Annotated in this window: 49 protein-coding genes and 1 pseudogene; 20 read left to right on the top strand and 30 right to left on the bottom strand. The window is 71.0% G+C overall.

Translation table 11 applies throughout. The annotated features are described in order from the left end of the window. The first annotated feature begins 724 nt into the window (after positions 1 to 724). Complete coding sequence (locus ACFV0T_RS32440) at positions 725 to 1042, top strand: hypothetical protein (protein ID WP_385787028.1); 318 nt, start codon at positions 725 to 727, stop codon at positions 1040 to 1042. A 197-nt stretch (positions 1043 to 1239) separates the two neighbouring features. On the opposite strand, the gene ACFV0T_RS32435 is transcribed toward ACFV0T_RS32440, so the two are convergent. Then, positions 1240 to 1872: a multidrug DMT transporter permease gene (locus tag ACFV0T_RS32435; protein WP_385787026.1), complete on the bottom strand. Its 633-nt coding sequence runs from the start codon at positions 1870 to 1872 to the stop codon at positions 1240 to 1242. Between the two features lie 349 nt (positions 1873 to 2221). Here ACFV0T_RS32435 and ACFV0T_RS32430 point away from each other — a divergent pair, with 349 nt between their 5' ends. Next, a complete protein-coding gene (locus ACFV0T_RS32430) occupies positions 2222 to 2767 on the top strand; it encodes a GIY-YIG nuclease family protein (RefSeq protein WP_385787023.1) in 546 nt (181 codons plus the stop codon). A gap of 157 nt (positions 2768 to 2924) precedes the next feature. Continuing rightward, positions 2925 to 3011 (top strand): annotated as a pseudogene (locus tag ACFV0T_RS32425) (glutamine synthetase); the annotation flags it as partial. Between the two features lie 19 nt (positions 3012 to 3030). On the opposite strand, the gene ACFV0T_RS32420 reads toward ACFV0T_RS32425, so the two are convergent. The 4 genes from ACFV0T_RS32420 to ACFV0T_RS32405 all read right to left on the bottom strand — a co-directional run bounded on the left by ACFV0T_RS32420 (position 3031) and on the right by ACFV0T_RS32405 (position 7088). Next, a complete protein-coding gene (locus tag ACFV0T_RS32420; RefSeq protein ID WP_385787020.1) occupies positions 3031 to 4050 on the bottom strand; it encodes a TolB-like translocation protein in 1020 nt (339 codons plus the stop codon). Beyond that, positions 4047 to 5396: an MFS transporter gene (locus ACFV0T_RS32415; protein ID WP_385787018.1), complete on the bottom strand. Its 1350-nt coding sequence runs from the start codon at positions 5394 to 5396 to the stop codon at positions 4047 to 4049. Before ACFV0T_RS32415 ends, ACFV0T_RS32420 begins: the two co-directional genes overlap by 4 nt. A gap of 1 nt (position 5397) precedes the next feature. Continuing rightward, a complete protein-coding gene (locus ACFV0T_RS32410) occupies positions 5398 to 6288 on the bottom strand; it encodes an alkaline phosphatase family protein (protein WP_385787015.1) in 891 nt (296 codons plus the stop codon). A gap of 284 nt (positions 6289 to 6572) precedes the next feature. Next, complete coding sequence (locus ACFV0T_RS32405) at positions 6573 to 7088, bottom strand: pyridoxamine 5'-phosphate oxidase family protein (protein ID WP_385787012.1); 516 nt, start codon at positions 7086 to 7088, stop codon at positions 6573 to 6575. A 171-nt stretch (positions 7089 to 7259) separates the two neighbouring features. On the opposite strand from ACFV0T_RS32405, the gene ACFV0T_RS32400 reads away from it, so the two are divergent. Next, positions 7260 to 10277: a bifunctional [glutamine synthetase] adenylyltransferase/[glutamine synthetase]-adenylyl-L-tyrosine phosphorylase gene (locus ACFV0T_RS32400; RefSeq protein ID WP_385787009.1), complete on the top strand. Its 3018-nt coding sequence runs from the start codon at positions 7260 to 7262 to the stop codon at positions 10275 to 10277. Here the strand turns inward: ACFV0T_RS32400 and ACFV0T_RS32395 are convergent. Further along, the gene (locus tag ACFV0T_RS32395; protein ID WP_385787007.1) at positions 10253 to 11329 is read right to left on the bottom strand and encodes a DMT family transporter; all 1077 of its coding nucleotides are present in this window, start codon (positions 11327 to 11329) and stop codon (positions 10253 to 10255) included. The genes ACFV0T_RS32400 and ACFV0T_RS32395 overlap by 25 nt on opposite strands. A 71-nt stretch (positions 11330 to 11400) precedes the next feature. Between ACFV0T_RS32395 and ACFV0T_RS32390 the strand changes: the two genes are divergently transcribed. Next, positions 11401 to 12399, top strand: a complete 999-nt coding sequence (locus ACFV0T_RS32390; RefSeq protein ID WP_385787004.1) for a LysR family transcriptional regulator — start codon at positions 11401 to 11403, stop codon at positions 12397 to 12399. A gap of 94 nt (positions 12400 to 12493) precedes the next feature. Here ACFV0T_RS32390 and ACFV0T_RS32385 read toward each other — a convergent pair whose 3' ends face one another. Both ACFV0T_RS32385 and ACFV0T_RS32380 read right to left on the bottom strand, forming a co-directional pair. Beyond that, positions 12494 to 13381: a phosphatase PAP2 family protein gene (locus ACFV0T_RS32385; protein ID WP_385787001.1), complete on the bottom strand. Its 888-nt coding sequence runs from the start codon at positions 13379 to 13381 to the stop codon at positions 12494 to 12496. A 131-nt stretch (positions 13382 to 13512) separates the two neighbouring features. Next, positions 13513 to 14547 (bottom strand): LacI family DNA-binding transcriptional regulator, encoded by a 1035-nt coding sequence (locus ACFV0T_RS32380; RefSeq protein WP_385786999.1) that lies wholly within the window; start codon positions 14545 to 14547, stop codon positions 13513 to 13515. Between the two features lie 424 nt (positions 14548 to 14971). On the opposite strand from ACFV0T_RS32380, the gene ACFV0T_RS32375 reads away from it, so the two are divergent. The 8 genes from ACFV0T_RS32375 to ACFV0T_RS32340 all read left to right on the top strand — a co-directional run bounded on the left by ACFV0T_RS32375 (position 14972) and on the right by ACFV0T_RS32340 (position 29386). Then, the gene (locus tag ACFV0T_RS32375; protein ID WP_385786996.1) at positions 14972 to 16243 is read left to right on the top strand and encodes an extracellular solute-binding protein; all 1272 of its coding nucleotides are present in this window, start codon (positions 14972 to 14974) and stop codon (positions 16241 to 16243) included. A 135-nt stretch (positions 16244 to 16378) separates the two neighbouring features. Continuing rightward, positions 16379 to 17383 carry a carbohydrate ABC transporter permease gene (locus ACFV0T_RS32370; RefSeq protein ID WP_385786993.1) on the top strand — a complete coding sequence of 335 codons (1005 nt, stop codon included), beginning with the start codon at positions 16379 to 16381 and terminating at the stop codon, positions 17381 to 17383. A 13-nt stretch (positions 17384 to 17396) separates the two neighbouring features. Beyond that, a complete protein-coding gene (locus ACFV0T_RS32365; protein ID WP_385786990.1) occupies positions 17397 to 18305 on the top strand; it encodes a sugar ABC transporter permease in 909 nt (302 codons plus the stop codon). A gap of 179 nt (positions 18306 to 18484) precedes the next feature. After that, positions 18485 to 20146 (top strand): glycoside hydrolase family 13 protein, encoded by a 1662-nt coding sequence (locus tag ACFV0T_RS32360; protein WP_385786987.1) that lies wholly within the window; start codon positions 18485 to 18487, stop codon positions 20144 to 20146. A 135-nt stretch (positions 20147 to 20281) separates the two neighbouring features. Next, entirely contained in the window at positions 20282 to 21658 is a 1377-nt protein-coding gene (locus ACFV0T_RS32355) for an alpha-amylase family protein (RefSeq protein ID WP_385786984.1), read from the top strand. 228 nt (positions 21659 to 21886) lie between these two features. Continuing rightward, positions 21887 to 27298, top strand: a complete 5412-nt coding sequence (gene pulA, locus ACFV0T_RS32350) for a pullulanase-type alpha-1,6-glucosidase (protein ID WP_385786981.1) — start codon at positions 21887 to 21889, stop codon at positions 27296 to 27298. A gap of 77 nt (positions 27299 to 27375) precedes the next feature. Then, complete coding sequence (locus ACFV0T_RS32345; RefSeq protein ID WP_385786979.1) at positions 27376 to 29007, top strand: SpoIIE family protein phosphatase; 1632 nt, start codon at positions 27376 to 27378, stop codon at positions 29005 to 29007. 28 nt (positions 29008 to 29035) lie between these two features. Continuing rightward, positions 29036 to 29386 (top strand): 5-carboxymethyl-2-hydroxymuconate Delta-isomerase, encoded by a 351-nt coding sequence (locus tag ACFV0T_RS32340; RefSeq protein WP_385786977.1) that lies wholly within the window; start codon positions 29036 to 29038, stop codon positions 29384 to 29386. Positions 29387 to 29395: 9 nt separating this feature from the next. On the opposite strand, the gene ACFV0T_RS32335 is transcribed toward ACFV0T_RS32340, so the two are convergent. The 5 genes from ACFV0T_RS32335 to ACFV0T_RS32315 form a co-directional block, all read right to left on the bottom strand. Then, positions 29396 to 30085 carry a TetR/AcrR family transcriptional regulator gene (locus ACFV0T_RS32335; RefSeq protein WP_385786975.1) on the bottom strand — a complete coding sequence of 230 codons (690 nt, stop codon included), beginning with the start codon at positions 30083 to 30085 and terminating at the stop codon, positions 29396 to 29398. A 56-nt stretch (positions 30086 to 30141) separates the two neighbouring features. Next, positions 30142 to 31221, bottom strand: coding sequence for a PDR/VanB family oxidoreductase (locus tag ACFV0T_RS32330; RefSeq protein ID WP_385786972.1), 1080 nt, complete (start codon positions 31219 to 31221; stop codon positions 30142 to 30144). Beyond that, the gene (locus ACFV0T_RS32325; protein ID WP_385786969.1) at positions 31221 to 32135 is read right to left on the bottom strand and encodes a metal-dependent hydrolase; all 915 of its coding nucleotides are present in this window, start codon (positions 32133 to 32135) and stop codon (positions 31221 to 31223) included. The genes ACFV0T_RS32330 and ACFV0T_RS32325 overlap by 1 nt, the downstream gene beginning before the upstream one ends. A gap of 66 nt (positions 32136 to 32201) precedes the next feature. Continuing rightward, positions 32202 to 34115, bottom strand: a complete 1914-nt coding sequence (locus tag ACFV0T_RS32320; protein ID WP_385787077.1) for a hypothetical protein — start codon at positions 34113 to 34115, stop codon at positions 32202 to 32204. 171 nt (positions 34116 to 34286) lie between these two features. Then, on the bottom strand, positions 34287 to 34787 hold the full coding sequence (locus ACFV0T_RS32315) for a tetratricopeptide repeat protein (protein ID WP_385786967.1): 501 nt from the start codon (positions 34785 to 34787) through the stop codon (positions 34287 to 34289). Between the two features lie 121 nt (positions 34788 to 34908). Between ACFV0T_RS32315 and ACFV0T_RS32310 the strand changes: the two genes are divergently transcribed. Continuing rightward, positions 34909 to 35316: a hypothetical protein gene (locus tag ACFV0T_RS32310; protein ID WP_385786964.1), complete on the top strand. Its 408-nt coding sequence runs from the start codon at positions 34909 to 34911 to the stop codon at positions 35314 to 35316. An 87-nt stretch (positions 35317 to 35403) separates the two neighbouring features. Here the strand turns inward: ACFV0T_RS32310 and ACFV0T_RS32305 are convergent, their stop codons facing one another. From ACFV0T_RS32305 to ACFV0T_RS32265, 9 genes are all read right to left on the bottom strand, one after another. Continuing rightward, positions 35404 to 36960 (bottom strand): DUF1996 domain-containing protein, encoded by a 1557-nt coding sequence (locus tag ACFV0T_RS32305; RefSeq protein ID WP_385786962.1) that lies wholly within the window; start codon positions 36958 to 36960, stop codon positions 35404 to 35406. A 171-nt stretch (positions 36961 to 37131) separates the two neighbouring features. Next, positions 37132 to 37785, bottom strand: coding sequence for a LuxR C-terminal-related transcriptional regulator (locus ACFV0T_RS32300; RefSeq protein WP_385786959.1), 654 nt, complete (start codon positions 37783 to 37785; stop codon positions 37132 to 37134). Further along, on the bottom strand, positions 37770 to 39056 hold the full coding sequence (locus tag ACFV0T_RS32295; RefSeq protein ID WP_385786957.1) for a sensor histidine kinase: 1287 nt from the start codon (positions 39054 to 39056) through the stop codon (positions 37770 to 37772). The genes ACFV0T_RS32300 and ACFV0T_RS32295 overlap by 16 nt, the downstream gene beginning before the upstream one ends. Positions 39057 to 39108: 52 nt before the next feature. Beyond that, positions 39109 to 40128 (bottom strand): NAD-dependent epimerase/dehydratase family protein, encoded by a 1020-nt coding sequence (locus tag ACFV0T_RS32290; protein WP_385786953.1) that lies wholly within the window; start codon positions 40126 to 40128, stop codon positions 39109 to 39111. 152 nt (positions 40129 to 40280) lie between these two features. Beyond that, positions 40281 to 40868 carry a winged helix-turn-helix domain-containing protein gene (locus ACFV0T_RS32285; protein ID WP_385786950.1) on the bottom strand — a complete coding sequence of 196 codons (588 nt, stop codon included), beginning with the start codon at positions 40866 to 40868 and terminating at the stop codon, positions 40281 to 40283. Positions 40869 to 41151: 283 nt separating this feature from the next. Then, positions 41152 to 42120, bottom strand: coding sequence for a DUF6891 domain-containing protein (locus tag ACFV0T_RS32280; RefSeq protein WP_385786948.1), 969 nt, complete (start codon positions 42118 to 42120; stop codon positions 41152 to 41154). A 90-nt stretch (positions 42121 to 42210) separates the two neighbouring features. Then, positions 42211 to 43257 (bottom strand): glutamine synthetase, encoded by a 1047-nt coding sequence (gene glnII / locus ACFV0T_RS32275; protein WP_385786945.1) that lies wholly within the window; start codon positions 43255 to 43257, stop codon positions 42211 to 42213. Positions 43258 to 43713: 456 nt separating this feature from the next. After that, positions 43714 to 44415, bottom strand: coding sequence for a hypothetical protein (locus ACFV0T_RS32270; protein ID WP_385786942.1), 702 nt, complete (start codon positions 44413 to 44415; stop codon positions 43714 to 43716). A gap of 121 nt (positions 44416 to 44536) precedes the next feature. Beyond that, entirely contained in the window at positions 44537 to 44905 is a 369-nt protein-coding gene (locus ACFV0T_RS32265) for an arsenate reductase family protein (RefSeq protein WP_385786939.1), read from the bottom strand. Between the two features lie 173 nt (positions 44906 to 45078). On the opposite strand from ACFV0T_RS32265, the gene ACFV0T_RS32260 reads away from it, so the two are divergent. Further along, the gene (locus ACFV0T_RS32260; protein WP_385786937.1) at positions 45079 to 45393 is read left to right on the top strand and encodes a hypothetical protein; all 315 of its coding nucleotides are present in this window, start codon (positions 45079 to 45081) and stop codon (positions 45391 to 45393) included. 232 nt (positions 45394 to 45625) lie between these two features. On the opposite strand, the gene ACFV0T_RS32255 is transcribed toward ACFV0T_RS32260, so the two are convergent. Next, positions 45626 to 46825, bottom strand: coding sequence for a winged helix DNA-binding domain-containing protein (locus ACFV0T_RS32255; RefSeq protein WP_385786934.1), 1200 nt, complete (start codon positions 46823 to 46825; stop codon positions 45626 to 45628). Between the two features lie 269 nt (positions 46826 to 47094). Here ACFV0T_RS32255 and ACFV0T_RS32250 point away from each other — a divergent pair, with 269 nt between their 5' ends. Next, positions 47095 to 48435, top strand: a complete 1341-nt coding sequence (locus tag ACFV0T_RS32250; RefSeq protein WP_385786932.1) for a DUF2252 domain-containing protein — start codon at positions 47095 to 47097, stop codon at positions 48433 to 48435. A 36-nt stretch (positions 48436 to 48471) separates the two neighbouring features. Here ACFV0T_RS32250 and ACFV0T_RS32245 read toward each other — a convergent pair whose 3' ends face one another. Further along, a complete protein-coding gene (locus ACFV0T_RS32245) occupies positions 48472 to 49341 on the bottom strand; it encodes an alpha/beta hydrolase (protein WP_385786929.1) in 870 nt (289 codons plus the stop codon). A gap of 46 nt (positions 49342 to 49387) precedes the next feature. Beyond that, a complete protein-coding gene (locus ACFV0T_RS32240) occupies positions 49388 to 50005 on the bottom strand; it encodes a DUF1269 domain-containing protein (protein ID WP_385786927.1) in 618 nt (205 codons plus the stop codon). 131 nt (positions 50006 to 50136) lie between these two features. Here ACFV0T_RS32240 and ACFV0T_RS32235 point away from each other — a divergent pair, with 131 nt between their 5' ends. Beyond that, positions 50137 to 50430 carry a hypothetical protein gene (locus tag ACFV0T_RS32235; RefSeq protein WP_385786924.1) on the top strand — a complete coding sequence of 98 codons (294 nt, stop codon included), beginning with the start codon at positions 50137 to 50139 and terminating at the stop codon, positions 50428 to 50430. A 37-nt stretch (positions 50431 to 50467) separates the two neighbouring features. On the opposite strand, the gene ACFV0T_RS32230 is transcribed toward ACFV0T_RS32235, so the two are convergent. The 3 genes from ACFV0T_RS32230 to ACFV0T_RS32220 form a co-directional block, all read right to left on the bottom strand. Further along, complete coding sequence (locus ACFV0T_RS32230) at positions 50468 to 51061, bottom strand: hypothetical protein (RefSeq protein WP_385786921.1); 594 nt, start codon at positions 51059 to 51061, stop codon at positions 50468 to 50470. A gap of 2 nt (positions 51062 to 51063) precedes the next feature. Then, positions 51064 to 51987: a zinc metalloprotease HtpX gene (gene htpX / locus ACFV0T_RS32225; protein ID WP_385786918.1), complete on the bottom strand. Its 924-nt coding sequence runs from the start codon at positions 51985 to 51987 to the stop codon at positions 51064 to 51066. A 136-nt stretch (positions 51988 to 52123) separates the two neighbouring features. Then, positions 52124 to 52381, bottom strand: coding sequence for a hypothetical protein (locus ACFV0T_RS32220; protein WP_385786915.1), 258 nt, complete (start codon positions 52379 to 52381; stop codon positions 52124 to 52126). 221 nt (positions 52382 to 52602) lie between these two features. On the opposite strand from ACFV0T_RS32220, the gene ACFV0T_RS32215 reads away from it, so the two are divergent. Continuing rightward, on the top strand, positions 52603 to 53004 hold the full coding sequence (locus tag ACFV0T_RS32215) for a hypothetical protein (RefSeq protein ID WP_385786912.1): 402 nt from the start codon (positions 52603 to 52605) through the stop codon (positions 53002 to 53004). 507 nt (positions 53005 to 53511) lie between these two features. Here the strand turns inward: ACFV0T_RS32215 and ACFV0T_RS32210 are convergent. After that, on the bottom strand, positions 53512 to 53763 hold the full coding sequence (locus tag ACFV0T_RS32210) for a hypothetical protein (protein WP_385786909.1): 252 nt from the start codon (positions 53761 to 53763) through the stop codon (positions 53512 to 53514). Between the two features lie 77 nt (positions 53764 to 53840). Between ACFV0T_RS32210 and ACFV0T_RS32205 the strand changes: the two genes are divergently transcribed. Further along, positions 53841 to 53972, top strand: coding sequence for a hypothetical protein (locus tag ACFV0T_RS32205; RefSeq protein ID WP_385786906.1), 132 nt, complete (start codon positions 53841 to 53843; stop codon positions 53970 to 53972). A gap of 124 nt (positions 53973 to 54096) precedes the next feature. Here ACFV0T_RS32205 and glnA read toward each other — a convergent pair whose 3' ends face one another. Continuing rightward, the gene (glnA, locus tag ACFV0T_RS32200) at positions 54097 to 55506 is read right to left on the bottom strand and encodes a type I glutamate--ammonia ligase (protein WP_385786903.1); all 1410 of its coding nucleotides are present in this window, start codon (positions 55504 to 55506) and stop codon (positions 54097 to 54099) included. Between the two features lie 209 nt (positions 55507 to 55715). Between glnA and ACFV0T_RS32195 the strand changes: the two genes are divergently transcribed. Further along, complete coding sequence (locus ACFV0T_RS32195) at positions 55716 to 56183, top strand: RDD family protein (RefSeq protein WP_385786900.1); 468 nt, start codon at positions 55716 to 55718, stop codon at positions 56181 to 56183. Positions 56184 to 56534 lie beyond the last annotated feature (351 nt).

The following is a 56534-nucleotide window of genomic DNA, read 5'->3' as shown; positions in this document are numbered from 1 at the left end:
TCAAAGGCAGCTCCCGGGTCACTCACGGCATCAAAAATTATGAGGGCAACAAGCGCAACGAAAGAACCCCCAAGGAAATTACTTCGTTTCAGGAAATCTCCCAGAGGGTCTACTGCCTCTGCTGCAACTCCCAAAGCAGCCGCGACAGCGAGGGAAGATTTCACGAGGACTGGCTTGACCCTGGTGAGAACACGCCTGAATTCTACGAGCAGTGTTCGATCTCTACCTGAACCTGGCCTGGGCGCAGACATCATCATGGCCCCCGCTATTTCAGCTGATGATTGGCTCCAGTGCGGGCCTTGCCCCGGCAGTTTCGCAGCATTGGGCACTCCTCGCTAGAGGGCATCGCCCCGATGCCCAGTCGGCGGTGAGTAGGGAGCGCAGGTGTGAGGCACCGAGCGCCACCCGTGCGTAGAGCGCTGTGGTACCGCAGCGAAGTACAGCAACCACCACGACCCCAGCCGGCCGCCGATGGCCCCCAACGGCCAACTGGCCAGCCCACGAGATCTCAATGACCACCCAGCCGAGAGTTCGGGACCAAGGGGTCGCATGCCACAGCTGTGCCAGGTGGGGCGGTCAACCACGGTCAACAGCGGTTCGCCTCAGTTGAGATGTGTCGGTGACCTGCGGACCTTCCAAAGCCGGAGTGACCTGCGCGCCAGGGCCGTCCCTCACACCCGCCCTTACAACGCAGCGGTCGCGGCCTCTGGGTCATGATCTGCCCATGGACGAGTACACCTGGCCAACGCGCCGCCCCAACGTGCCGGGGCAGTCGCCAGAGGAAGTCTGGACAGCGACCCTTGCAGCCCTCCCCCTGGGGGCCACCGTCACCGGAGAGGTGATCGGACGCCAGCCCTTCGGCGTCTTCATCCGGGTCGACGGACTTCCGGGCGCCGTGGCGCTGGCCGAGATCATTGCCATGCCCGAGGGGATGGGACTGCCCGTTCTCGGGGCCCGCGTCCGCGGCGAGGTCATCGGGCACGCTGAGCACAACCGCCAGGTGAGAGTTCGGCTGCACGAGTCGGGGACGTCGCTCGGGTGACCACCTCTGGGCCGTCACTGGGCCGTGCGAGGTCGCTCGGCAGCGACCGACGGCGACAACCAGTGACAGTTCAGCTACGGGCAGGGGCAGCGAACGTCCAGGTCACGGCCCCCTGACGATACGGGTTTCCTTCGAGGGGTAGCCGTCAGGCAAGATGGGGTGTATCTCGCCGGTACCCAGGGACACCAACCGCGAGGTCAGAGTGACCCCAGCCGCGCCCTCTCCATGAGATCAATAACGTAGTGGACTAGTTCGACAGGCGCGGTAGTTGCCGCGAAGATCCTGCGATCAACGCCCCTTTCTGGATCGAACCGCCCTGTGTAGATCAATACGGGAACGTCGATCTTGTAATGGTCCAGCAGGCGCAGCATCTTGATCCCTGCCTGCCGATCGCCGTCCCGATCAATGTTGCTCACGATGATGTCGTACGGTCTACGGCGAAACAGGGGTGTGGCCTCCTGAGTCGACAGGGTCACATCGATATGCATGTCGGCGGAGCGAAAAAGCTCGACTAGTGGGACATTGCCCTCAGGGCGGTCATCAACCCACAGCAACTTGGCGCCTCTCAGAACGTCGGCGGCATGCTCCAGCCTGCCCAACGCCGTACGCCTGGCAGTCGCAGTGACAGTCGTCGTGCTCTCGTCCTGAGCGCGATCGAGCAACTCGCCAGCGAGCTCGACCTCAACTCCGAGTGCGCGTACGGCGGTCAACCGCGGCACCATGCGTTGAACGATCGTCCCTCGCAGAGTGAAGTACACCGTGGCGGCGAAGGCCACCCATAGTACTGCGGGAACCGTTCCGATGAGCTTGCTCCATACGGCGTCGGACATCCCAACATCATCAGAGACGGGCACGCTCTGTGCGACCACTTCACGGAATATTATGAACTGACATCCGGTGGGTGCACGCGACGATCGACGAACGGCCCCGTGGCGGGCGTCAGCATCGACACTGACGTGCCAGACGCGTGCCAGATGCAGTGGGGAATCACGGGAACACCGGGGTATCGGCGACGGCCAGCCAATCACTGCGAGCACTCCGCCGCAGGTCAGCACCACAGCGACCCCTAGATCACCCTAGCTTCCCAAGCTGATGTCACATAGCCGTGCAGGCCGGAGGTGTTCTGTCGGCGTCGACCAGTAGCCTGCGAAGATCAGCCGTGGCACACCTGGAGGCTTCGTGGAAGCGACCGCTCTCGTCAGTCCCGAACGACTGTGGTCGGCGCACGAGGTTTTGATGCGCCCCAGCCCCGTCCCGGCGGCGGCCGGGGTCTATGGGTGGCGCTTCGAGCAGTCGCCCCATCCAGACTTGGACGCCGGGCGCCTGCTCTACGTAGGCATAGCCCCGCGGTACATGGCGAACCGGGCCAGCACCCAGAACCTGCGTACGCGGGTGCGCTACCACTACCGGGGCAACGCGGCCGGCTCGACCCTGCGTCTCACCCTCGGGTGCCTGCTTGGATTTGAGTTGCGCCGCGTTGGCAGCGGCAAGCGGATGACCTTCGGCAAGTCCGGTGAAGCGACCTTGACTCAGTGGATGGCGAACAACGCGCGAGTGTGCTGGGTTGAGCAGGACGAGCCGTGGGCCCTGGAGTCGCAGCTCATCTCCAAACTCGACCTCCCGCTGAATCTCGACCAGAACCGCCACAACGCTTTCCACGGCCGCTTGAAAGAGCTTCGGGCCCAAGCTCGGCAGCGGGCGCGGGAGTTGCCGATCAGCTCTTAGGCCGTCGAATCGGCTGGCCGAACAGACTTGTCTGGGCCGTCCCTGGGCCGTCGGAGGGCGGCCCACAGTGACCAATGACGACCGTGGACAGCCGCTCGATCGCAGGCCGGCGCTGCGCCAACGCCTATCGCACGAGGTCGCTCCGGGGCCTCGTCACTTCCTGCGCAACAAGCGCGCCGAATGGCACGAGTACCGCAGCGAGGTCACCGCGTTCGAGCTGCGGAAGAACCTGCCGGTGCTGTGACGCGGTCGCCGTGGCCGGATCAGCCGACGTACGCGGGGGACACCGCCGCCGTGCTGATCCGGTGTGGCGTGCCCGTTCCGTCGGACGGGATCTCGTAGAGGTCCGCTCCGTAGTCGCCCGGCAGGGCGTAGACGAGGGTGTGGTCGTCGCGCCAGACGGCCTGGTCGTCGACGCTGCGGGGCTCGGCGAGCGGCCGCTCGCGCAGGGTGCGCAGATCGAGGACGTACAGCCGCCAGGGGGCGTCGGCGGACAGGCCGGGGACGCGCTTCTTGAAGGCGACCCGGGTGCCGTCGGGGGAGAGGGACGGGCACTCCACGTTCGTGCGCAGCGTCGTCACCGTGCGCGTGCGCAGGTCGCCACGGACCAGATAGGTCTTCCCCTTGGTCGCCAGCGTCGCGTAGAACGTGCGGTCGTCCGCCGCGAAGGTCACGCCCCAGAAGTTGGCGTCGGCCGCCCGGTAGGCGCGGCCGTCCTTCACGATCCGGAACGCCTCCAGGGAAGGGATCAGCCGTCCCGTCCGGGTGTCCACGATCGCCGCCCGGGTGGAGAAGTTCGTCCCGGCGTAGGAGTCACCGCCGACGAACGCCGTCCAGGTGGCGAAGTGGCCGGTGGGGGAGACCCGGGCGCGGGAGGGGATGCCGGGGACGTCGTAGTGGGCCGTCTCCTTCAGGTGGGCGTCGAGGACCAGCGCGCGGTACGTGTCCGAGACCGGGCCGTGCACGGCCCGGAGGCACACGCCGGTGCCGGCGGCGGCGTGGAAACGCAGGCACGTGACGCCGGAGGAGGTCCGCGGGCCCGCGGGGTCCGACGCCGGGACCGTCGTCAGCTCGTCGCGGTGCGGGCCCCAGGCCATGTTGCGGAACACCATGCGGCGGGCGGCGTTCAGGGTGACCGGCCCCGGCGTGACCGTGGGGCCGCCCGCCTGCGTCCGGTCGCGGCGCTCCGCCCGCGCCGAGGCGTGCAGGACCGAGCCCACCGCGACCGCCGCCAGGACGGCGACGGCCGCGACGAGGACCAGGACGCGGTGACGTACGGTCATGAGGTTTCCTCCCGGGTGGGACGCAGGACCCGCGAGCAGCAGAGCGCGCACACCGCGAGCGCCACCGTCGACACCAGCAGCGCCGTACGGTCGCCCCACAGCGTCCAGGCCGCCCCGAACCCCAGCGAGCAGGTGAAACGGGCGAGTGCCTGGCCCGTCTGCACCAGGGCCAGACCGGACGAGCGCAGCGCCTCCGGCACGCTGTCCGAGGCCGCCGCCATCAGCACCCCGTCGGTGGCCGCGTAGAAGCCGCCGTGCAGGAGGAGGACGGCGTACGGCAGCGCCGTGCCGTGCCAGGAGGAGAGCAGGACGCCGTACGCCAGGAGCAGCGCGCCGTGGCCGGCCAGGAACACCCGGCGGCCGCCCATCCGGTCCGCCAGCCGCCCCAGCGGTACCGCCAGCAGCAGGAAGGCCGCCGCCGTGCCCAGCGGCAGCAGCGCGAACCAGCGGTCGGGGACGCCCAGGCGGCGTTGCAGCAGCAGGTAGACGAAGGAGTCGCTGACCGTGGCCAGGCCCAGCAGCAGGGCGCAGACCGTGAGGCGGCGCAGGTCGCGCCGGCGCAGCAGGCCCAGGGCGGCGCGGAGCGTGGGGCGCGCGGTCTGCGTCGGCGCGGCGCGCCGGGTGGCAGTCGGGGTGCTTGAGGTAATCGCAGGCGTGGGCGGGGTGGTCGCGGGCGTGGTCGCGGTGGCCGGGCCGCCGTTGGGTACGAACAGCACCAGGACCAGCACCCCGGTCACCGCGACACAGAAGCTCACGGTGAACACGGCGTCGTAGCCGTCCACCGTCGCCCGCAGGATCAGGAACGCCGCCAGCGGGCCGAGCAGCGCGCCCGCCGTGTCCATCGCGCGGTGCACGCCGAAGGCCCGGCCGCGGGTCTCGGGCGTGCTGGACAGTGAGATCAGCGCGTCGCGCGGGGCGGTGCGCAGGCCCTTGCCGGTGCGGTCGGCGGCCAGCACCAGACCGATCGGGGTGAGCGTGTGCGCCAGCAGCAGGAGCGGTTTGCACAGGGCCGAGATGCCGTAGCCGAGGCCCGCCACCCATTTGTGCCGGCCGCCGCCCCGGTCGGCCAGATGGCCCCCGGCCAGCCGCACCAGCGCCGAGAAGCCGTTGTAGACCCCGTCCAGGAGCCCGAAGCCCAGCGGGGACAGGCCCAGGCCCGCCACCAGGTACAGCGGGAGCACCGCCGTCACCATCTCCGAGGACACGTCGGTGATCAGGCTGACCGTGCCGAGCGCGAGGACCGTGGGTGCGACCGCGGCGCGGCGCCGCCCGGCGGGAGACCGGGCGGCGCCGTCCGCGGACACCGGCGCGCCGGGAGCCCCGGCACGGCTGTCCGCGACGTACATGTCAGGACGTCCAGACGCCCGTGATGTCCTTGGCTGAGGCCGCGTTGCCCGCGTGGGTGCTCAGGCCCTGCGAGTCCTCCAGGGTGCGCAGCAGGTCGTAGTGGTTGTAGGTGGTCGCCGAACTGGCCCCGGCCGTGACGGGCTGGCCGTACAGGACCGTCGGGATGCGGTTGCCGCTGAGCCGGTTGTCCTCGTCGAAGGTGACGACGAGGAGGCTGTCGTGGGTCTTGGCCCAGGTGGCGTATGCGCTCAGGTTGTTCTTCAGCCAGGTGTCACCGCTCGACACCGAGCAGTCGTGCATGTCGCTGCACAGGTTGGGGACGACGAAGGAGACGTCCGGCAGGGTGGTGTAGTCGGTCGGGAACTGCGCGAAGGTCTTCGCCGTGGACGTGGGCACGTTGCTGAAGCCGAACCAGGGGTTGTGCTTGCGGGCGTACTTGCCGCTGCTGCACGTCGTCGAGCCCTGGCTGGGCAGCGTCTCGTTGTAGCTGGCCCAGGTGTGGCCCGCGGCGATCAGCTCGGAGGCCAGGTTCGCGGCCGAGGAGAAGCCGGGCGTGTAGCAGCCGTCGTCGGTGACGCCCTGGGTGGAGCCGGAGAACAGCGCGAAGTAGTTCGGCTGGCTCGGGTGGGTCTCGGCGTAGGACTGGGAGAGGTTGGCGCCGCCCGTGCGGAGCGAGTTGATGTAGGGGGCGCTGGAGGAGCCGATGACCTGGCTGTACGCGTGGTTCTCGAAGACCACGACGACCACGTGGTCCGGGCTCGGCACTCCGGCCGCGGCCTGCGCGGTCGAGGGGCCGCCGAGTCCGGTCCACAGGCCGACCGCGGCGACCGCGAGGGCCACCCCGGACGCCACGGCTGTGCGACTGCGGCGGTACACGGAACTGCCGGACACATCTACCTCCGGTGGGGGAAGGGCGAGGGCGATGGTGCGCACAGATCATGCGCACGCCAAAATTGCCCCGACCTACGCCGTCCGACCCGGCGGGTGAAGACCGGATGAACTACTGCCGCACGCCCGAACGGGCGCGGGGGGACCCCGCCGTCGGGGTCCTCGAGGGAGTCGTCGTGGCCCTCGAGGCGACACCCGTGGCCGTCGGGACGACACCCGTGGCCGTCGGGACGACACCCGTGGCCCTCGGGACGACAGATGACGGCCGCGTCCGTCGCGCACGGGCGTCACTCGAACCGCCAGCGCGTCTGGCTGAACGTCTCCCCCTTGCCGAAGCCGAAGGCGGTGCGGGGTGTCACCGCGAACACGAACGCGGGCCCGTGCTTGGCCTGGAACGCGCCGTCCTCCCGTACGTCGAAGTGCCATACGGGGCCGTACTTCTCCTCCCACGCCCGGGCGAGCTCGCGCAACCGGGCGGCGTCGGTGACGCGCACCGCCTCGCCCTCGACCACCAGGTCGAGCCCCTGTGCCCAGGCGCTGGTGCCCGTGGTGAGCACGACGTGCGGATTCCCCGCCAGGTTCAGCGCCTTGCGCTCCTCCGCGCCGGTGGAGAAGTGCAGTGCTCCGTCCCGCCACACGCCGATCAGCGGGGTCACGTGCGGCCGTCCGTCCGGCCGTACGGTCGACAGCCAGTAGAGCTCGGCCGCGGCCAGCTGTTCGACGGCCTGCGGCCACGGGGTCGGCCGGGCGTCGGGGCTGCTGTAGCGCGGGTCGAGAGCTGTCTTCGGATCCTCGTGCGTCATGGCGTCTCCCTCCGGGGCAGGATCCTCCTCCACCAGTACCGACCCCGCCCGTCGGCGTAACTCATCGGTACCGGCCCCGGAGCTTCGGCCGGGCACTGCGGCTAGGCTCGGGCCAGCACGACCTTGATCCGATCGCTTGATCCGATCCCTTGATCCGACGGGAGGCCGGGGATGACGGCGCCGGGGCGCAGGAGCAGCACCTTCACCAGGCTGCTGCGGCACGGCTTCACCGATCCCTCCGCCGCGGAACGGCTGCTGGACAGCCCGGAGCTCGCGGGCGTCCGCGACGACCCGGTGCTCCTGGAGGCGCTGGGCGCGACCGCGGACCCGGACCTCGCCCTGCACGGCCTGGTCCGGCTGCTGGAGGCACAGCCCGGCCCCGCCACGGCCCGCCGTGAACTGCTCGACACGCTGATAGCGGCCAAGCCGCTGCGCGACCGGCTGCTCGGGGTGCTCGGCGCCTCCAGCGCGCTCGCCGACCACCTCGCCCGGCACCCGCGCGACTGGGAGACGCTCGTCACCTACGAACCGCGCGACCTGCACCCAGGGGTGGAGGAGTTCGAACGGGGCCTGGCGGAGGCCGACGACCCCGTCTCCCTGCGCGTCGCCTACCGCCGCTGCCTGCTGTCCATCGCCGCCCGGGACGTGTGCGGCACCACCGGCCTCGCCGAGACCGCCGCCGAGCTCGCCGACCTGGCCACCGCGACCCTGCGCGCCGCCCTCGCCCTGGCCCGGGCCGACGCGCCCGAGGACGCCGCCCGGTGCCGGCTCGCCGTGATCGCGATGGGCAAGTGCGGCGGCCACGAGCTCAACTACGTCTCCGACGTCGACGTCATCTTCGTCGGCGAGGCCGTCGAGGGCGCCGACGAGGGCAAGGCCCTCAGGTCCGCCACGAAGCTGGCCTCCCACATGATGCGGATCTGCTCCGAGACCACCGTCGAGGGCTCCATCTGGCCCGTCGACGCCAACCTGCGCCCCGAGGGCCGAAACGGTCCGCTGGTGCGCACCCTCGCCAGCCACCTCGCCTACTACCAGCGCTGGGCCAAGACCTGGGAGTTCCAGGCGCTGCTCAAGGCCCGCCCGGTCGCCGGGGACCTCGCACTGGGCGAGGAGTACGTCGCCGCCCTCGAACCCCTCGTCTGGCAGGTCGCCGAGCGCGAGAACTTCGTCGCCGACGTGCAGAAGATGCGCCGCCGCGTCGTCGAGAACATCCCGGTCGCCGAGGTCGACCGCGAACTGAAACTGGGTCCGGGCGGTCTCAGGGACGTCGAGTTCGCCGTCCAGCTGCTCCAGCTGGTGCACGGACGGGCGGACGTCTCGCTGCGCAGCGGCACCACCCTCGACGCCCTCCACGCCCTGGCCGCCGGGGGCTACGTCGGCCGCGCGGACGCCATCCAGCTCGACGAGGCCTACCGCTTCCTGCGCTCGCTGGAACACCGTATCCAGCTGTACCGGCTGCGCCGCACCCACCTCGTCCCCGAGGACGAGGCCGACCTGCGCCGAATCGGCCGCTCCCTCGGCCTGCGCAGCGACCCGGGCGCCGACCTGATCCGCGAGTGGAAACGGCACACCGGAGTCGTACGCCGACTGCACGAGAAGCTCTTCTACCGGCCGCTCCTCGACGCGGTCGCCCAACTCGCCCCCGGCGAGGCCAGGTTGAGTGCCGAGGCGGCCCGCGAACGGCTGATCGCCCTCGGCTACGCCGACCCGGCCGCCGCCCTGCGCCACCTGGAGGCCCTCGCTTCCGGCGTCACCCGCAAGGCCGCCATCCAGCGCACCCTGCTGCCCGTCCTGCTGGGCTGGTTCGCGGACTCCGCCGAACCGGACGCGGGCCTGCTCAACTTCCGCAAGGTGTCCGACGCCTTGGGCAAGACGCCGTGGTACCTGCGGCTGCTCCGCGACGAGGGCGCCGCCGCCGAGAACCTCGCCCGGGTCCTCTCCGCTGGCCGCCTCGCCCCGGACCTCCTCATGCGCGCGCCCGAGGCCGTGGCCCTGCTGGGCGACGGCGACGGCGGCGGGGGCGGACTGCGCCCCCGGCCCCGCGCCCACCTGGAGCAGGAGATACTCGCCGCCGTAGGCCGCGCCGAGAACGCCGAACAGGGGGTCAGGGCCGCCCGTGGCGTCCGTCGCCGCGAACTGTTCCGTACGGCCGCCACCGACATCGTCGGCTCCTACGGCACCGAGACCCAGCCGGTGGAGACGGACCAGGGCGCGCTGGTGGACCGGATCGGCGGTGCGATCTCCGACCTGACCGCCGCGACCCTCGCCGGCACCCTGCGCGCCGCCGTCCGCGAGACCTGGGGGGACGAGCTCCCCACCCACTTCGCCGTCATCGGCATGGGCCGCTTCGGCGGCCACGAACTCGGCTACGGCTCCGACGCGGACGTCCTGTTCGTGCATGAGCCGCGCGACGGCGTCAGCGACCGGGAGGCCACCGACGCGGCCAACAAGGTCGTCTCCGAGATGCGCCGACTGCTCCAGATCCCCAGCGCCGACCCGCCCCTCCTCATCGACGCCGACCTGCGCCCGGAGGGCAAGTCCGGCCCGATGGTGAGGACGTTGAAGTCCTACGAGGCCTACTACCGCCGCTGGTCACTGATCTGGGAGTCGCAGGCCCTGCTGCGGGCCGAACCGGTCGCCGGGGACGAGGAGTTGGGCCGACGCTTCATGGAGCTCGTCGACCCGTTGCGCTACCCGGCGGAGGGGCTCGGCGACGAGGCGGTGCGCGAGATCCGCCGGCTGAAGGCCCGGATGGAGTCCGAGCGGCTGCCGCGCGGCGCCGACCCCAAGCTGCACACCAAGCTCGGCTCCGGCGGTCTGTCCGACGTCGAATGGACCGTGCAGCTGATCCAGTTGCGGCACGGCTGGGTGGAGCCGGGCCTGCGCACCACCCGCACCCGGGAGGCGCTGGCCGCCGCCCGCGCCGCCGAACTGCTCTCAGGCGAGGACGCCGAGACGCTCGACGAGGCGTGGATCCTGGCGACCCGGGTGCGCAACGCGGTGATGCTGGTACGCGGCCGGGCGGGCGACACCTTCCCCTCCGACCCCCGCGAACTGGCCGCCGTGGGCCGGTATCTGGGCTACAGCCCCGGTCATGTGGGCGACATGCTCGACGCGTACCGGCGTACGGCACGCAGGGCGCGGGCGGTGGTCGAGGAGCTGTTCTACGGCGCGGCGGGCGAGCGGTAGGCGTCGCGGCCATCACGCCGGGCGGCGACCGACGGGACGGGCGGCACCGGAGGGCTGGGCGGCACCGGAGGGGTGGGCGGTACGGACGTGACGGGCCGCTTGGGCGGTACGGACGTGACGGGCGGCGTAGGCGGTACGGACGTGACGGGCGGCGTGGGCGGTACGGACGTGACGGGCGGCGTGGGCGACCTGCGCGGGTGGAGCCGGGTCAGTCCCACCCCCGCCAGCACCACCGCCACCCCGACCACGACCCGCACGCTCACGTCCTCGTCCAGCACCACCGCGCCCAGCGCCACCGACACCACCGGCAGCAGATAGCCGACCGTGGCCGCGCTGGTCGGGCCCTCGTCGGCGATCAGGCGGTAGTTGAGGTAGAAGGTGACGCCGGTGGCGAGTACCCCGAGAGCGGTGACGGCCAGCAGACCGGTGAGGTCGGGATGCAGCGGCCCGGCGGCCGGGAGGGCGAGGGCGCTCAAGCCGGTGGCGGCGAGGAGCTGCGCGGCCGACATCGCCAGCGGTGCCCGGCGGTCGGTGAGGCGCCGCGCCATGTAGGCGAAGGCGACGGCGTAACTCGCGGCGGCGGCGAGCAGGGCGAGGGCGCCCCAGCTCAGTAGCCCCGACCGCTGCCAGGGCGCGAAGATCAGCAGGGTGCCGGCGAAGCCGAGGAACAGCCCGGCCGACCGGACCGCGCCGAGCCCGCGGTCGGTGCCCAGCACGACGCCGATGAGGAGCGACCACAGGGGCGTGGTGGCGTTCAGGACGCCCGCGACGCCCGAGTCGACGGTCTGCTCGCCCAGGCCGAACAGCGCGAAGGGCACGGCGTTGCAGAAGAGGGCGGCCACGAACAGATGCCCCCAGGTGGCACGGGAGCGGGGCAGACGCTGTCCCGCCGACCGGGCCAGGACCAGCAGGACGACGGTGCCCAGGGCGCAGCGGGCGATCGTGAGCTGGACGGGGGAGAGGCCGTGGTTCAGGGCGAGTTTGATCCAGAGGAACCCGGAGCCCCACAGAAGGGCGAGGGCGGCCATGCGGAGAGTGGAGGCGAGCGGCATGAGAAAAGGCTCCGCCGTAAGTTCTGTCAGGACAAGTGAAAAGTAATGCATGGACAATTAAGCTGAACTGCATGCTTGATGTGCGACGCATGCAGGTGCTCCGGGCAGTGGTGAGCAGCGGATCGGTGACGGCGGCCGCGGCGATCCTCGGCTACACGCCGTCCGCCGTCAGCCAGCAGGTGGCGACGCTGGAGAAGGAGGCCGGGGCGGAGTTGCTGGAACGGGTCGGACGCGGGGTCCGCCCCACGGCGGCCGGCCTGCTGCTCACCGAGTACGCGGACTCGATCGGCCGCCAGGTCGCCGAGGCGGAGACGGCGCTGGCCGACCTGCTGGCCGGGCGCACGGGCCGCCTCTCGGTGCGCTACTTCGCCACCGCCGGTGCCGCGCTGGTCGCCCCCGCGGTGGCCCGGCTGCGGACCGAGCACCCAGCGGTACGCGTCGAACTGAGGCTGACCGACCCCGAGGACCCGCTGCCGGAGGTGAAGGAGGGCCGAGCGGACCTGGCGCTCCTGGTCGCCACCCCGGGGACCCGGGGCGCTGCCGGACTCCTGGGAGCCTCCGGGGCCCCGGAGGCTCCCGCTGTCCCGGGCGGCTCCGGAACCCGGAGCGGGGCAGGCGCCCCCGACGGTGTCCGGCTGCTGCACCTCCTGGACGACCCCTATCTCGCCGTGCTCCCGCCCGGCCACCCGCTCGCGGAGCGCCCCGACGTCCGCCTCGCCGACCTGGCGGCCGAACCATGGGTGGGCAGCGAGTGGCCCGGCCCCTGCCTGTCCGCCCAGCTCGCCGCCTGCGAGGCCGCCGGCTTCCGCCCCCGCTTCGTCGTCGAGAGCGAGGACTACGTCACCGCCCAGGGCTTCGTCGCGGCCGGCCTGGGCGTGACCCTGATCCCGCGGCTGGGCCTGGGCGGGCGCCATCCCGATGTCGTGGTGCGCGAGGTGCGGGAACCGGAGCCGGTGCGCTCGATCTACGCGGCGGTACGCGCGACGGCGCCACCGCAACCGGCCCTGCGGGCGTTCGTGCGGGCGCTGCGGGAGGCGGCCGGGACGGGCGTCGGCGACGGCACGGGCTGAGCCCGGGGGTGCGGACGGCCTCGGCGGCGCGAGGCGAGGAAAGCCCCGGCGGCCCGGGCCGATGAGGGCCCCGGCGGTGCGGACGAAGGGCGCCTCAGCCGACCGAGTCCGACGGGCGAGCGACGGGGTCCGCCGGGCGGACGTGCCGGAAGCGTTCGTTCCATGGCGCGCTCGGCAGGGCGTACGGCAGAGCCCCGTACCAGAGGCGGGTCACCGCGAAACCGAAGCCGAGGCACAGCAGGCCGCCCACCGCGTCCAGCCAGAAGTGGTTGGCCGTGGCGACGATGACCACCAGGGTCGCCGCCGGGTAGAGCAGCCCCAGCACCCGCACCCACGGGACGCGCGCCAGCGCGAAGACCGTCAGCCCGCACCACAGGGACCAGCCGATGTGCATCGACGGCATCGCGGCGTACTGGTTCGACATGTGCTTCAGGTCGCCGGACGCCATCGAACCCCAGGTGTGGTGCACCATCACCGTGTCGACGAAGCCCCCGCCGTTCATCAGCCGCGGCGGCGCCAGCGGATACAGGTAGTAGCCGACCAGGGCCACTCCCGTCGTCGCGAACAGCGCGAGCCGCGTCGCCGCGTAGCGTCCGGGATGCCGGCGGTACAGCCACACCAGCACCGCCAGCGTCACCACGAAGTGCAGCGTCGCGTAGTAGTAGTTCATGCCGATGATCAGCCAAGTCGCCGAGTTCACGGCGTGGTTGACCGATTGCTCGACGGCGATGCCCAGCCGGTGCTCGGACCGCCAGATCCAGTCGGCGTTGCGCAGCGCCTCGGCCCGCTGCTCCGGGACCGCGTTGCGGATCAGTGAGTACGTCCAGTAACTCACCCCGATCAGCAGGATCTCGAACCACAGCCGGGGCCGGCGCGGAGTGCGCAGCCGACGCAGCGGACCCCGGTTCGGGCCGTCCGCGACGGACTGCGGAACGGCCGCCCGTTCGCGGCCTTCCTGTGTCGTCACGGTCGGTTCACCCATAGGAGCAAAGTCTGCCAGAAAAGCGTTCCGGCACCGATCATCCCCTGGTCGGGCACGGGCCGCATGTCCTACTGCCATGGGATTCCCGCCGCTCCTACCGGCGTACGGTGCAATCCGCCCGATTCTCCGCCCTAAGGACGATTCCGGTCCCCAGGGGCCGAAGCGGTCGATCCCCGCACCACCAGCTCCGGCATGAACACGAACTCGCTGTGCGGCGCGGGCGTCCCGCCGATCTCCTCGAGCAAGGTGCGCACCGCGGCCTGTCCCATCGCCGGGACCGGCTTGCGGATCGTGGTCAGCGGCGGGTCGGTGAAGGCGATCAGCGGGGAGTCGTCGAAGCCGACCACCGACACGTCCTGCGGGACGCTCAGCCCCCGCTGCCGCGCCGCCCGTATCGCGCCCAGCGCCATCATGTCGCTGGCGCAGACGACCGCCGTGCAGTCGCGGTCGATGAGCGCCGTGGTGGCGGCCTGGCCGCCCTCCAGGGTGTACAGCGAGTGCTGGACGAGCTCGGTCTCGATGGTCTCGGCGGCCAGCCCCAGCTGATCCTGCACCGCCCGGACGAAACCGTCGATCTTCCGCTGGACCGGTACGAACCGCTTCGGGCCGAGCGCCAGTCCGATCCGGGTGTGGCCGAGCGACACCAGGTGCGTGACCGCCAGCGTCATGGCGGCCCGGTCGTCGGGGGAGATGAACGGCGCCTGCACCTTGGGGGAGAAGCCGTCGACGAGCACGAACGGCACGCCCTGCGCCCGCAGCTGCTCGTAGCGCTGCATGTCGGCGGTGGTGTCCGCGTGCAGCCCGGAGACGTAGATGATCCCGGCGACCCCGCGGTCGACGAGCATCTCCGTCAGCTCGTCCTCCGTCGATCCGCCGGGGGTCTGGGTGGCGAGCACCGGGGTGTAGCCCTGCCTGGTCAGCGCCTGGCCGATGACCTGGGCGAGGGCCGGGAATATGGGGTTCTCCAGCTCCGGGGTGATCAGGCCCACCAGACCCGCGCTGCGCTGCCGCAGCCGCACCGGACGTTCGTAGCCCAGCACGTCGAGCGCGGCCAGCACGGACTGACGGGTGGTGGCGGCGACGCCCGGCTTCCCGTTGAGGACGCGGCTGACGGTCGCTTCGCTCACCCCCGCCTGCGCTGCGATGTCGGCAAGCCGTGTGGTCACGGCACCGGACTGTACCGGTCGCATGCCGCCTTGCACACCAATCGGACGCCGTGTGCGAGCGGTTGGCCGCCCCGCCCCGGGCTGCTGCGTCATCGCGGTCCTCGTGTTCTGGTCGGCATCCTGTCCCGCAAGAGATGGTCCCCGCGCGGGTAACGGTTAGCAAGAGCTTGCAGAGTCTTGCACAACCCGGCCCCATCCCGCTCAGCCCCGGAATACACGGGTCTCGCGACGGTGGACAAGAGGTCACGGCGGCGTAACTTCCGTGACCTCTTGCGCTTTTTTTCTGCAAGGTCTTTCGCAACGCTTACATGGCTGTTACGTTCTCGTCGCCCGGCGGCCGCAACGGCGCAGTCGGCAAGTCGACAGGGGCGGCGGACGGGACCGCCACCTGTAGCACACGGGCTTTCACCCTCAAGGAGAACTCATGCGGCGTGGCATAGCGGCCAGCGCGCTGGTGGCGTCTTTCGCCCTCGCGGCGACGGCCTGCGGCGGCAGCGACAGCGGCGACAAGGCCGACGGTCCGGTCACCATCACGTGGTGGGACACGTCCAACGCCACCAACGAGGCACCGACGTACCAGGCCTTGGTCAAGGAGTTCGAGGCCGCCAACAAGAACATCAAGGTCAAGTACGTCAACGTGCCGTTCGACCAGGCGCAGAACAAGTTCGACACGGCCGCCGGTGCCTCCGGCGCCCCGGACATCCTGCGCTCCGAGGTCGGCTGGACCCCCGCCTTCGCCAAGAAGGGCTACTTCCTGCCGCTCGACGGCACCGAGGCGCTCGCGGACCAGGCCAAGTTCAAGTCCAACCTGATCACGCAGGCCCAGTACGACGGCAAGACCTACGGCGTGCCGCTGGTCACCGACACCCTCGCGCTGGTCTACAACAAGCAGCTCTTCCAGAAGGCCGGCATCGCCGAGGCCCCCAAGACCTGGGACGACCTGAAGAAGGACGCGGCCACCATCAAGGCCAAGACCGGCGTCGACGGCTACTGGGGCTCCACCCAGGCCTACTACGCCCAGTCCTTCCTCTACGGCGAGGGCACCGACACCGTCGACGCCGACGGCAAGAAGATCACGGTGAACTCGGACGCCGCGAAGAAGGCGTACGGCACCTGGCAGGGTCTGTTCGCCGGCAAGGGCCTGCACAAGGCCGACACCACCGCCGACGCCTACGCCCACATCCAGGACGCGTTCGTCAACGGCAAGGTCGCCGCGATCGTGCAGGGCCCCTGGGAGATCACGAACTTCTACAAGGGTTCGGCGTTCTCCGACAAGAGCAACCTCGGCATCGCCACCGTCCCGGCCGGCTCCACCGGCAAGGCGGGTGCCCCGACCGGCGGCCACAACCTCTCGGTCTACGCCGGCTCGGACAAGGCCCACCAGGAGGCCTCGCTGAAGTTCGTCAACTTCATGACGTCGGCGAAGTCCCAGGCGTCCATCGCGCTGAAGAACTCCACGCTGCCGACGCGTGACGACGCCTACACCGCCGAGGTCAAGGCCGACCCGGGCATCGCCGGCTACCAGGGCGTCCTCGCCGCCGCCCAGCCGCGCCCCGCGCTGCCCGAGTACAGCTCCCTGTGGGGCCCGCTGGACACCGAACTGCCCAAGATCGCGGGCGGCAAGGAGACCCTCGACAAGGGTCTGGGCAACGTCGAGACCGCCATCGCCAAGCTGGTGCCGGACTTCAGCAAGTGACCCCGAGTGGCCGTCGGATCCTCCTGACTCATGGGGGGAAGGATCCGGCGGCCACCGGCCTGACCCGGTCCGCCACCGAGGCGGTATCCGCCCAGCCACTTCTCAGAGCCGCAGAACTTCCAGAAGGTGTCGAACATGACAGTCGCCATCGACCGCGCCACCGGCAAGCGCCGCGGTGACCGCGCGCCGCGGCCCGGGCTGGGCCAACGCCTGAAGCACGGATACCAGAAGCACTGGTACGCGTACGCGATGATCGCCCCCGTGGCCGTCGTGCTCGGCGTCCTCGTGCTCTACCCCCTGGTGTACGGCCTCTACCTCACCCTCACCGACGCCAACAGCCTCAACACGGCCCGCACGATCGGCGTCAACCACATCGACGCCACCTACAAGTTCATCGGCCTGGACAACTACCAGGACATCCTGTTCGGCCCGACGTCGTACGACCGCTTCTGGTCGCACTTCATCTGGACGATCGTGTGGACCGCGCTGTGCGTCGCGCTCCACTACGGCATCGGCCTCGGACTGGCGCTGCTGCTCAACCAGAAGCTGCGCGGCCGCACCTTCTACCGGCTGATCCTGGTCCTGCCGTGGGCCGTGCCCACCTTCGTCACCGTGTTCGGCTGGCGGTTCATGCTCGCCGACGGCGGCATCATCAACTCCGCACTCGACGCGCTCCATCTGCCCTCGCCCCTGTGGCTGGAGGACACCTTCTGGCAGCGCTTCGCCGCGATCATGGTCAACACCTGGTGCGGTGTGCCGTTCATGATGGTCTCGCTGCTCGGCGGCCTGCAGTCCATCGACGGCACCCTGTACGAGGCCGCCGAGATGGACGGTGCCAACGCCTGGCAGCGCTTCCGGTACGTCACCCTGCCGGGCCTGCGTTCCGTCAGCTCCACCGTCGTCCTCCTCGGCATCATCTGGACCTTCAACCAGTTCGCCGTCATCTTCCTGCTGTTCGGCAACACCGCCCCCGACGCGCAGATCCTGGTGACCTGGGCCTACTACCTGGGCTTCGGACAGCAGCCGCGTGACTTCGCGCAGTCGGCGGCCTACGGCATCCTGCTGCTGGCCATCCTGATCGTGTTCACCTCGTTCTACCGCCGCTGGCTGAACCGCAACGAGCAGCAGCTCGCGATCTGAGGCAGGAGTCCCCATGAGTACGACCACAGTCGAGACCTCCGCCGCGGTGAACGAGAAGCCCTCCGCCGAGGCCCGCAGCAAGAGCCCGCGCCGTGGCGAGCGCAGCCTCGCCGGCTCCCTCGCCTCCCACGGCATCCTGACCGTCGCCAGCCTGATCGCGCTGTTCCCGATCGCCTGGCTGGTCTACCTCTCCCTCGGCCCGGACAAGGACGACTACCTCCACCCCGGGCGCATCTGGGACAAGATGACGCTGGACAACTACTCGTTCGTCCTCCAGCACACGAACTTCTTCGACTGGATGAAGAGTTCGCTGATCGTCTCGCTCGGCACCACGGTCGTCGGCGTCCTCGTCGCGGCCACCACCGGCTACGCGGTCTCCCGGATGCGTTTCCCCGGCTACCGCAAGCTGATGTGGGTGCTGCTGGTCACGCAGATGTTCCCCATCGCGGTCCTGATCGTGCCGATGTACCAGATCCTGTCGGACCTCCAGCTCATCGACAGCTACCTCGGTCTGATCCTGGTCTACTGCTCGACCGCCGTGCCCTACAGCGCCTGGCTGCTCAAGGGCTATTTCGACACCATCCCGTTCGAGATCGACGAGGCCGGACGCGTCGACGGGCTCAGCCCCTTCGGCACCTTCGTCCGGCTGATCCTGCCGCTCGCGAAGCCGGGCCTGGCGGTCGCCGCCTTCTACAACTTCATCACCGCCTTCGGCGAGGTCGCCTTCGCCTCGACGTTCATGCTGGACGACACGAAGTACACCTTCGCCGTCGGACTCCAGAGCTTCGTCAGCGAGCACGACGCCCAGCGCAACCTGATGGCCGCCACGGCCGTGCTGGTCGCGATACCCGTCTCCGCGTTCTTCTACCTCGTGCAGAAGAACCTGGTGACCGGCCTCACCGCGGGCGGCACGAAGGGCTGACGCCCTCGCGACCCCGGCTCCCGCGCGCCTGACCGCGCGGGTGGCGGCCGCGGTGCCCCATCCGACCCCGCAGGCACCGCGGCCGCCTCGTCACCCTTCGCAGACTTCGACGACCCGACCTCCCTCCCCCACTCTCGGCTGTGCTCGAGCGGGGGGACCCCCATCGCATCAAGGACGCCATGAGCCAGCACTCCGCCGACCCGGCCGAAAACACCGCCGTCGCCACCGTCGCCCAGCGCGACTGGTGGCGGGACGCGGTGATCTACCAGGTCTATCCGCGCAGCTTCGCCGACAGCAACGGCGACGGCATGGGCGACCTGGAGGGCGTACGTTCCAGACTCCCCTACCTGCGCGACCTCGGCGTGGACGCCGTGTGGCTCAGCCCCTTCTACGCCTCGCCGCAGGCCGACGCCGGTTACGACGTCGCCGACTACCGGGCCGTGGACCCCATGTTCGGCAACCTCCTGGACGCCGACGCGCTGATCCGCGACGCCCACGGACTGGGGCTCAGGATCATCGTCGACCTGGTCCCGAACCACTCCTCCGACCAGCACGAGTGGTTCAAGCGCGCGCTGGAGGAGGGCCCCGGCTCCCCGCTGCGCGAGCGCTACCACTTCCGGCCCGGCAAGGGCGCGAACGGCGAACTCCCGCCCAACGACTGGGAGTCCATCTTCGGCGGTCCGGCCTGGACCCGCGCCGCGGACGGTGAGTGGTACCTCCACCTGTTCGCCCCGGAGCAGCCCGACTTCAACTGGGAACACCCGGCGGTCGGCGACGAGTTCCGCTCGATCCTGCGCTTCTGGCTGGACATGGGCGTCGACGGCTTCCGCATCGACGTCGCCCACGGCCTGGTGAAGGCGCAGGGCCTGCCCGACCTGGGGTCCCACGAGCAGCTCAAGCTGCTGGGCAACGATGTCATGCCGTTCTTCGACCAGGACGGCGTGCACGACATCTACCGGCAGTGGCGCACGGTCCTCGACGAGTACGCGGGCGAGCGGATCTTCGTCGCCGAGGCGTGGACGCCGACGGTCGAGCGCACCGCCAACTACGTCCGCCCGGACGAGCTGCACCAGGCCTTCAACTTCCAGTACCTGGGTACGGAGTGGGACGCGGCGGCGCTGCGCAAGGTCATCGACAGCACCCTGGAGGCCATGCGCCCGGTCGGCGCCCCCGCCACCTGGGTGCTGTCCAACCACGACGTCACCCGCCACGTCACCCGGTTCGCCAACCCGCCCGGTCTCGGCACCCAGATCCGCACGGCCGGCGACCGCGAACTGGGTCTGCGCCGGGCCCGCGCGGCCACCCTGCTGATGCTGGCGCTGCCCGGCTCGGCCTACGTCTACCAGGGCGAGGAGCTCGGCCTGCCGGACGTCGTGGACCTGCCGGACGAGGTGCGCCAGGACCCGGCGTACTTCCGCGGCGCGGGCCAGGACGGATTCCGGGACGGTTGCCGGGTGCCGATCCCGTGGACCCGCGAGGGCTCCTCCTTCGGCTTCGGCAGCGGCGGCAGCTGGCTGCCGCAGCCGGCGTCCTGGGGCGAGTCGAGCGTCGAGGCGCAGCAGGGCGTGCCCGGCTCCACCCTGGAGCTGTACCGCGCCGCCCTCGCCGTCCGCCGCGGCCGGTCCGACCTGGGCGCGGGGGAGTCGGTGGAGTGGCTGCGCGCCCCCGAGGGCGTTCTCGCCTTCCGGCGCGGGGAGTTCGTGTGCGTCGCCAACACGACGGGCGAGTCGGTGAACACCCCGGCGTACGGCCGCGTACTGCTCGCCAGCGGTGAGGTGACGGAGGCCGGCGGCGAGGCGAAGGTGCCCGCGGACACGACCGTGTGGTGGGCGACCGCGTAGGCGCCGCTCCGAAAGTTCTTGCTGCAACTTCCTACGGCCCGCTGCCCTTTTGGGTGGCGGGCCTTTAACATCTGCGCAACCGCGAGGTTTCCGCGGTGTTTCAGCAAGAACCTTCAATGGAGAAGGAACCCCCACATGGCCAGCAGCAGAACCGTCTCGGGCGCGCTCGCCCTCGCCGCGGCGGCGGCCGTCATGGCACCGGGCACCGCCCAGGCCGCCCCGCCCGGCACCAAGGACGTCACGGCCGTCCTCTTCGAGTGGAACTTCGCCTCGGTCGCGAAGGAGTGCACCAGCACCCTCGGCCCCGCCGGGTACGGCTACGTCCAGGTCTCCCCGCCCGCCGAGCACATACAGGGCTCGCAGTGGTGGACGTCGTACCAGCCCGTCAGCTATCGGATCGCCGGCCGGCTGGGCGACCGCACGGCGTTCCGGAACATGGTGAACACCTGTCACGCGGCGGGCGTGAAGGTCGTGGTGGACTCCGTCGTCAACCACATGGCGGCGGGCAGCGGCACCGGCACCGGCGGCTCGTCGTACACGAAGTACGACTATCCCGGTCTGTACTCCTCCTTCGACTTCGACGACTGCACCGCCCAGGTCTCCAACTACAGCGACCGCTGGAACGTCCAGCACTGCGAACTCGTGGGCCTCGCCGACCTCGACACCGGCGAGGACTACGTCCGCAGGGCGATCGCCGGCTACCTGAACGACCTGCTCACCCTGGGTGTCGACGGCTTCCGCATCGACGCGGCGAAGCACATCGACACGGCCGACCTCGCCAACATCAAGTCCCGGCTGAGCAACCCGTCGGTGTACTGGAAGCAGGAGGTCATCTACGGCTCCGGCGAGGCGGTCCAGCCCACCGAGTACACGGGCAACGGCGACGTCCAGGAGTTCCGCTACGCCTACGACCTCAAGCGGGTCTTCAACAACGAGAACCTCGCCTACCTGAAGAACTACGGCGAGGGCTGGGGCTATCTGAGCAACTCGGTCGCCGGTGTCTTCGTCGACAACCACGACACCGAGCGCAACGGCAGCACGCTCACCTACAAGGACGGCGCGAACTACACCCTCGCCAACGTCTTCATGCTCGCGTACCCCTATGGGGCTCCGGACGTCAACTCCGGCTACGAGTGGTCCGACGCGGACGCCGGCCCACCCAACGGCGGTTCGGTGAACGCCTGTTGGCAGAACGGCTGGAAGTGCCAGCACGCCTGGCCCGAGATCAGGTCCATGGTCGCCTTCCGCAACACCACCCGCGGCCAGTCGATGACCAACTGGTGGGACAACGGAGGTGACGCGATCGCCTTCGGCCGGGGCGCCAAGGGCTATGTGGCGATCAACCACGAGTCGAGCGGCCTGACCCGCACCTACCAGACCTCACTGCCGGCGGGCACGTACTGCAACGTGCAGAACAACACGACGGTGTCGGTGAACTCCAGCGGGCAGTTCACCGCCACCCTGGGCGCCAACACGGCCCTGGCGATCTACTCCGGCAAGTCGAGCTGCTGAACCCCTCGGCCGGGCCGCCCGACGCCCGCTCGGCTCGCGCCGGGCGGCCCGGCCAGGACCGGGTGTGAAAGTTCTTTCCATGGGTTTCAAGACCCTTGCTGTAAACCTTTCGTTAGCGATACGGTCGCGCCGGCGCCCGGCGACGAAGCCGTCCCGCGGCGCAGGGGTCGGACCCTGTGAGGGCCCTTGCGGGTCCTTTTGAGCCGTAATCGCTAGGAGTTCACGCCTGTGATACCGAGATGGCCGGCGCCCCGGACGCGCCGCACCGCGTATGCGAGACGGATCGTGGCCGTCACCGTGGCCGCGCTCGCCGCAGCCCTCGTCCAGCCCCTCGCCGCCCACGCGGACGCCCCGCCCCCGCCCCCGTCCGACGCGAAGCTCGCCGCCGCGCCCGCCCGGCACGACGACACCCGCGAGCAGTTCTACTTCGTCATGCCGGACCGTTTCGCCAACGGTGACAGCGCCAACGACCGGGGCGGACTGACCGGTTCGCGGCTCAGCACCGGCTACGACCCCGCCGACAAGGGCTTCTACCAGGGCGGCGACCTCAAGGGTCTGACGCAGCGGCTCGACTACATCAAGGGCCTGGGCACCACCGCCATCTGGATGGCCCCGATCTTCAAGAACCAGCCCGTGCAGGGCACCGGCGCCGACGCCTCGGCCGGCTACCACGGTTACTGGATCACCGACTTCACCCAGGTCGACCCGCACTTCGGCAGCAACAAGGACCTCGAGACCCTCATCTCCAAGGCGCACGCCAAGGGCATGAAGGTCTTCTTCGACGTCATCACCAACCACACCGCCGACGTCGTCGACTACCGGGAGAAGTCCTACGACTACCTCTCCAAGGGCGCCTTCCCGTACCTGACCGAGGACGGCGAGCCCTTCGACGACGCCGAACACGCCGACACCGGTGGCGAGTTCCCCGCCGTCGACGAGGACTCCTTCCCCCGGACCCCGGCCGTCCCCGCGGCGAGGAAGAACGTCAAGGTCCCGTCCTGGCTCAACGACCCGACGATGTACAGCAACCGGGGCGACTCGACGTACGCGGGCGAGTCCACCACGTACGGCGACTTCTCCGGCCTGGACGACCTGTGGACCGAACGTCCCGAGGTCGTGCGGGGCATGGAGAAGATCTACCAGCGCTGGGTCGGGGACTTCGACGTCGACGGCTTCCGGATCGACACGGTCAAGCACGTGAACATGGAGTTCTGGACCCAGTGGGCCACGGCCCTGGACGCCTACGCGGCCCGGCAGGGCCGGGACGACTTCTTCATGTTCGGCGAGGTCTACTCCGCCGACACCTCGATCACGTCCCCCTACGTCACCCAGGGCCGCCTCGACGCCACGCTCGACTTCCCCTTCCAGGAGGCGGCCCGGCAGTACGCCTCCCAGGGCGGCAGCGCCCAGAAGCTCGCGTCGGTCTTCGGTGACGACTACAAGTACACGACCGACAAGGCCAACGCGTACGAACAGGTCACCTTCCTCGGCAACCACGACATGGGCCGGATCGGGTACTTCCTGAAGCAGGACGACCCCGACGCCACCGACGCCCGGCTCGTGCGCAAGGACGAGCTCGCCAACGAACTGATGTTCCTCAGCCGCGGCAACCCGGTCGTCTACTACGGCGACGAGCAGGGCTTCACCGGCTCCGGCGGCGACAAGGACGCCCGCCAGACGATGTTCGCCTCCCGGGTCGACGACTACCTCGACGACGACGAACTCGGCACCGACCGCACCCACGCCGCCGACGCCTACGACACGAACGCGCCGCTCTACCGGCAGATCAGGGCGCTCGCCGAGCTGCGCAAGGCCAACCCGGCGCTCACCGACGGAGTCCAGGAGCAGCGTTACGCGGCCAACGGTCCGGGTGTCTACGCCTTCTCCCGCACCGGAACCGGCAAGGACACGACCGAGTACGTCGTCGCCTTCAACAACGCCGACGAGGCGAAGACGGCCACCTTCGCCACCGGTTCGGCCGGCATGACCTTCCGCGGCGTCCACGGCACCGACGCCGTCGTCCGCTCCGACGCCGACAAGAAGATCACCGTCACCGTCCCGGCCGGCTCCGCGATCGTCCTCAAGGCGGCCGGCCGGCTCGCCGCGCCCTCGACGAAGCCGACGATCACCCTGAAGGCCCCGGACGCCGGGGCCACCGGCACGGTCGAGCTCACCGCCGACGTCTCAGGCGGCCGTCTCGACCGGGTCGTCTTCGCCGCCCAGACCGGCGACGGCAGGTGGCAGACCCTCGGCTCCGCCGACCACGCCCCCTACAAGGTCACCCAGACCATCGGCAAGGACGTACCGGCCGGCACCGCCCTGCGGTACAAGGCCGTCGTCGTCGACTCGGCTGGCCGCACCGCGAGCGCCACCGCCGCCTCGGCCACCGGCACCCCGCCCGCCCCGGAGATCCCGACCGCCGCCTCCCGCGAGTACGCGGTCGTGCACTACCGGCGCACCGACGGCGACTACGCCGACTGGGGCCTGTACGCCTGGGGCGACCTGGCCGACGGCGAGGCCACGAACTGGCCCGACAGCCACCCCTTCACCGGCCGCGACGCCTACGGCGCCTTCGCCTACGTCAAACTGAAGCCCGGCGCTTCGAGCGTCGGCTTCCTCGTCATCGACAAGGACGGCGACAAGGACGTCACCGCCGACCGCACGATCGACGTCACCAGGACGGGTGAGATCTGGATCGAGCAGGGCAAGGAGGCCGTCCGCACCGAGAGGCCTACGGCCGACTACCCCGAGCAGGACAAGACCAAGGCCGTACTGCACTACCACCGCGCCGACGGGAACTACGACGGCTGGGGCCTGCACGTCTGGACGGGCGCCGCGAACCCCACCGACTGGTCGAAACCCCTCGAGCCGGTGAAGACTGATGCCTATGGCGCGGTCTTCGAGGTACCGCTCACCGAGGGTGCCGGCAGCCTCAGTTACATCATCCACAAGGGTGACGAGAAGGATCTCGCCACCGACCAGTCCCTGGACCTCACCGCCGACGGCCACGAGGTGTGGCTGTTGAACGGCCAGGAGGACTACCTGCTGCCGCAGCCCGCGGGCTCCGCGGCCGCCCTCGACCTGGCCACCTCCAAGGCGGTCTGGATCGACCGGGACACCCTCGCCTGGAACGGCTCCGACGCGGCCGCCTCCACCCAGCTGCGCTACTCCCACGACGGCTCGATCGCCGTCCGGGACGGCGCCCTCACCAGCGACGACGAGCGCTGGCTGCGGCTGACCAGGACCGCTCTCACCGACGCGCAGAAGGCGAGGTTCCCGCATCTGAAGGACTACACCGCCTGGTCCGTCGACCCGCGTGACCGCGACCGGGTGCGCGAGGCCCTGCGCGGCCAGCTCGTCGCCTCCCAGCTCGCGGCCAACGGCGCGGTCCTGTCCGCGACCGGCGTCCAGATCGCGGGCGCGCTCGACGACCTGTACGACGCGACCAGGGCGAAGCTCGGCCCGGTCTTCCGCGACGGCAGGCCCACCCTGTCCGTCTGGGCCCCCACAGCCCAGTCCGTGCGCCTCGACCTCGACGGCACCACCGTCCCCATGAAGCGCGACGACACCACGGGCGTCTGGTCCGTCACCGGCCCGGCCTCCTGGAAGAACAAGCCCTACCGCTACGTCGTCAAGGTCTGGGCGCCCAGCGTCCGGCAGGTCGTCACCAACCAGGTCACCGATCCCTACTCCGTCGCCCTCAGCGCGAACTCCGAGCGCAGCCTCGTCGTCGACCTCGACGACCGGTCCCTGGCCCCCGGCGGCTGGTCGACCCTGACCAAACCCAAGGCCGTACCGCTGAAGGACGCGCAGATCCAGGAGCTGCACATCCGGGACTTCTCCGTCGCCGACCCGACGGCCGCCCACCCCGGCACCTACCTCGCCTTCGCCGACAAGGACAGCGACGGCTCCAAGCACCTGCGCGCACTGGCCGCGGCCGGCACGTCGTACGTGCATCTGCTGCCCGCCTTCGACATCGCCACCATCGCCGAGCGGACGTCCGACCAGGCCACCACGGACTGCGACCTCGGCTCCTACCCCGCCGACTCCGACAAGCAGCAGGAGTGCGTGGCGAAGATCGCCGCGAAGGACGCCTACAACTGGGGCTACGACCCGTACCACTACACGGTCCCCGAGGGCTCGTACGCCACCGACCCGGACGGCACCACCCGCACGGTCGAGTTCCGCCGGATGGTCAAGGCCCTCAACGACGACGGCCTGCGGGTGGTGATGGACGTGGTCTACAACCACACCGCGGCGGCCGGCCAGGCCGACACCAGCGTGCTCGACAAGGTCGTACCGGGCTACTACCAGCGACTCCTCGCCGACGGCTCGGTCGCCGACAGCACCTGCTGCGCCAACACCGCGACCGAGAACGCCATGATGGGCAAGCTGGTCGTCGACTCGATCGTCACCTGGGCCAAGGAGTACAAGGTCGACGGCTTCCGCTTCGACCTCATGGGCCACCACCCGAAGGCCAACATCCTCGCCGTGCGCAAGGCGCTGGACGCGCTGACCCTCGCGAAGGACGGCGTCGACGGCAAGAAGATCATCCTCTACGGCGAGGGCTGGAACTTCGGCGAGGTCGCCGACGACGCCCGGTTCGTGCAGGCCACGCAGAAGAACATGGCCGGCACGGGCATCGCGACCTTCTCCGACCGCGCCCGGGACGCGGTGCGCGGCGGCGGCCCCTTCGACTCCGACCCCGGCGTCCAGGGCTTCGCGTCCGGCCTGTACACCGACCCCAACTCCTCGACCGGCAACGGGACCCCGGCCGAGCAGAAGGCCCGTCTCCTGCACTACCAGGACCTGATCAAGGTCGGCCTGACCGGCAACCTCGCCGGATACCGCTTCACGGACACCGACGGCAAGGACGTCACCGGCGCCGAGGTCGACTACAACGGCGCGCCCGCCGGGTACGCGGACGCCCCCGGCGACGCGCTCGCCTACGTGGACGCCCACGACAACGAGTCGCTGTTCGACGCCCTGGCCTACAAGCTGCCGAAGGACACCTCCGCGTCCGACCGGGCCCGGATGCAGGTCCTCGCGATGGCCACGGCCGCCCTCTCCCAGGGCCCGGCGCTGTCCCAGGCCGGCTCGGACCTGCTGCGCTCCAAGTCGCTGGACCGCAACTCCTACGACAGCGGCGACTGGTTCAACGCCATCCACTGGAACTGCGCCGACGGCAACGGCTTCGGCCGCGGCCTGCCGATGGCGACCGACAACGCCGACAAGTGGCCCTACGCCAAACCCCTGTTGAGCTCCGTCGGGGTGGGCTGCGCGCAGATCACCGGAGCCTCGGCCGCCTACCGGGACCTGCTGCGGATCCGTACGTCCGAGCAGGCGTTCTCCCTCGGCAGCGCCGGACAGGTGCAGTCGAAACTCGCCTTCCCGCTGTCCGGGAAGGACGAGACGCCCGGGGTGATCACCATGCGGCTGGGTGACCTGGTCGTCGTGTTCAACGCGACGCCGACGACCCAGCGGCAGACCGTCGGCGCGCTCGCCGGGACGGGCTACCGGCTGCACCCGGGGCAGGCGTCAGGCGCGGACCCTATCGTCAAGTCGGCCCGTTATGAGCGGGAATCGGGCACATTCGCCGTTCCGGGTCGCACTGTGGCGGTGTTCTCCCGGACCGCGTGACGGCGCACTAGCGTGGTGGGGGCGGGCCCGGCGCGGGCCCGCCCCCACCCGCACCTGCCCTCGAGGGGCGTCGGCACATGAACGGGAACGGTAAGCAGCAGACGACGGACACCACCGTGCTGGTCGTCGACGACACGGCGGCCGGCCGCTACGCCATGGGCGCGGTGCTGCGCCGCGCCGGACACCAGGTGGTGCCCGTGGCGAGCGGCAAGGAGGCGCTCGTCGAACTCGACGTACGGCTGCGCTCGGGCACCCTGCCCGACGTGGCGCTGGTGGACGTGGGCCTGCCGGACATGAGCGGCTTCGAACTGTGCCGCCTGGTCAAGGCCCGCCCGCCGATGGCCGCCCTGCCCGTGGTGCACTTCTCCGCCGCCGCGGTGGCGACCGGCGACCGGTGCCGCGGGCTGGACGCGGGCGGCGACGCCTATCTGACCGTGCCCGCCGATCCGCGCGAGATCCAGGCCGTGGTCCGGGCGGCGCTGCGCGGGGCGCGCCGGGGCACCGGCGCGGAGACGCTGGTCCACCGGCTGACCCAGCTGTCCGAGGCGATCGTCACCGTGCAGGCCGCGCGCAGCCCGACGGAGCTGGCCGGTGCGGCGGCCGAGGGCGCGGCCCGGCTCACCGGCACCCCGGCCGTCGTGTTCGTCGCCGGACCGGACGGGGAGCTGTACCGGGGCACGTCCCGGGACCTCGACATCCTCGGACTGCCGGGCGCGGACGCGGACGCGGAGGAGACCGTGGCGCGGCTGCTCCCGAGGATCGCGGAAGGACGCGGCGGGGTGCAGAGCGTCGTCGTGCCCGCGCCGCTGTGGCCGGTCGGCTTCTTCAGGCCCGGCGTGCGGGACGACGCCCGGCTCGTGCTGACCCTGACCCAGGGCCGGCGCACGCCGGTCTGCATCGCCACGCCCGCGCGCTCCGGTCACGGCGCGGATCCCGAGCGCGACGGACTGCTCGCCCGCCTCGCCCAGGCCACCGCGCTCGCCGCCGAACCCCTGCTCAGGTACCAGGTGGAGCGCCATGTCGCCCTCACCCTGCAGCACAGCTTCCTGCCCCGCCCGGACCGCCTGCCCGAACTGCCCGGCGTCGACCTGGTGGTCCGTTACGTGCCCGCGTCCCACGACACCGAGATCGGCGGCGACTTCTACGCCGTGCTGCGCACCGGCGCCGGAGTGCTGACCGCGGTCGGCGACGTCGTCGGACACTCGCTGGACGCGGCCACCGTGATGGTGGAGATCCGGCACGCGCTGCGCGCCTACTGCGTCGAGGACGGCGACCCCGCCGTGCTGGCCGGACGGCTCGACCGGATGCTCCAGCGCTACCACCCGGACGTCACCGCCACCGTCTGCCTGGCCCTCGTCGACCCGGACAGCGGGCGGCTGCGCATCGCCAACGCCGGTCACATCCCGCCGCTGCTCCTGCGCGGCGAGGGCGGCGCCGAGTACGTCGACGTCGCCGGACCCCTGCTCGGGCTCGGCCTGGACCGTCCGGCCCCCACCGAGGTGGTGCTGCGCCCCACCGACCGGCTGCTCATGATCACCGACGGTCTGATCGAGACCCGCGGCATCGACCTCGGGACCTCCATGCGCCATCTGCGCACGGTCGCGGCCGGTACCCCGCCCGGGCTCGACGTCCTGTGTGACCTGCTGCTGGACTGTTTCGGCCATGACCGGGAGGACGACATAGCGATGCTGGCCCTGCGGCTAGGGTGAGCCCAGGTTCCCAGAACAGGAGTTCCCCATGCCGCAGATCACCGTCGACTACTCGCAACGGCTCGCGGACGGCTTCGACCGGCCCGGCTTCGCGCGGGCACTGCACACCGCCACGGTCGAGATCGCGGCCGCGAAGCCGACGGCCTGCAAGACGCAGTTCCGCCGGACCGAGGACACCGTGGTCGGCCCGGACACCGAGGGGCATGCCGTCGTGCACATCCACATCGGTCTGCTGGCCGGCCGTACCGAGGAGACGAAGGCCCGGCTCACCGAGACCGCGCTCGAACTGCTGCGCCAGTACGTGAAGCCCGTCGACGGACTCGCCCTGCACGCCTCCGCAGAGGTCCGCGACCTCGACCCGTCGTACCGGAAGTACTGAGCACGTTCCTCAGGACGCGAGCGCGATCAGCCGGGCGGCCAGGTCGCTGAAGGGGCCGTCGGCCGGTTCGTCCTGGAGTATCGGCCGCAGCACCGCGCGCATCTCGTCGTCGAACGCGGCGCTCACGGCGGTGAGCGCGGCGAAGTCGTGCACGAGCTGGATCTCCAGCTCGGCACGCGCGATGCGCCGGCCGTCGAGCCAGATCAGCGCGGTCGACTCGGCGAGCGAGATCCAGGAGCGGATCACCAGCTCGAGCCGCGCGGGAGGGTCCGTGACCCTCAGATGCGCGAGGATGTGCTCGTAGGCGGCCTGCCGTACGGAGTCGATGAGCGCGTTGGTGGTCGAGGAGCCCACCGCGGGGCCGCCGCGCATCAGGGCCGAGAAACCGGGGCCGTGCTCGTCCACGAAGTCGAAGTACCGGCGCATCACCCGCAGCAGCCGCGCCCCGAGCGGCCCTTCGTGCGGTTCCGCGAACCGGCCCGCCAGATCCTCCGAGGCGCGCTTCAAGGCGGCTTCGTAGAGGCTGAGTTTGCCGGGGAAGTAATGGTAGACGAGCGGTCGTGAGATGCCCGCGGCCGCCGCTATCTCGTCGATGGAGACGTCGTCGGGCGAGCGGCGGCTGAACAGTTCCAGGGCGACACGGATCAACTGCTGCCGACGCTCGTCGACTCCCATTCTGCGGCGAACCCCGGTAGTCATACGAACACCTTACCGACCCGAACCGGAACCGAACGGACCGGACGTGCCACACGCGTTCACAAATCCAACACAATTCGCTCACTTCTCGCCCGTGACACGCAGATGAGCATCGAGTCGGCGCGCTCCGCGTCCGTCAGCAGCTCGTCCCGGTGGTCGATCTCGCCCGCCAGCACCCGCTGTTGGCAGGTCCCGCAGAAGCCCTGCTCGCACGAGTACGCGGTGCCCGGCAGCTCGGCGCGCACGGCGGCCAGCACGGTGGAGTCGGCCGGTACCGTCAACGTCCGCCCGCTGCGTCGGAGTTCGAGTTCGAAGGGGCCGTCGCCGTCGGTGGAACCGCCCGGCGCGAACCGCTCCAGATGGAGCGTGGCCCCGGCCGGCAGCCGTGCGGCGACCGCCTCCATCAGCCCCTGCGGCCCGCAGCAGTAGACGGCGGCACCCGCCGGCACGTCCGCGAACAGCGCGTCGAGATCGGGCAGCCCGTCCTCGTCCTCGGAGACGAGGGTGACACGGTCCGGGCCGACCGGCCCCCCGTCCCCGCCGATCGCCCCGATCTCGCCGATCTCCGTCAGGAACGGCATCGAGGCCCGGGTACGGCCCCCGTACAGCAGCCGCCACCGCGCACCCGGCGGCAGGGCCCGCAGCATCGGCAGCACGGGGGTGATCCCGATGCCGCCCGCGACGAAGACGTACGACTCCGCCTCGACCAGCGCGAACCGGTTGCGCGGCCCCCGAACCTCCAACTCCGTCCCCACCCGCACCGCCGTGTGCACCTCGCGCGAGCCGCCCCGCCCGTCCTCGGCCAGCCGCACGGCCACCGTGTACGACGAGGTGTCCGCCGGGTCGCCGCACAGCGAGTACTGCCGCACCAGCCCCGAGGGCAGCACCAGGTCGAGATGCGCGCCCGGCTCCCAGCGCGGCAACCGCCGCCCTTCCAGGCGCAGTCGTACGACCCCCTCGGCGACCGTCTCGTAGGAGGTGACCGGCAGCCGCAGCGCCCGCGGCCGCGGCTGTCCGGAGACCGGGCGCTCCAGGGCCGGCAGCGGCCACAGCGGCGAGGCCTGGATCCGGCGGCGCAGCGCCCGCCGGGCGAGCAGCGCACTGCCCGCGAGGACCGCGACGGTCCGCAGCCTCGGCATCAGGCGGCACCCTTCTCGGCGGCGAGCGCGGCGCGTGCGGCGGGGGAGCCGGCCAGGTAGGCGACGGCCTGCGCGGTGCTGCCCTCCTGCGAGGGGTGGTAGTCACGGCCCAGATAGCGCGGGATGGACCGGACCATGGCGCCGGTCGAGGGCAGTACGCCGCTCCGGCCGCGGACGTGGAAGTCCTTGAAGGTGGCTCTGCCGTCCACCAGCGTCGGGTCGTTCGCCATGAAGAAGCGGACCCCGCGCTGCCAGAGGAACACCAGCGCCGTGAAGGCGGTCGCCCAGGTCCGCGCGCGCCGCCGGTAGCCGCCGTCGAGGTGCTGGAACAGCTCGAAGGCGACGGACCGGTGCTCGACCTCCTCGGCGCCGTGCCAGCGCAGCAGGTCCAGCATGGTCGGATCGGCGCCGCGCCGGTCCAGCTCCTCGGCGTTCAGCACCCAGTCGCCCAGGAACGCCGTGTAGTGCTCGATCGCGGCGATCAGCGCGACCCGCTCCAGCAGCCACCACCTGCGGGCCCGGCCCGGCGGCAGCGTGCGGTCGCCGAGCAGCTTCTCGAAGAGCCAGTCGACCTGCGCGGTGTACGGCGTCGGGTCGAGCCCCAGCTCGCGCAGATGCGGCAGCACCTCGTCGTGGGCCTGGGAGTGCATCGCCTCCTGCCCGATGAACCCGACGACGTCCTCGCGCAGCCGCTCGTCCCGGATGTACGGCAGCACCTGCTTGTAGACGTGCACGAACCAGCGCTCGCCCGCGGGCAGCAGCAGGTGCAGCACGTTGATGGTGTGCGTGGTGAACGGGTCACCCGGCACCCAGTGCAGCGGGGTGGCCTCCCAGGAGAAGGACACGTCGCGCGCCTTGAGCGGGATCCGCTCGTCCTCGACCGGACGGGGCACCCGGGGCTGCTTGTTAGACATGGCGTCAATGTACTGACGGGTAAGCCCGGGTGGAACCCTCGTGGCGGACTTCTTTCGCCGCCCTTCTCAGCGCAGCGCGCTGATCGACCGCCCGTCGTCCAGCGTCCCCTTGAGCCCGGCCTGCGCCCCTTCCTTCGTGCGCGCCGCCAGCAGACTGCCCCGCGAGGTCGCCCGCACCCCGCCCGTCGCACGGATCGACGCGGTGTCCCGGCTGCCCGCGGCCAGCAGGTACCAGGACCCGGACTCCGCCTTCCACAGCACACCCGCCAGCACATGCGGATCGCGCGCACCGCACGCCGACACGTTCTCCGCCTTCGCCGCGACCGCCCCGTACTTCCCGCCCGGGGTGTGGAACTGGGCCAGCACCCGCGGGCCGCCGCCGCGCCAGGTCTCGGCCCTCGTGCACACCCAGGTGGCCGTGCCGTTCGCGTCCGGCAGCGACTGCTCGGCGTACGTCCAGGCGTTCACCGACCGCACGCCCTGGCCGCGCGCGTCGGCCAGCGAGCACGCGAACGGCGCCCAGGTGCGCAGCGCCGCCGCGCCGCTCACCTCGTGGGGCGCGGTCGGCCTGCCCGAGGTCAGCCGGACCGGCACCAGCTCGCCGAGGTCCGTCAGCAGCCGGGAGCCGGAGGCGTCGGTCAGCTGGAGCACGTTCCACGAGGCGCAGTCGCCGGTCCGGGTGGCCGGGCTGGCCAGCGGTGCGGTGATCCCGCCGGTCAGGTCCAGATCCATCACCCCGGCGCCGGGCTTCATCAAGTCCCGCTCGGCCGCCTTCTTCACCCACGGCGCGGTCAGATAGCGCACGTTGCCGTCGGCCCGGCCGAGGACCACCGCGCCCGCCTCGGCGGCCGTCGCGCCGTCGACCCGGGCGAAGTCGAGGGCGGCGCCCTGCGCGCCGTCCTTCGGCTCGGCGTAGCGGGCGATGCGCAGACCGTCGTAGAGGATCACCACGCGCGCGCTGTCGACGGTCCCCGCGTACAGCAGCTGGGGCGGTCCGGCCGGCCCGCCGGACGGGGTGCCGGGGGTGACCGAGACCTGGACGCGCTCGCCGGGACGGGCCCAGACCGCGAGGGCGCGGCGCAGCAGGGCGGTGTCGCCGGTGAGGTCGCCGCGCGCGGGCCACACGGAGAAGTCGGTGCGTGCGGACGACTCCCAGGCCAGGGGTGCGACCCGGAGCAGCTTGCCGGGGTCAAGGGCGGCCTCGGCCGCGGGGTTCTGCGCGTACGCCGGAGCGGCGGCGCCGTCGGGCCCCCAGCCGTCGCCCGGCAGGGCCACCAGGGCGCCGCACACCGCGAGGGCGGCGGCCGCGGCGAGTGCCGCCCGGGAGTGCTGGCGGCGGCGCATCAGGTCGGTGGGCCGGGCCTGGAGCGCGCAGGGGTCGAACTCGGGGGAGTCGAGCAGCGCGTACTGCGCGGGCGTGGTGTCGGCCTCACGCAGCGCGGCGTCCGGGTCGCTCACGCCCGCCGCCGTGAGCACCCTGCGCACGTCGCCGTCGGGGAGCTTCTCCAGACCGCGCAGTACATGCGCGGCGCGGGCCGGTCCGGACAGGGCCGACAGCCGCTGGTCCAGGGCGAGTTCGTCCGTGCCGCCCGAGCGCGGGAACAGGCGCAGACCCCACACCTGGGGCAGCAGCGGCGGCAGCTGGGAGCGCTTCGGCCAGGCGAGGCGGCGCAGCGGCAGCCCGGCTTCCAGCGCCGTACGCACGACCTGGAGCCGGACGAAGGCGTAGCCCGGGTCGCCGTCCCGGCCGGTCGACTGGGCCGGGATAGCGGGCGCCGACGTGCGTTTGCCGGGCAGCGCGCGCTGGGTGAGGGCGTGCGCGGTCAGGACGCGCCGGCCTCGGCCCAGGCCCGGCGGCAGCACCAGATAGGCGAGCCGGACGAGCCGCGGGTAGTGCTCGACGAGCGCGGCCTCGGCCTGCTCGACGTCGACGTCGGTGGCGGACGGTGTGGGGCGCGGGGCGACATGCTGTGACTGCACGTTCAGCAGAACGAGCGAATCGGTGGTTGGTCACCGCCACTCGGGCGAACCGCGCACTGAGCCGTCCGCCGAGCGGGCCGCCTCACAGCCCGCCGGGTCAGCCCGCTGGGTCGGTCCTCCCGGTCAGCCCCCGGTCGGTCCGCCGGGGCGGTCCCCCGTCAGCCCGTCGGGTCAGTCCGTCGGCTCGACCAGCGCTCGCGCGTAGTTCGCCATCGACCGCTGGTAGCGCGGCAGATGGGGGGCCAGGGCACCCAGTACGAGGGAGAGGCCCTCGCGGTCCCGGCCGAGGCTGGACAGGCACAGCGCGAGACAGGCGCGCACGGCGTCGTCCAACTCGTCCGACGGACCGTCCAGTTCGGGAGTCAGCAGCTTGACGCCGTCCTCCGCCCGGCCGATGTTCCGCAGGGAGCTCGACAACTGGATCTTGGCGCGGCGGCCCTTGTAGCCGTCGAGGCCGCGCGCCAGCGCCTCCAGGTACAGCGGAACCGCCTTGTCCGAGTGGCCCGTCGAGTCCCAGGCGCAGGCCTGCTCGAACGGCCTCAGCGGGCTGTCCTCGGGCAGTTCGGCGACGAGCGCGTCGATCACGGCCCGGAAATCCGCCGCGTCCTCCTCGGCGTAGTCGTCGAAGGTGCCCCAGGCGGCGGTCACGCGATCTTCCCAGTCTTGGTTCACCGGCCCACCTTCGCACGAGTGTGCCTACAGTGGCACGCGGAATTCCGAGCCACTCACATCCCGTTTGAGTGCGCCGCGCGCCAGGGCCGTATCCAGGACGAGGCTCTTGCAGGGAGGACAGATGAAGGTGACCCGACCGATGCTCGCGGCGGCCGCCGCCGCGGCGGTGCTGGCGCTGGCCGGCTGCGGCTCCGGCTCGGACACGGAGGCGGCGGTGCCGGTGACGGCGACCGGCAGCCTGGAACACCTGGCCGCCGAGGTGAAGTGCGCGCCGGACATGCAGACGGACGCCGACGAGATCCGCCAGGCGGTGTGCAAGAACCCCGACGGCAAGTTCATCCTGGCGACCTTCGCCACCGACCGCGGCCAGCGCGAGTGGATCAACTCGGCCAAGGACTACGGCGGTCACTACCTGGTCGGCCGCAAGTGGGTGGCCGTGGGCGAGAACAGCACCGTGGCGGCGCTGCGCACCACGCTCGGCGGGGACATCGAGCAGGGCACCGACCACTCGGCGCACACCGGTCACTGACAGCGGACAGCGCGTACGGCACGCACGAGAAAACCGGCGGTGGGATTCTCCCACCGCCGGTTTCACCGTCGGGCTAGCCCGCTGCCGTCACTGGCAGCGCTGACCCCGGTTGATGCAGTTGGCGATCTTGTTGTTCAGGTTCCCCGACATCACGTTGATGAAGTCGTCGTGGTCGGTCGCCGCCTTGTGGAGCTGCTCCGGGAAGCCGTCCACCGCGTACGGGTTCTTGACCTGTCCGTTCTGGAGGACCGGGGCCGGAACGTTGTACACCAGGCGCATCGTCAGCTGGGGAATCGCCTTGAAGCCGCCGGCGCAGTTGCCGTTGGCGTCGGCGAAGGCGACGTGCGTGCGGTGGTTGGCGCTGTCGATGTTCTGGCCGTCCCAGCAGCTCTGGAAGGCGAACGTACGCACCACGCTGCTGCCCTTCGGGCAGATCGGGTACTGCTGCGTGAGCTGCACCTTGTTCTCGAAGCCGGTGCAGCTCCAGTGCGCGTTGGCGTTCGCCAGACCGTTGGTGGTGGTCTTCGCGTCACCGGTGATGATGCGCAGGAACTGCGGCATCGCGACGACCTTGGCCTTCGGGCTGCCGACGAACTTGATCTCCGCCTGCTTGGGGACCAGGATCTTGCCGACGTTGCCTTCCTTGCCGCCGCCGTCGTTGTTCTGGTCGAAGTCCTGCGTCCCGTTCTGGAGACGGATCACCGGCCAGTAGTACGACGACTTGTCCTGCTGGTTCTGGCAGGTCGACTCGGCCGCCGCGAACTTGTCGTTGTTCGCGAAAGCGTCGTTCGACTGGTTGCCCACGTAGTCGTGCAGGTGGTGCGCGCCGTTGGTCACGCCGGGCGCCACGATCACGTTGTCCGTGTTGTGGTTGCCGTTGGCGTTGACACCGCACTTGGTGACGAACGTACCGGTCGACGCCTGGCGGTTGTTGCGGGGCTTGGCGGCGACGTTCGCCTTGACCTTCGTGATGTCCACGAAGTCGGCCGCGTTCGGGCCGTTGCCGGCCTGACCGCCGTTCCCCGCCGGCTGCTGGCCGTTGCCGTTCTGCTGGCCATTACCGTTCTGCTGACCGTTGTTCTGCTGGCCGTTGTTGTTCTGGCCGTTGTTGTTCTGCTGGCCACCGTTGTTCTGCTGGCCGTTGTTCTGACCGCCCGCGTTGGTCTGGCTGGCGGGGGTCGCGGTGCAGGCGGCGAGGGTCTCCAGACCAGCGGGCGTGGTGCCGCCGACCCTGGTGATCTCCAGCTTGATCCGGTCGATGATGTTCGCCCGGCGGTCCTTGAGCGGCTGAAGGATGGAGTTCTGAACGAAACTCGCGTCCTTGGCCTGTGCGTCGCGGGTGGTGGCCAGACGCTGGTAGGCCTCTGTGATCTGGCGGTCTAGGTTGGCCAGTTCGCCGTCGACGTCGGTGCGGGCCTGGCTCGGCACGTTCGTCAGCTTCTGACCGATGTCCGGGCAGGAGACCGTGGCGACCTGCGCTGCGGCGGCCTTCGTCTGGTTCCACCCGTTGCTGTTGTTCGACTCATGCGCCGAAGCGTAGAAGTTCGCCCAGATCAGCCCGCCCCCACCGAGCGCTAGGGCCGCCGATGCTGCAATGGCCTTGTTGGCCAACGGCGTACGGCGTTTACGTGTATTGCGTCCCATGGAACTCCTCTGACTTCCTTGAGGGGCAGCTTCGAGGCGCCCGACAGGAGTGAAGCGGCTCCCATCCATACGGAGGTGGTCCCACGGGTGTTCAAACGTCTCAGAAATTGATGAGAGAACCTGGGCACAATCCCCCCTCAACTCCCGCATCAGTCCCACGGGTTGTGATGATCAGCGGCCCTGGTCCAGATAGGCGAGCACCGCCAGGACGCGACGGTTGTCATCGTCCGACACCTCGAGTCCCAGTTTGGCGAAGATGTTGGCGGTGTGTTTGGCGATCGCCCGTTCCGTCACGACCAGCTTGCCGGCGATCGCCGCGTTGGTCCGCCCCTGCGCCATCAGCTCCAGCACCTCCCGCTCCCGCGGCGTCAGCCGCAACAGCGGCCGGTCCTCCGACGTCCGCCGCGCCAGCAGCTGCTGGATCACCTGCGGGTCCATCGCCGTACCGCCGGCCGCAACCCGTCGTACGGCGTCCACGAACTGGTCCGCGTCGAACACCCGGTCCTTGAGCAGATAGCCGACCCCGCCGGTGCCGTCGGCGAGCAGCTCACGCGCGTACAGCTGCTCCACGTGCTGCGAGAGGACCAGCACCGGCAGACCGGGCCTGTCCCGACGGGCCCGCAGCGCGCACTGCAGGCCCTCGTCGGTGTGCGTCGGCGGGAGGCGTACGTCCACCACCGCGACATCGGGGCGCTGTTCGGCCAACGCCCGGTCCAGCTCGGGGCCGGACTCGACGGCGGCGGCGATCTCGAAGTCGTAGGCCTCCAGCAGTCGGACCAGTCCGTCGCGCAGCAGGAACAGGTCTTCGGCTAGGACAACTCGCACGGGATCTCCATGGTCACCATGGTGGGACCGCCCGCGGGAGAGCTGACGGCCAGGACGCCGTCGAATGTACCGAGCCGTCGTTCGATCCCGGTCAGGCCCGAGCCGGACCCGATCGCGGCACCACCCCGGCCGTTGTCCGTGACCGAGATCCGCAGCATGCTGTCGGCGTGGTGCAGGTCCACCCAGAGGCGGTCGGCGTCCGCGTGCTTGACGGCGTTGGTGAGGACCTCGCTGACGGCGAAGTACGCGGCCGACTCCACGGGAGCGTCGGCCCGGCCGGCCGACTCCACCGTCACCTCCGTCGCGATCGGCAACCGCAGCGCCAACGCCCGTACGGCGTCGCCCAGCCCGCGCTCCGCCAGCACCGGCGGATGGATGCCGCGCACCAGGTCGCGCAGCTCGGCGAGCGCGTCGGCGGAGGACTGCCGGGCCTGCGCCAGCAGCAGCTTCGCCTTCTCCGGGTTCTTGTCCAGGAGCATCTCGATGGTCCCCAGGTCCATGCCCATCGCCACCAGCCGGGCCTGCGCCCCGTCGTGCAGGTCGCGTTCGATGCGGCGCAGTTCGGCGGCGGAGGTGTCGACGGCGTCCCGCCGGGTCTCGGTCAGGACGCGGACCCGCTCGGCCAGTTCGGCCGGACCGGGGGCGAGGACGGCTCGGGTCAGCCGGAAGTGGGCGGTCAGCAGCCGTGGGGTGAACCGGTGGGCGAGGACCAGCAGGACGGCGGCCAGTGCCGCGGCTGCGAAGGCGGTCGTCTGGTCGCTGACCGGCACGAAGCCGTACCAGTAGGGTCCGTACTCGCCGTACGGGCCGCCCGTCATGGTCCGCCACAGCCCGGCGGCCAGCGCGAACCCCTCCAGGGGATAGAGCAACAGGACGGCCGGAGCCAGCGCGGTCACGAACCCCGCCGTCATGTCGACCAGCAGCCAGCGCAGGTCCCGCCAGGTCGCGGGATCCCGCAGCAGCGCGAGGGTACGCGTCCACGGATTGGCGTTCTCGGGCGGCGGCCGGTACGCCGACGGTATGTGCACCCCGCACCACTCGGCCGCGAGCCTGCGCCGCACATCCGCGAAGTCCCGTACGCCACCGAGGATCCAGGGGGTCGTGACGAGGCCGACACCGATCGGGACGAGTGCGATGGAGACCAGGGCCAGCGTGAAGCACAACACCGCGACCGGGAGCATCGCCAGGGCCAGCACGAGCCCCCGGACCGCGGCGAGCGTGACGTCCCGCACCTGCTGACGTCCCGCATCCCTCTTCGTGTCGTTGTTCATGGCGTCAGTCTCGCGGACCGCCGAACGGCGGTCACTGGGCCGAGGCCCCCGCTCAGGGGGTGGTGTCAGGTACACCCGCGCCGGCCGCCAGCACCTGGGCCTCCACCTCCGGATCGAGCCCCTTGAAGCTGCGGTCCGGACGCATGGGCGCCGTGCCGCCGATGTCCCGCAGCCACTTCCAGGTGTCGGCCACGGTCTCGGTGACCGGCCGGCACACCAGGCCCGTGGCCAGCGCCCGGGAGACGTCCGCGGAGTGCAGGGCGCCGTGCAGGTCGCTGCCCGGCGGCACCCACACCGGCAGCTGCGTCCACGGCTCGATGCCCGCGCCGAGGACGACGTCCGGCTCGGTCCACCGCAGCTCGGCGGTCGCGCCGGTGGCCCCTACGCACGCGTCGAGGAACTCGCCCATCGTGGCCTGTCCCTGCTCGCTGATCAGGTTGTACGGGCCGCTCGACTCCCGTTCCACCGCTTCGAGCACCCACCCGGCGAGGTCACGGACGTCGACGTACTGGAGCGGGAGGTCCCGCGGCCCGGGCGCGAGGACGGGCCCGCCCCGCGCGATCCGGGTCAGCCACCAGGGCAGCCGGCCGACGTTCTCGTACGGGCCGAGGATCAGCCCGCACCGCACCAGCACCGAGCGCTCCGCCCCGAACTCCGCCTCGGCGGCGAGCTCACCGCCCCGCTTGTCGCGCGCGTAGTCGGTCCGCTCCGCGTCGGCCGAGGCACCCTCGACCAGGGGAGCGTCCTCGGTGTACCCGGCGGGCGGCGCCCACGCGTACACCGAGCAGCTCGACACGTACACGTATCGCCGGGCGCGGTCCCGCAGCAGCCGCGCCGTGTCCCGTACCGCGCGCGGTGCCGCGGACCAGGTGTCGACGACGGCGTCCCACTCGCCGTGCGCCAGGGCGGCGAGCCCGTCGGGCCCGGTGCGGTCGCCGACCAGGGAGCGGGCGCCGGGGACGGCCGCGTGCCGCCCCCGGTTGAACACCGTCACGTCCCAGCCGCGTTCGAGCGCCGCCTCGGCCACGGCACGCCCCACGAACTCCGTACCACCCAGCACCAGAAGTCTCATGCCGGTGACTCTGCCCGGTCGTGCCGTGGCGGGGAACCCCGGTCTGCTGTCGGCAGAGAGCAGAGAGCAGAGAGCAGAGATGCGGGGAGGTGGGGAGGTGGGGATGTGGAGAGCGGCGGGAGGAGAGCGGAGAGCGCTGAGGGTGTGGTGGCTCAGTGGGCGAGCGGCGGGGAGTACTTGTAGCCGACGCGGCGGACCGTCTGGATCGTGCCGCGGTACTCCGCGCCCAGCTTGCGCCGCAGCCGGGCGATGTGGACGTCGACGGTACGGCCGTCGCCCACGTGGCCGTAGCCCCACACCGTGGTGACCAGCTGGTCGCGGGTGTGCACCCGGTGGGGGTGCGCGACCAGGTGCGCGAGCAGCTCGAACTCCAGGTACGTGAGGTCGAGTGCGCGCCCGCTCACCGCGACGGTGCGCTGCACGGGGTCGATGCGCACCACCGGCTCGCCCGCGGCCGGGCCGGCCTGCTCCTCGGCCTCCGTCCGGTCGGGCACCGCCACCGGCAGGAACGGCGGCTGCTGGTCGGCCGGGACGAGCACCAGGTAGCCGATCATCGGCGGATGGCCGGGCAGGACGGGCAGGGTGTGCTGCGGCGCGGGCAGCCAGGTGGCACCCGGCGGCAGGAAGCCGGCGACGTCCACCACCTCGTCCCGGTCGACGGCACGCAGCCGGTGCCGTCCCGGGGCGGTCGAGGGGGAGGCGGTCTTCGCGACGGGGGAGAAGGAACGAGTGGTCGCCATGAGAGGTCAGCTCTTTCGCGCGAGGAGTTCGTCGGGAAGCTCGACGACCGCGAGTTCGTGGTCGGGGCCGCCGAGGACGTACGTCGTGCGCGCTGGCCGAACGCCGGGTTTACGGCTTTAGAGGGCCGGCGCGTTCATCGCGCGGCAACACACCCGGTCGAAGTCGTGGTGCTGACGGGAAGGCCAGAAGGGCTCAAGGTCATGGCGACCCGTCGCGGTGCACTTCCGGAAGCTGGCCATGAGCCCATTGAAGCAGAAGCCGGAGCCCGGCAGGAGACTCCTCTCAAGGACCGGACGCCCCTTGGCGCGAATCTGATGCCGTGAGCCCCTGACCGACCAGCCGCTTGTGCCATGTCAGCCCCGTGACCTGGATCGCGGTGTCCGGTGAGCCGTCCCACGACGTGGACAGTCCCGCCGCGTCGAGCGCCGCGACGACCTCGCCCCCGACGGCCGCCGTGGTCTCGGCCGACCCGTCGAACCCGCCGTAGAACAGGGTCAGCCCGTGTCCCGCGGCCGCGCTCTGCGTGCACTGGGAGTGGAAGTAGACGAAGCCGCGCGCTCCCTCGCCGCGCTCGGCGCCTATCTCCGCGCTGCCGCAGCTGCGGCAGCAGGTGAAGTTCTCCCGCGCGGTGATCCCGCTCGCGTCGAGCGCCTCGAAGGCATCGGTGAGGCGCTCGGGATCGGTGATCTCCCGCCAGGTCGCCTGCTCGGCCAGCCGCTCCCGCCACAGCCGGTCGACGAGTTCGCGCGCCTGCGCCGGGGACACCGGACGGTCGTCGTCGTCGACCAGATACTCCTCGGCGTCCTCGGCGAGCTGCGCCCGGTCGTCGTAACCGCAGCGCAGCAGTTCCCTGATCCGGGTCTCGACCTCGTCGCGCACGTCGGCGGGGAGCTCCGGGACCTCCTGCGGGGCGTCCTGGACGATCGGCTCCCACGTGATGCCCGCGTCCCACCCGGCGTCCTCGCGGGCCCACCCCGTCAGGGCGGCCGCGACCCGGTCGCGGTCGCCCACAACCGTGCCGAAGAAGCGGTCGCGGCCCTCCCGGTGCTCCACCTGGTAGTCCTCGCCGTGCTCGTGCCACACCTGGACGAAGACGTCCGGGATGTCGGGTATCCGCTTGACGACCAGGTAGTGGTCGCCGGCACCGCCGATCCGGTGCACGAGTTCCCGCAGGCGTTCGGCCGAAATCCGCGCGTGCCGCTGCCGGTTCTCCGTATCGACGTTGATGACGAGACAGTCGTCGCTTCGCATGGAGCAAGACTGACACCCCCCACTGACAACGCGACAAGCGGAAGGGGCGCCCACCGGATCGGCGGACGCCCCTTCACGGGTGGGCGGGGATCAGACCTGGCCGGTCTTCTCCAGCGCGGTGCAGCAGGTGTCGACGATCAGACGCGTCACCAGGTACGGGTCGACGTTGGCGTTCGGGCGGCGGTCCTCGATGTAGCCCTTGCCGTCCTTCTCGACCTGCCACGGGATACGGACGGAGGCGCCACGGTCCGACACACCGTAGGAGTACTCGTTCCACGGGGCGGTCTCGTGCAGACCGGTCAGCCGGTCGTCGATGCCGGCGCCGTAGTTCTTGACGTGGTCGAGCGGCTTGGAGCCCTCGCCCAGCGACTCGCACGCGGTGATGATCGCGGCGTAACCCTCGGGTCCTTCGCGCATCGCCTTCGTGGAGAAGTTGGTGTGCGCGCCCGCGCCGTTCCAGTCGCCCTTGACCGGCTTGGGGTCGAGGGTCGCGGAGACGCCGAAGTCCTCGGCGGTGCGGTAGAGCAGCCAGCGGGCCACCCACAGCTGGTCCGAGACCTCCAGCGGGGACAGCGGGCCTACCTGGAACTCCCACTGGCCGGGCATGACCTCGGCGTTGATGCCGGAGATGCCCAGACCCGCCTGCAGGCAGTTCTCCAGGTGGGCCTCGACGATCTCACGGCCGAAGATCTCGTCGGCGCCGACACCGCAGTAGTAGCCGCCCTGGGGGGCCGGGAAGCCGCCCTCGGGGAAGCCCAGCGGGCGCGAGCCGTCGAAGAAGGTGTATTCCTGCTCGATGCCGAAGATCGGCTCCTGGCCGGCGAACTTCTCGGCGACCTCGGTGAGCGCGGCACGCGTGTTGGACTCGTGCGGCGTCATGTCGATGTCGAGGACCTCGCACAGGACGAGCACGTCGTCGCCCCCGCGGATCGGGTCGGGGCAGGTGAACACCGGCTTGAGCACGCGGTCCGAGGCGTGGCCCTCGGCCTGGTTCGTGGAGGACCCGTCGAAACCCCAGATCGGCAGCTGCGCACCCTCGGCCGGCTTGTCGGAGTCCGCCAGAATCTTCGTCTTCGAACGGAGCTTGGCCGTCGGCTGGGTGCCGTCGATCCAGATGTACTCAGCCTTGAAGGTCACGGGCCACATCCTTCGGGGGTGGGTCTCTAGGCGCACTTGCCGGTGCTGCGGCGCTGCGGCACTGGGGCGCCGCACCTGATGTGCGCAAGCCTGTCAACAGGCGATTTCCCGATCATTGCCCGACTGTGAACCCCGTGTTACCGGGGGTGCTGTGGCGCGGTTCACGGTGTGCGCGGGCCCGTTCCGCGGCGGGTCGCCGGTCGCGGTCGCGGCGAAGGGCGAGCCGGGCCGGTGGGCCGGCTCGTATGCGATGGGTGTGAGCGGCGCTGATGCGGGCAGGCCGGTGCGGGGTGGTGCCGGACCCGGACGTGCCGGTCCTGCTGCCCCTGGCCGGGAGCAGCAGGACCGGTGACACGTACGAGGTGGCGAACGTGTCCGGAGGTCCGGTCAGACGCTGCGGCGTGCCGCGTCCCCGGGCCGGGGTGCCACCTCAGGTATCTCCCTCCGCGTCGGACCTCACCCCACCTTCTCGATCAGTGCCCGGCGGATCAGGAACTTGCCGGGCTCACGGACCTGTTCGAAGGCCGCGTTGTTGAGCAGGGCGCAGCTGCCGGAGACCCCGGTGACCTGCACCGTCGTGGACTTGTTGTTGTCCAGGTTGGTGACCTTCAGCTTCGTGCCCGCCGGGAACTGGTTGCTGGACGCGGCCGGAGCGCCGCCCTCTCCGGAGAGGGTGACCGTCGAGCCGTTGCAGACCTGCTGACCGGAAGCGGCACCACCGGCGTTGTTGCCCGCGTTACCCGCGTTACCGGTGTTCCCCGTGTTGCCGGCATTACCGGCGTTCCCCGCGGGGGCGGTCTGCGCGGGAGCGGTCTGGACCGGCTGTGTGGTCTGGGAGCCCTGAGCCGATTCCCCAACCGCACAACCGGACGCCTGCTGCTGCACCTTGATCTGCGCGATGACCGCCTCGCGATTGGCGATCCGGGCCGCGGACTGCGCGTCCGGGTTGGCCCGTTGACCGTCGATGAACGACTGGTTGTTGCCGAGGGCGGTGGCCAGCCCCAGGCAGACGGTCGAGTCCCCGGCGGACAGGGTCTTGGGGGACTGGGAGGCGTTCGAGGTGCTCGCCATGACGAAGGCGCCCCCTCCCGCCACCGCCGCTGCGCTGACCAGCACCGCGAGCTTCTTCTTCGTGCTGAGCGTTTTCCTGCGTGACATGCGCGCCATCCTGAGAGGTAGGGGTGCGTACGCCGCTATGTACGAGATGCCGAACGAAGTTACTCAGTGGTTACAGGAGTCACCCAAGTAACCTGTGTCACAACGCAGTTGACGTGCGGGTTCACGATCCGGGGCGGGCCATGGCGTCCCGTACGGCCTCCTCGGTCCGGGCCACCACCGCCGTGCCGTCGTCCGCGGTGATGATCGGACGCTGGATGAGCTGCGGATGCTCGGCGAGCGCCCGGATCCAACGCTCGCGCGAACCGGGCTCCCGCGCCCACTCCTTCAGACCGAGCTCCTTGGCGGCGGCCTCCTGGGTGCGCGTGATGTCCCAAGGTTCGAGGCCGAGCCGGTCGAGTACGGCGCTGATCTCGTCCTGCGTCGGCACGTCCTCCAGATAGCGGCGGACGGTGTAGTCGGCGCCCTCGGCGTCGAGCAGCTCCAGGGCGCCGCGGCACTTCGAGCAGGCCGGATTGATCCAGATTTCCATGGCGCCCACGGTACGCGAAAACCCGTCTTTCTCAGGCGTCACTGAGCCCCCGAAAGCCCTTGTGGCCAGGGGCTTTTGTCAGTGCCGGACGGTAGAATAGAAGCAGTGTTCGAGGGTGTCGCCGGGGTGGTCGGACCTCGGGGGGACGCCCTGATCGCGACAGGAGGATGCCTGTGCCCGCTGCCGCACTGAAGCGGAAGACGTTGCCCACCCAGTCCACCGCCAAGCGTGCCGTCCTGCTCGACACGCCCTACGCACCGGTCGCGAAGCGACCGCTGCCCCCCGGGCGCCCGCGCGAGTGGTACGTCACGCACAACCGCCGCCTCAAGGCGATGCGCCTCGCCATCGCCCTGCTCGACTCCGGCGTCTACCTGCCGAACCAGGCACGCAACGAGACGATTCGGAGCACGGCGGAACAGATCGGCGTCCACCCGCCGTCGGACACGACGTGCCACATGGTGCGCGCGCTGATGCGCTACGCGAGGTGAGCGGCGGCGCCGGGCGTGGTCTCCTACCGACCGCGCCCGGCGCCGGTCCGCTCCGTGCGGACGGCTGCCGTCCGTCGTTCCGGGTCCGTCGTCCGATGGTGCCGGTCCGCTCCGTGGGGGCGGCTGCTGTTCGTCGTTCCGGGTTCGTCGTCCGTCGTGGGACGTGCCGTCCGTCGTTACGGGAGTCGGCGGCGCCCCCATCACCCCCGCCGCGGCCTGATCGGTCTTGTCCTCAGGCGCCGGACGGGCCCGATTCCGCCAACTCCCGCTCCACCGGCGTCCGGAACCGTGGCGTCACCCTTGTCGTTCCCAGCCATCCCCGCAGCCGCTCCGCCTCGGCCGAGATCAGCGCCTGCGCCTCCCGGCCCGCGCCGTCCCCCGAAGGCACCCGCCACACGATCTCGCCGTCCGGCCGCTGCGCCCAGCTGCCCACCACCCGCCCGTTCCACCACACCGTCGGCCCCACGTTCCCGCTGCCGTCGAACAGCGACGGACGCAGTTCCGGCGCCAGGTACCAGTCCCGCTGCTGCCAGCCCATGGCCGTCGGATCGAGCCCCGGCAGCAGCGCCGCCCACGGCTCCTCGGGGCCGGTCACGGGATCGACGTCGCCGTCGGTGACGTAACCCGTGCCCTCGTCCAGGTCCACCTCCCGCGCCCCGATCGCGGCAAGCGCCCGGCGGACGTCCGTCACCCGCCACCCCGTCCACCACTTCAGGTCCGCCTCGGTCGCCGGCCCGCAGGCCGCCAGCCAGTGGCGCAGAAGCTCCGCGCGTGCCTCGGCGGCATCCAGCTCGGGGTGTTCGGGGGCCGGCGCCCAGCGGAACTGGCTGGACGTCCACGAGCCCAGCGGGCGCCCGCGGACCACCTTGCCCTCCACCCCCAGCACCCGCAGCAGCCGCGTGGAGACGGTGTGGACGCCCTCGTAGCTCTTCCCGGCCGCGTACACGAACCGCTCCCGCAACCGGGGCTCGTCCCCGGCCAGTTCGGCCGCCGTCGCCTGTCCGCGCCGGGCCAGCACGGCGAGGGCCGACTCCTCGACCTCCGTCAGCCAGGCCGCGTCCGGCGCGCCGGCCTTCGCCATGTCCTTCAGCAGCGAGGCGCGCTCGCGGGCGGCGACGTCGAGGCCGGTCGAGGCGTGCACGACCGCGGCCAGGTCGGTGGGGAAGACGAACACCGTGTGCCGCATGCCGTGCATCCGGACCAGCGTGCGGTCGGTGTAGAGCGCCCGCTCGGTCGCGGAGACCGTCGTCGCCGGTTCGGCCAGGCGCGCGCCCAGCGCCAGGTACACCGTCGCCGGATCCGTGCCGTGCAGGGCCACCAGGGAACGGGCGACGTCCTCCGGGACCGCCGCCCGTGCCGAACCGGCCAGCCGGTGGCGCAGCGCCAGCCGGGCCCGCCGCTCCGCCACGCCGATGTACCGCTCCCCGCCCATGCCGACCTCCGCCCGCCCGCGTACCACTGACCTGAGGGCATCCTCGCCCACGCCACTGACAACGGGGGCCGGTCCGGACCGTCACACGATCGCCGTCCTGGGCATGCGGCACGCCCGCCCAGGGCTTTCACTGCCCTCAGAGGGTGAGTTCGGCGGGTGGGTCTCCAAGGGTGGATTCGGCAGGGAGGTCGGATGAAGCTGCACGGTACGCGGCGCGGGGCACGGAACGCGTTCCCGGGCACGGCACGGCCGGGCACGGACACCGGCTCGTGAGCAGCCCGGTCGACCGCGCCCAGCGCGGCAGGGACGCCCGCAAGTACGTGTCGCGTTCCGCGCACGGCCTCTGGCTGCCGTCCGTCGAACGGCCCGACCCCGTCGTCGTACTGGAGCGGCAGGGACGGGACCGGCTGCCGGAGCTGCTGCCGATCCGCTACGGGCGCATGATCGCCTCCCCGTTCGCCTTCCTGCGCGGGTCGGCCGCCGTGCTGGCGGCCGACCTCGCCGCCCAGCCGCACACCGGACTGACCGTGCAGCTGTGCGGGGACGCCCATCTGCTCAACTTCGGTCTCTACGCCTCCCCGGAACGCAAGCTGCTCTTCGGCCTCAAGGACTTCGACGAGACGTTCCCCGGGCCCTTCGAGTGGGACGTCAAACGACTGGCGGTCTCCGTCGCCGTGGCCGCCCGGGAGAACGGCCACACCGAGACCAAGGTGCGCCAGGGCGTCCAGGCGGCCGTGGCCGGGTACCGCACCGCCATGCGGCGGCTGGCCCGGCTCGGTGAGCTCGCGGTCTGGTACGAGTGCATCGACGCCGACCTGCTGCTGCCCCTGGTGCGGTCCGGGCGCCAACGCCGCCGCGCCGCGTCCAGCCTCACCCGCGCCCGTCGCCGCACCAGCCTCCAGGCGGTCGGCAAGCTGACCGAGATCGTCGACGGCCGGCGGCGCATCATCCAGGATCCGCCGTTCCTGGAGTCGGCCGGCGCCTCCGACGCCGCCGCGCTGCGCAAGATCTTCAGCGACTACCGCTCCACGCTCACCGAGGAGCGCCGGCTGCTCCTGGACCGCTACCGCTTCGTCGACGCCGCCCGCAAGGTCGTCGGCGTCGGCAGCGTCGGCACCCGCTGCTTCCTGGTGCTGCTCGCCGGACGGGACGACGACGACCCGCTTTTCCTCCAGATCAAGGAGGCCGGACAGTCCGTGCTCGAGGCGCATCTGCCGAGCGGGCCGTACGTCCACCCGGGCCACCGGATCGTCGCCGGGCAGCGGCTGCTCCAGGCCGCCGACGACATCTTCCTGGGCTGGATGACCGGGCCGCAGGGCCGCGCCTTCTACTGGCGGCAGCTGCGCGACACGAAGTGCTCCGCGGACGTCGCCGGGATGGGCCCGGCGCTCCTGCACGCGTACGCCCGGCTGTGCGGCACCGCTCTGGCCCGCGGACACGCCCGCTCCGGCGACCGGGTCGCCATCGCCGCCTACCTCGGCGGCGCCGACACCTTCGACCGGGCCGTCGCCGACTTCGCGCTGAGTTACGCCGACCAGACCGTCGCCGACCACGCGGCCCTCGGCGCGGCCGTGGCGGCCGGAGTGGTGTCAGCCGCCCCGGGCGCCTGACGCCGAATCAGCCGCCCCGGGCGCCCGACGCTCGACTCAGCCGCCCCGCTCGACCAGCCCCCGCGCGTACGCCTCCAGCCGGCTGCCCGGTATCTCCGGCACTCCCGGTACCTCCGGCGTTTCCGGTGCCCGCGGCACCTCCGGCGCCGGTTCCGTCCAGCCGTGGTCGCCGAGGCCGGTCAGTACGGCCGCCGCGAACTTCTCGCGGTCCGCCGGGTGGTCGCGCAGCCACCGCCCCAACTGGTGATCTGCGTCGGGGAGTTCGAGACGGGTGTACCGCGCGCGGGTCGTGAGCGCGTCCTGTACCGCCTCCGTCACGGCCGGCGGGATGACCGCGTCGCTCCCCGGGACCGCCAGCACCGCCCGGCCCGTGTACGCGCGCAGCGCGTCGAGCGCGGGCGCCCCGCGCCAGCTGTCGGGCGTACGGATGATCTGGCTGAACCGGCCGGTGCCGTCCCCGAACGGCACCTCCCACGCCTCGGCCGCGTACACCGCGGGGGCGCACAGACCCAGCGCCACCACCCGGTCCCCGTAGTGCGCGGTCAGGTCCGCCACCGTCTGCCCGCTCATGCTGAACCCCACCAGCACCAGCGGGCCGTCCGCCGGGGCGTGCGCGTCGATCACGGACACCGCCTGCTCGAAGCGGCGGCGCAGGCTCAACTCCCGCAGTGCTCCGCTGCTTTCGCCGTGCCCCGAGAAGTCGAAGGCGACGGCGTGGCAGCCTCGGGCGGCGAACTCCGCTTGGAGCGGGAGGAGCCGCTCCTTGCTGCCGTTGCCGGCGCCGTGCAGCAGGACGACGGTGGTCCCGCCCGGACCACCGTCGCCGTCGTCCTCACTGCCACCGCCGTAGGTGCCGCTCAGTCGTTCACCGTCGGTGTCGTGCCTGAAGGAGGAGAGCTCGCTCATGCGCCCATTCACTCACGGCGCGCCCGGCACACCCGGTTCGGGGACCTCAGGACGAGGACTTCTCCTGCGGGACCTTCCGCTGCGCGGACTTCTGCTGCGCGGCCGGGTCCTGCGCGGCCGGGTCCTGCGGGGCCGGTTGGTGGGCGGCCGGTCGGGGGGCGGCCTCCGTCTGCGGTGCCCGGGCCGCCTCGATCGCCTCGCGCAGCGCCTCCTCGTCGGCCTTGCTGAGCGAGGTCTGCACCAACTGGCCGCCGTAGGAGGCGATCTGCGGCACCACCTTGTCCCCGGCCGCGTGCTTGACCAGGACGAAGAGAGCCGCCGCGCCGGGACGCAGGTTCTGGCTGAGGTCCTTCATGAAGTTGTCGTTGATGCCCGTGTCGGTGAACGCGCCCCCGGCCGCACCGGCCGCCGCGCCCACCGCGGCGCCGAGCAGCGGAGCCAGGAAGAGCAGTCCGATCACACCGCCCCACACCGCGCCGCCCGCCGCTCCCATCGTGGTGTGGTTGACGGCCTGGTGCAGCTTGATCTTGCCGTCGTCGTGCCGCTCGACGACCACGGCGTCCTCCAGCTCGACCAGATGCTGCTTGGACAGCTCGAACAGCTTCTCGCGCACCTGGTTGGCGGTGGCCAGGTCGTCGTAGGCGACAACGAAGAGATTGCTCATCCGGAACACCCCTTTTGAGTCATTTTGATACGACTCTAGGTCTGGGGAAAAGGAGATGCACGCCGAGTGACCGTCCACCTACGCTGAGCACACGACACGCTCACCCATCCACGGACAAGGAGGCATCTGTCATGAGCACCGTCATCATGGCCGGAGCCGTCGTCCTGGTGGTCCTGGGGTTCGGAAACCACGTCTGGTGGCTGGCCGCCGCCGCTCTGCTCCTCGGCTACGCACGGTATGCGCGGCCCGCGGGGCACGAGCAGGGCACCACCTCGGCGACCATGCCGGGCCCCGGCACCCCGACGGGAGCGGCGCCCGCCACCTACCGGGCGTACCGGGCCCGCCGGGACCAGCAGGCCAAGTGGGAGCGCCGCTACCGTCGCGAGCGCCCCTTCGAGGCCCGCCGCCAGGACCGCGGCAACTGAACCGGCCGGCCGACCGTCGTCCACGCGCCCCCGGAGGTCACAGACCGGGGGCGCCCCACACCGGGAACCAGCGGCTCAGATCCGCCTCGACGCGCAGATCGTCGGCGAGCGCCGCCTTGACCCGGAGTTCCAGCGCGTTGTCGCGCCGCTGCTCCTGACCGGGCAGCGGCGCGAACGGGAAGTAGGTCGCGCGTTTGTAGAGGTAGACCAGCGCCAGCCTGCGACCCGCGTCGCCGCCTTGTCCCTCGAACCCCGCCAGCGAGCACAGCAGCTGCGGCCCGAAGCCGTTGGCCTCCATCGACGTGTTCACCGCGTGCAGATCGTTGACCAGGAGCGCCAGCTCGTCGGGGGCCCGGCGGGAGATCAGCCAGGAGTAGCCGTACTCGTCCTGCGTCAGCTCGACCGGGGGGCCGGTGCGGTCGGCGTCCGCGTCGAGCAGTGCCTGGACCTCGCGGTGGGTCTGCTCGAAGGCCGAGCCCTCGACCGTGGCGAAGCACACCGCACCCTGCCCGGTCGGCGTGAAGCCGGTCGCCGCCTCCAGCGTCACCGCCGCCGACGGCAGCGCGAAGAGCTGGTCGAGATCGGGCGCGACCGGTCTCGTACGGCCGAGCAGGATGTCCAACAGCCCCATGTTCAGCCCGCCTTCCCGGGCGCCGTGGCCTCACCCAGCTCGACGCTGATCCGCCCCAGCTGGTCGAGCCGTTGCTCCAGGCTCGGGTGGGTGGAGAAGAACCTGGCGAGGCCGGGCTCGGCGCCCAGCGCCGGGGTGAAGTAGAAGGCGTTGAAGGCCTGGGCCGTGCGCAGGTCCTTCGTCGGGATCCGGGCGATGTCGCCGGAGACCTTCGTCAGCGCGGCGGCGAGTGCCGAGGGTCGCCCGGTCAGCTGTGCCGCCGCCCGGTCCGCGGCCAGCTCCCGGTACCGGGACAGGGCTCTGATCAGCAGGAAGCTGATCGCGTACACCGCCGCCGAGACCCCCATCACGACGGCGAACACGGCCAGGGTGTTCTGGTCCTTGCGGCCCCGCCCGCCGAACAGCTCCGAGTAGAAGGCGAACCGCACGACCAGACCCGCGACCACTCCGAGGAAGGACGCCACCGTGATCACGGCGACGTCCTTGTGCGCCACGTGCGACAGCTCGTGCGCCAGCACGCCCTCCAGCTCCGCGGGCTCGAGCCGGCGCAGCAGCCCGGTGGTCACGCAGATCACCGCGTGGTCGGGGTTGCGCCCGGTCGCGAACGCGTTCGGCATGCCCATCTCGGACACCGCGACCACCGGCTTCGGCATGTCCGCGATCGCGCACAGTCGGTCGATCACGGCGTGCAGCTCGGGATGCTCCTCCCGCTCCACGATCCGGCCGTGCATCGCGTAGAGCGCGATCCGGTCGGAGAACCAGTACTGGGCGGCGAGCACACCCGCCGCGACGACGACGACCAGGACCCACGACTTCAGCAACACGATCAACGCGGCGACGAACGCCACGTACAGCAGTCCGAGCAGGAACAGCGTGACCGTCATCCGCACGGTCAGCCGCCGGTCGCTCCGGAATCGGCTCTGCATCTGCATCACCCCGCAGTCAGGCACTCGTCCCACTGCCCAGTGTGCACCTGACCTGGCCCATGAAGCGGTCGTGCACGGCTCTAGGAGCCGCAAAGGCCTGCCCCCGCTCCGCGCGGCGAAGGCCCGCTCCCGCCGTTCAGTACGACGACCGCAGGTTGGCGTACCCCAGGAGCAGGATCACCCCGACGACACAGCCGAGCACCAGCACCGTGGACAGCCACGACGAGCGGCGGGGTCCGGCCGGCCCCGGGTCCGCGCGGAACGGCACCGGTCCCGGCGGGTTGTCCTTCCAGCGTGCCGCGAGCATCCGGGCCCGGGCCGAGGGCTCCTTGTGCTCGGCCGCGCTCGCCCACCTGTGGTCGAACTCGTACTCGGAGTCGTGCTGTTCGGCCATCCCCGTTACCTTTCTGCTTCCGATCACGTCAGGGGAATCACCCCCCTCCGTAAGAAGCCTGTGAGGCCCGAAAGGTTGTACGGAACGCCGTACGAAGAGCCCACCCCGACGACGACGCCCCGCCTCTGCCACGGATGTGGCACGACGCTCTTGGAGCTGTTGACCTCCCTTGTGCGACCCGGGAGAGTCACTGCGGCGAGCACCGAAGGGTAGGTATGAACATGGCCGGCACCTCGGCACCCTCAGAGCGGGAAGGCATCGCGAGAGGCTGTGTGACCGTGGGCCTGATCGCGGGGTTGGTGCCGCTTGGCGGGCTGCTGCTCCTGTTGAGTTTCATCGCCACGGTGGAGATCGACTCTCCAGATGCATTCGCGGGGTGGCGGGACAACCTCAGCAGCCTTGCGCTGTTTCCGCTGGCCCTCAGCGTTGCCACGCTCCTCGGGGCGCTAGCAGCCACCTTGCGGGTGTCTCGGCGCGTGCGGCCGCTCGTCGGCGTGGTGTGCGGTCTGCTGCTCGTCGCGGCCTGCTATAGGGCGTACACGATTGCACCGATGCTGAAGTGCTGGGGTCACAATTCCATCGCGCGGCAGGCGGACGGCTCCTATGACTGCGCTGACCGCTGACCGCTGACCGCTCACCGGTGGCCTTGGCCATCCACTTCTGTCCGGTTCGCGGCCGGCGTACGGGAGCCGACCGCCCCGCATCCGAGGTCCGCCTCCGCGCGGCGTGGAAGCGCGTGGCCGCTTGAGTCAGAAGAGGAAGTCGACCAGGGCTGCGGCCCCGGCGCCGTACGCCTTCCAACGGTGTGACGTGCGGCAGTAGCGCCGCGGCCTGCGACGTCCCGCCGGGGTGACGTTCGCCTGGCACCACCGGCAGCGAAACCCACCGTGATCCCGGCCGTCGTCCTCCCGCTGAGCCCTACCCATGAGCAGAACCCTAGCTGACCCTTCAGTCAGTTACTCGACAGGGCTGTTCCCGACGAACAGGGCGCTGCCTGAAGAACAGGCAGCCGGTCCGCCCGCCGTACCTGCCCGGCCTGCCGGCGCGATGTCGGATACGTCATCCCCACCGCGCTCGGCATCTGCGTGCCCTGCGCCTACCCGGACCGGTAGGACGCGAGGAACACCAGCTCAGTCCGGAGACCCGAGCCACCCCAGCAGGTGCCCGATGTACCGGACTGCACGCACGACGTTCAGGACGAAGCGCAGGCCGAACCGCTCGGCCGCGAAGACAGCGAGCACCACCGCGAACGCTGCCTGGGCCGCGTGCCCGGGCGAGCAGAACAAGCGCGGTATTCGCCGCTCCCGCAGCACGTTGTCGCATCTCAGGCACGTACGGCCTGCAACCTCGGTGGCGCTCTGCGCCTCGATCTCCCCACCCATGCGCGCGAGGTTAACGCGTCCCGCAGGCCGCCCGCTCCACCACCCACCCCGATCAACTCCCCTTGAGGGGAACGCACATGAGCAAGCCCGACATCAGGAACTACTTCAACATGTACCTGTGGGAGCCCGCCCTGATCACGGCCGGCGTCATCCCGGAGCGGGGCCCGGGGAGCGGTCCGGTGCGCCGGCCCGCCCTGCGCCCGCGGTAGCCGTTCGCGGTGCAGGGCCCGAAAAAGGCCGCCGGCCGTGCTCCCTCCAGTGGAGGAAGAGCACGGCCGACGGCCCACAGCCGGCCCAGGTCAGAGCGGATACCCGCTCTGACCTGGGGCGATATCACACGTCGAAGTAGAGCTCGAACTCGTGCGGGTGCGGGCGCAGCTGGAGCGGAGCGATCTCGTTCGTGCGCTTGTAGTCGATCCACGTCTCGATCAGGTCGGACGTGAAGACGTCGCCCGCGAGCAGGAACTCGTGGTCGGCCTCCAGGCGGTCCAGCACGGCCGGGAGCGAGGTCGGGACCTGCGCGACGCCCGCGTGCTCCTCGGGCGCCAGCTCGTAGAGGTCCTTGTCGATCGGCTCGGCCGGCTCGATCTTGTTCTTGATGCCGTCCAGGCCCGCGAGCAGCAGCGCGGAGAAGGCGAGGTACGGGTTGCCGGAGGAGTCGGGCGCGCGGAACTCGACGCGCTTGGCCTTCGGGTTCGAGCCGGTGATCGGGATACGCATGGCCGCGGAGCGGTTGCGCTGCGAGTACACCAGGTTGACCGGGGCCTCGAAGCCGGGCACCAGACGGTGGTACGAGTTCACCGTCGGGTTGGTGAAGGCCAGCAGCGACGGGGCGTGCTTGAGGATGCCGCCGATGTAGTAGCGGGCCATGTCCGACAGGCCCGCGTAACCGGCCTCGTCGTAGAAGAGCGGCGAGCCGCCCTGCCACAGCGACTGGTGGACGTGCATGCCCGAGCCGTTGTCACCGAAGATCGGCTTCGGCATGAAGGTCGCGGTCTTGCCGTTGCGCCAGGCGACGTTCTTCACGATGTACTTGAAGAGCTGAAGGTCGTCGGCCGCGGCGAGCAGCGTGTTGAACTTGTAGTTGATCTCGGCCTGGCCGGCGGTGCCCACCTCGTGGTGCTGGCGCTCGACCTTGAGGCCGGAGGCGGCCAGCTCCAGGGAGATCTCGGCGCGCAGGTCGGCGAAGTGGTCGACCGGCGGGGTCGGGAAGTAACCGCCCTTGTAGCGGACCTTGTAACCACGGTTGTCCTCGATGGCGCCGGTGTTCCAGGCGCCCGCCTCGGAGTCGATGTGGTAGAAGGACTCGTTCGCGGAGGTCTGGAACCGCACGCTGTCGAAGACGTAGAACTCGGCCTCGGGGCCGAAGTACGCGGTGTCGGCGATACCGGTCGACGCGAGGTAGGCCTCGGCCTTCTTCGCCACGTTGCGCGGGTCACGGGAGTACTGCTCGCCCGTGATCGGGTCGTGGATGAAGAAGTTGATGTTGAGGGTCTTGTCCCGGCGGAACGAGTCGACGCGGGACGTCGACAGGTCGGCGCGCAGGGCCATGTCGGACTCGTGGATCGCCTGGAAACCGCGGATCGACGAGCCGTCGAAGGCGAGCTCCTCGTCCGGGTCGAACGCCTCGACGGGCAGCGTGAAGTGCTGCATGACGCCCGGCAGGTCGCAGAAACGGACATCGACGAACTTGACGTCCTCATCCGCGATGAACTTCTTGGCCTCGTCGGCGTTCTGGAACATCCAGCTCCTCCTACTCCCGACCGTCCCGCCGGGGTGGTAGTTCGTTTGTGCGGCCAGTGCGGTGGCACACATTGTCCCCGACCCTAGGGATGCGTGATTTCTCGGGCGTGACCCGTTTGTTTCACAGACGTTAACCAGGTCTGGTTACACCGTAGCCCCGACCCACCCCGGCGTCCCCCGGTCATATACGGCCGCAGTACCGTGGACGGGTGGACAACAGGCAAGCAATCGGATCGTGGCTTTCCGGGCCGCGCGCGGCCATGGAAGACGCCGGTGCCGACTTCGGATACCGGGGCGAACAGCTCGGTCTGCCGCAGGAGGGGCCGGGTTCGGTCGCCCGCGCGGGACGGCGGCTCGGGGCCCTCGCCGTGGACTGGGGGCTGTGCCTGTTGATCGCATACGGCCTGATCACGGACGGCTACGACCCGCGGACCGGCAACTGGACGCTGCTCGTCTTCTTCGTGCTGGGCGTCCTGACCGTCGGCACGGTCGGCAGCACCCCGGGCAAGCGCGTCTTCGGTCTGCGCGTGGTCGCCCTGGCCACCGGCACCGTCAACCCGCTGCGCGCCCTGCTGCGCACGGTCCTGCTGTGCCTCGCCCTCCCGGCCCTGATCTGGGACCGCGACGGCCGTGGGCTGCACGACAGGCTGGCCGGCACGGTCGAGGTCCGCATCTAGCGCCCAGCGCCGCTTGCCGGTCCAGGGTCTGCCGACCAGATCCAGCGCCTAGCGTCTGCCTGCCGGGTCCAGTGCGTGCCGGTCGTCCGGGGTGTGTCTGCCTGCCGGGTCCAGTGCGTGCCGGTCGTCCGGGGTGTGTCTGCCTGCCGGGGTCCAGTGCCTGCCGGTCGTCCGGGGTGTGTCTGCCGGTCCAGCGCGCGCCCGTCCGCTTCTTCCCGCCGGTCCAGCGCGCGCCCGTCCAGCGTCTTCCCGCCGGTCCGACGCGTGCCCGTCCACGTCCGCCCGGCAGAGCGTGCCGAGGCCGCGTCCTGGCACCGGTCACGCGAAAGGGGCGCCCGGAGTGATCCGGGC

This window comes from Streptomyces sp. NPDC059582 (assembly GCF_042735715.1).
In the GTDB taxonomy this organism is placed as follows: domain Bacteria; phylum Actinomycetota; class Actinomycetes; order Streptomycetales; family Streptomycetaceae; genus Streptomyces.
Note: the sequence above shows the minus strand (reverse complement) of the source record. Positions and strands in the feature narration are given on the sequence as shown.

Excerpts from the sequence above, each read along its gene's own strand:
- ACFV0T_RS32235 (WP_385786924.1), top strand. The coding sequence starts at position 50,137 with ATGAGCACCGTCATCATGGCCGGAGCCGTCGTCCTGGTGGTCCTGGGG.
- ACFV0T_RS32295 (WP_385786957.1), bottom strand. The coding sequence starts at position 39,056 with ATGAACAACGACACGAAGAGGGATGCGGGACGTCAGCAGGTGCGGGAC.
- glnA (WP_385786903.1), bottom strand. The coding sequence starts at position 55,506 with ATGTTCCAGAACGCCGACGAGGCCAAGAAGTTCATCGCGGATGAGGAC.
- htpX (WP_385786918.1), bottom strand. The coding sequence starts at position 51,987 with ATGCAGAGCCGATTCCGGAGCGACCGGCGGCTGACCGTGCGGATGACG.
- ACFV0T_RS32205 (WP_385786906.1), top strand. The coding sequence starts at position 53,841 with ATGAGCAAGCCCGACATCAGGAACTACTTCAACATGTACCTGTGGGAG.
- ACFV0T_RS32240 (WP_385786927.1), bottom strand. The coding sequence starts at position 50,005 with ATGAGCAATCTCTTCGTTGTCGCCTACGACGACCTGGCCACCGCCAAC.
- ACFV0T_RS32360 (WP_385786987.1), top strand. The coding sequence starts at position 18,485 with ATGAGCCAGCACTCCGCCGACCCGGCCGAAAACACCGCCGTCGCCACC.
- ACFV0T_RS32395 (WP_385787007.1), bottom strand. The coding sequence starts at position 11,329 with ATGCCGCTCGCCTCCACTCTCCGCATGGCCGCCCTCGCCCTTCTGTGG.
- ACFV0T_RS32215 (WP_385786912.1), top strand. The coding sequence starts at position 52,603 with ATGGCCGGCACCTCGGCACCCTCAGAGCGGGAAGGCATCGCGAGAGGC.
- ACFV0T_RS32355 (WP_385786984.1), top strand. The coding sequence starts at position 20,282 with ATGGCCAGCAGCAGAACCGTCTCGGGCGCGCTCGCCCTCGCCGCGGCG.
- ACFV0T_RS32415 (WP_385787018.1), bottom strand. The coding sequence starts at position 5,396 with ATGTACGTCGCGGACAGCCGTGCCGGGGCTCCCGGCGCGCCGGTGTCC.
- ACFV0T_RS32265 (WP_385786939.1), bottom strand. The coding sequence starts at position 44,905 with ATGGAAATCTGGATCAATCCGGCCTGCTCGAAGTGCCGCGGCGCCCTG.
- ACFV0T_RS32325 (WP_385786969.1), bottom strand. The coding sequence starts at position 32,135 with ATGTCTAACAAGCAGCCCCGGGTGCCCCGTCCGGTCGAGGACGAGCGG.
- ACFV0T_RS32290 (WP_385786953.1), bottom strand. The coding sequence starts at position 40,128 with ATGAGACTTCTGGTGCTGGGTGGTACGGAGTTCGTGGGGCGTGCCGTG.
- ACFV0T_RS32210 (WP_385786909.1), bottom strand. The coding sequence starts at position 53,763 with ATGGGTGGGGAGATCGAGGCGCAGAGCGCCACCGAGGTTGCAGGCCGT.
- ACFV0T_RS32280 (WP_385786948.1), bottom strand. The coding sequence starts at position 42,120 with ATGCGAAGCGACGACTGTCTCGTCATCAACGTCGATACGGAGAACCGG.
- ACFV0T_RS32340 (WP_385786977.1), top strand. The coding sequence starts at position 29,036 with ATGCCGCAGATCACCGTCGACTACTCGCAACGGCTCGCGGACGGCTTC.
- ACFV0T_RS32365 (WP_385786990.1), top strand. The coding sequence starts at position 17,397 with ATGAGTACGACCACAGTCGAGACCTCCGCCGCGGTGAACGAGAAGCCC.
- ACFV0T_RS32285 (WP_385786950.1), bottom strand. The coding sequence starts at position 40,868 with ATGGCGACCACTCGTTCCTTCTCCCCCGTCGCGAAGACCGCCTCCCCC.
- ACFV0T_RS32370 (WP_385786993.1), top strand. The coding sequence starts at position 16,379 with ATGACAGTCGCCATCGACCGCGCCACCGGCAAGCGCCGCGGTGACCGC.
- ACFV0T_RS32245 (WP_385786929.1), bottom strand. The coding sequence starts at position 49,341 with ATGAGCGAGCTCTCCTCCTTCAGGCACGACACCGACGGTGAACGACTG.
- ACFV0T_RS32230 (WP_385786921.1), bottom strand. The coding sequence starts at position 51,061 with ATGGGGCTGTTGGACATCCTGCTCGGCCGTACGAGACCGGTCGCGCCC.
- ACFV0T_RS32255 (WP_385786934.1), bottom strand. The coding sequence starts at position 46,825 with ATGGGCGGGGAGCGGTACATCGGCGTGGCGGAGCGGCGGGCCCGGCTG.
- ACFV0T_RS32440 (WP_385787028.1), top strand. The coding sequence starts at position 725 with ATGGACGAGTACACCTGGCCAACGCGCCGCCCCAACGTGCCGGGGCAG.
- ACFV0T_RS32405 (WP_385787012.1), bottom strand. The coding sequence starts at position 7,088 with ATGACGCACGAGGATCCGAAGACAGCTCTCGACCCGCGCTACAGCAGC.
- ACFV0T_RS32400 (WP_385787009.1), top strand. The coding sequence starts at position 7,260 with ATGACGGCGCCGGGGCGCAGGAGCAGCACCTTCACCAGGCTGCTGCGG.
- ACFV0T_RS32385 (WP_385787001.1), bottom strand. The coding sequence starts at position 13,381 with ATGGGTGAACCGACCGTGACGACACAGGAAGGCCGCGAACGGGCGGCC.
- ACFV0T_RS32330 (WP_385786972.1), bottom strand. The coding sequence starts at position 31,221 with ATGCCGAGGCTGCGGACCGTCGCGGTCCTCGCGGGCAGTGCGCTGCTC.
- ACFV0T_RS32305 (WP_385786962.1), bottom strand. The coding sequence starts at position 36,960 with ATGGGACGCAATACACGTAAACGCCGTACGCCGTTGGCCAACAAGGCC.
- ACFV0T_RS32390 (WP_385787004.1), top strand. The coding sequence starts at position 11,401 with ATGCTTGATGTGCGACGCATGCAGGTGCTCCGGGCAGTGGTGAGCAGC.
- ACFV0T_RS32270 (WP_385786942.1), bottom strand. The coding sequence starts at position 44,415 with ATGTCACGCAGGAAAACGCTCAGCACGAAGAAGAAGCTCGCGGTGCTG.
- ACFV0T_RS32435 (WP_385787026.1), bottom strand. The coding sequence starts at position 1,872 with ATGTCCGACGCCGTATGGAGCAAGCTCATCGGAACGGTTCCCGCAGTA.
- ACFV0T_RS32345 (WP_385786979.1), top strand. The coding sequence starts at position 27,376 with ATGAACGGGAACGGTAAGCAGCAGACGACGGACACCACCGTGCTGGTC.
- ACFV0T_RS32310 (WP_385786964.1), top strand. The coding sequence starts at position 34,909 with ATGAAGGTGACCCGACCGATGCTCGCGGCGGCCGCCGCCGCGGCGGTG.
- ACFV0T_RS32220 (WP_385786915.1), bottom strand. The coding sequence starts at position 52,381 with ATGGCCGAACAGCACGACTCCGAGTACGAGTTCGACCACAGGTGGGCG.
- ACFV0T_RS32375 (WP_385786996.1), top strand. The coding sequence starts at position 14,972 with ATGCGGCGTGGCATAGCGGCCAGCGCGCTGGTGGCGTCTTTCGCCCTC.
- ACFV0T_RS32335 (WP_385786975.1), bottom strand. The coding sequence starts at position 30,085 with ATGACTACCGGGGTTCGCCGCAGAATGGGAGTCGACGAGCGTCGGCAG.
- ACFV0T_RS32420 (WP_385787020.1), bottom strand. The coding sequence starts at position 4,050 with ATGACCGTACGTCACCGCGTCCTGGTCCTCGTCGCGGCCGTCGCCGTC.